41 protein-coding genes (2 of these 41 cut by a window edge) are annotated in these 57,671 nt (G+C 61.1%); 28 read left to right on the top strand and 13 right to left on the bottom strand.

Translation table 11 applies throughout. The annotated features are described in order from the left end of the window. From purD to TX23_RS14015, 3 genes are all read left to right on the top strand, one after another. Window positions 1-1,177: the 3' portion of a phosphoribosylamine--glycine ligase gene (purD, locus tag TX23_RS14025; protein ID WP_057702652.1), read on the top strand. The gene continues 116 nt to the left of window position 1, outside the view; 1,177 of the gene's 1,293 nt are visible here — the last part of the coding sequence; its start codon lies beyond the left edge, outside the window; its stop codon occupies window positions 1,175-1,177. A 115-nt stretch (window positions 1,178-1,292) separates the two neighbouring features. Then, entirely contained in the window at window positions 1,293-4,067 is a 2,775-nt protein-coding gene (locus TX23_RS14020; RefSeq protein WP_057702651.1) for a hybrid sensor histidine kinase/response regulator, read from the top strand. A gap of 161 nt (window positions 4,068-4,228) precedes the next feature. After that, window positions 4,229-4,825, top strand: a complete 597-nt coding sequence (locus TX23_RS14015) for a MarC family protein (protein WP_003171467.1) — start codon at window positions 4,229-4,231, stop codon at window positions 4,823-4,825. Here the strand turns inward: TX23_RS14015 and TX23_RS14010 are convergent. From TX23_RS14010 to cobG, 5 genes are all read right to left on the bottom strand, one after another. Then, window positions 4,822-5,601: a hypothetical protein gene (locus TX23_RS14010; protein ID WP_057702650.1), complete on the bottom strand. Its 780-nt coding sequence runs from the start codon at window positions 5,599-5,601 to the stop codon at window positions 4,822-4,824. The two genes, TX23_RS14015 and TX23_RS14010, sit on opposite strands and share 4 nt — an antisense overlap. 238 nt (window positions 5,602-5,839) lie before the next feature. Next, the gene (gene cobJ, locus TX23_RS14005) at window positions 5,840-7,477 is read right to left on the bottom strand and encodes a precorrin-3B C(17)-methyltransferase (RefSeq protein WP_057702649.1); all 1,638 of its coding nucleotides are present in this window, start codon (window positions 7,475-7,477) and stop codon (window positions 5,840-5,842) included. Further along, window positions 7,477-8,208 carry a precorrin-2 C(20)-methyltransferase gene (locus TX23_RS14000; protein ID WP_057702648.1) on the bottom strand — a complete coding sequence of 244 codons (732 nt, stop codon included), beginning with the start codon at window positions 8,206-8,208 and terminating at the stop codon, window positions 7,477-7,479. The genes cobJ and TX23_RS14000 overlap by 1 nt, the downstream gene beginning before the upstream one ends. Then, entirely contained in the window at window positions 8,208-8,834 is a 627-nt protein-coding gene (locus TX23_RS13995; RefSeq protein WP_057702647.1) for a precorrin-8X methylmutase, read from the bottom strand. The genes TX23_RS14000 and TX23_RS13995 overlap by 1 nt, the downstream gene beginning before the upstream one ends. Next, on the bottom strand, window positions 8,827-10,173 hold the full coding sequence (gene cobG / locus TX23_RS13990; RefSeq protein ID WP_057702646.1) for a precorrin-3B synthase: 1,347 nt from the start codon (window positions 10,171-10,173) through the stop codon (window positions 8,827-8,829). Before cobG ends, TX23_RS13995 begins: the two co-directional genes overlap by 8 nt. Window positions 10,174-10,211: 38 nt before the next feature. Between cobG and TX23_RS13985 the strand changes: the two genes are divergently transcribed. The 8 genes from TX23_RS13985 to TX23_RS13950 all read left to right on the top strand — a co-directional run bounded on the left by TX23_RS13985 (window position 10,212) and on the right by TX23_RS13950 (window position 17,852). Continuing rightward, window positions 10,212-11,417 carry a bifunctional cobalt-precorrin-7 (C(5))-methyltransferase/cobalt-precorrin-6B (C(15))-methyltransferase gene (locus tag TX23_RS13985; RefSeq protein WP_057702645.1) on the top strand — a complete coding sequence of 402 codons (1,206 nt, stop codon included), beginning with the start codon at window positions 10,212-10,214 and terminating at the stop codon, window positions 11,415-11,417. Then, on the top strand, window positions 11,414-12,133 hold the full coding sequence (locus TX23_RS13980; protein ID WP_057702644.1) for a cobalt-precorrin-6A reductase: 720 nt from the start codon (window positions 11,414-11,416) through the stop codon (window positions 12,131-12,133). Before TX23_RS13985 ends, TX23_RS13980 begins: the two co-directional genes overlap by 4 nt. Before the next feature lie 326 nt (window positions 12,134-12,459). Next, entirely contained in the window at window positions 12,460-12,747 is a 288-nt protein-coding gene (locus TX23_RS13975; RefSeq protein ID WP_057702643.1) for an addiction module antidote protein, read from the top strand. A 96-nt stretch (window positions 12,748-12,843) separates the two neighbouring features. Further along, window positions 12,844-13,236, top strand: a complete 393-nt coding sequence (locus TX23_RS13970) for a DUF2946 domain-containing protein (RefSeq protein WP_005784364.1) — start codon at window positions 12,844-12,846, stop codon at window positions 13,234-13,236. 47 nt (window positions 13,237-13,283) lie between these two features. Next, complete coding sequence (locus TX23_RS13965; protein WP_057702642.1) at window positions 13,284-13,766, top strand: copper chaperone PCu(A)C; 483 nt, start codon at window positions 13,284-13,286, stop codon at window positions 13,764-13,766. 10 nt (window positions 13,767-13,776) lie between these two features. Then, window positions 13,777-14,178: a DUF2946 domain-containing protein gene (locus tag TX23_RS13960; protein WP_057702641.1), complete on the top strand. Its 402-nt coding sequence runs from the start codon at window positions 13,777-13,779 to the stop codon at window positions 14,176-14,178. Between the two features lie 93 nt (window positions 14,179-14,271). Beyond that, window positions 14,272-16,332, top strand: a complete 2,061-nt coding sequence (locus TX23_RS13955) for a TonB-dependent copper receptor (protein WP_057702640.1) — start codon at window positions 14,272-14,274, stop codon at window positions 16,330-16,332. Between the two features lie 140 nt (window positions 16,333-16,472). After that, the gene (locus TX23_RS13950; protein ID WP_057702639.1) at window positions 16,473-17,852 is read left to right on the top strand and encodes a PepSY-associated TM helix domain-containing protein; all 1,380 of its coding nucleotides are present in this window, start codon (window positions 16,473-16,475) and stop codon (window positions 17,850-17,852) included. Between the two features lie 47 nt (window positions 17,853-17,899). Here TX23_RS13950 and TX23_RS13945 read toward each other — a convergent pair whose 3' ends face one another. Further along, window positions 17,900-23,800: a DUF4329 domain-containing protein gene (locus tag TX23_RS13945; protein ID WP_082629620.1), complete on the bottom strand. Its 5,901-nt coding sequence runs from the start codon at window positions 23,798-23,800 to the stop codon at window positions 17,900-17,902. Between the two features lie 291 nt (window positions 23,801-24,091). On the opposite strand from TX23_RS13945, the gene urtA reads away from it, so the two are divergent. The 11 genes from urtA (at window position 24,092) to ureC (ending at window position 34,268) form a co-directional block, all read left to right on the top strand. Beyond that, entirely contained in the window at window positions 24,092-25,357 is a 1,266-nt protein-coding gene (gene urtA, locus TX23_RS13940; RefSeq protein ID WP_057702638.1) for an urea ABC transporter substrate-binding protein, read from the top strand. Window positions 25,358-25,524: 167 nt separating this feature from the next. Then, on the top strand, window positions 25,525-27,027 hold the full coding sequence (gene urtB, locus TX23_RS13935; RefSeq protein WP_057702637.1) for an urea ABC transporter permease subunit UrtB: 1,503 nt from the start codon (window positions 25,525-25,527) through the stop codon (window positions 27,025-27,027). Beyond that, window positions 27,027-28,094 carry an urea ABC transporter permease subunit UrtC gene (urtC, locus tag TX23_RS13930; protein ID WP_057702636.1) on the top strand — a complete coding sequence of 356 codons (1,068 nt, stop codon included), beginning with the start codon at window positions 27,027-27,029 and terminating at the stop codon, window positions 28,092-28,094. The genes urtB and urtC overlap by 1 nt, the downstream gene beginning before the upstream one ends. Beyond that, window positions 28,091-28,924, top strand: a complete 834-nt coding sequence (gene urtD / locus TX23_RS13925) for an urea ABC transporter ATP-binding protein UrtD (RefSeq protein ID WP_087149500.1) — start codon at window positions 28,091-28,093, stop codon at window positions 28,922-28,924. Before urtC ends, urtD begins: the two co-directional genes overlap by 4 nt. 139 nt (window positions 28,925-29,063) lie before the next feature. Then, window positions 29,064-29,762, top strand: coding sequence for an urea ABC transporter ATP-binding subunit UrtE (gene urtE, locus TX23_RS13920; protein WP_057702634.1), 699 nt, complete (start codon window positions 29,064-29,066; stop codon window positions 29,760-29,762). Window positions 29,763-29,792: 30 nt separating this feature from the next. Further along, window positions 29,793-30,632, top strand: a complete 840-nt coding sequence (locus tag TX23_RS13915; RefSeq protein ID WP_057702633.1) for an urease accessory protein UreD — start codon at window positions 29,793-29,795, stop codon at window positions 30,630-30,632. A gap of 158 nt (window positions 30,633-30,790) precedes the next feature. Next, a complete protein-coding gene (gene ureA / locus TX23_RS13910; protein ID WP_003171437.1) occupies window positions 30,791-31,093 on the top strand; it encodes an urease subunit gamma in 303 nt (100 codons plus the stop codon). 9 nt (window positions 31,094-31,102) lie between these two features. After that, complete coding sequence (locus TX23_RS13905) at window positions 31,103-31,615, top strand: GNAT family N-acetyltransferase (protein ID WP_057702632.1); 513 nt, start codon at window positions 31,103-31,105, stop codon at window positions 31,613-31,615. Between the two features lie 5 nt (window positions 31,616-31,620). Next, window positions 31,621-32,154 (top strand): GNAT family N-acetyltransferase, encoded by a 534-nt coding sequence (locus TX23_RS13900; protein WP_057702631.1) that lies wholly within the window; start codon window positions 31,621-31,623, stop codon window positions 32,152-32,154. Next, window positions 32,151-32,456, top strand: coding sequence for an urease subunit beta (locus TX23_RS13895; protein ID WP_057702630.1), 306 nt, complete (start codon window positions 32,151-32,153; stop codon window positions 32,454-32,456). Before TX23_RS13900 ends, TX23_RS13895 begins: the two co-directional genes overlap by 4 nt. A gap of 111 nt (window positions 32,457-32,567) precedes the next feature. Next, window positions 32,568-34,268 carry an urease subunit alpha gene (gene ureC / locus TX23_RS13890; RefSeq protein WP_057702629.1) on the top strand — a complete coding sequence of 567 codons (1,701 nt, stop codon included), beginning with the start codon at window positions 32,568-32,570 and terminating at the stop codon, window positions 34,266-34,268. Here the strand turns inward: ureC and TX23_RS13885 are convergent. The 3 genes from TX23_RS13885 to TX23_RS13875 form a co-directional block, all read right to left on the bottom strand. Next, on the bottom strand, window positions 34,265-39,436 hold the full coding sequence (locus TX23_RS13885) for a dermonecrotic toxin domain-containing protein (RefSeq protein WP_057702628.1): 5,172 nt from the start codon (window positions 39,434-39,436) through the stop codon (window positions 34,265-34,267). The genes ureC and TX23_RS13885 overlap by 4 nt on opposite strands. An 83-nt stretch (window positions 39,437-39,519) precedes the next feature. Then, window positions 39,520-40,458, bottom strand: coding sequence for a DnaJ C-terminal domain-containing protein (locus tag TX23_RS13880; protein WP_057702627.1), 939 nt, complete (start codon window positions 40,456-40,458; stop codon window positions 39,520-39,522). 230 nt (window positions 40,459-40,688) lie between these two features. Next, window positions 40,689-47,630: a dermonecrotic toxin domain-containing protein gene (locus tag TX23_RS13875; RefSeq protein WP_057702626.1), complete on the bottom strand. Its 6,942-nt coding sequence runs from the start codon at window positions 47,628-47,630 to the stop codon at window positions 40,689-40,691. 168 nt (window positions 47,631-47,798) lie between these two features. On the opposite strand from TX23_RS13875, the gene TX23_RS13870 reads away from it, so the two are divergent. After that, on the top strand, window positions 47,799-49,067 hold the full coding sequence (locus TX23_RS13870; protein WP_057702625.1) for an Hsp70 family protein: 1,269 nt from the start codon (window positions 47,799-47,801) through the stop codon (window positions 49,065-49,067). Window positions 49,068-49,682: 615 nt separating this feature from the next. Here the strand turns inward: TX23_RS13870 and TX23_RS13860 are convergent. From TX23_RS13860 to TX23_RS13850, 3 genes are all read right to left on the bottom strand, one after another. Continuing rightward, window positions 49,683-50,696 (bottom strand): AI-2E family transporter, encoded by a 1,014-nt coding sequence (locus TX23_RS13860; RefSeq protein ID WP_057702623.1) that lies wholly within the window; start codon window positions 50,694-50,696, stop codon window positions 49,683-49,685. Window positions 50,697-50,901: 205 nt separating this feature from the next. Further along, window positions 50,902-51,201 (bottom strand): PsiF family protein, encoded by a 300-nt coding sequence (locus TX23_RS13855; protein ID WP_057702622.1) that lies wholly within the window; start codon window positions 51,199-51,201, stop codon window positions 50,902-50,904. 71 nt (window positions 51,202-51,272) lie between these two features. Continuing rightward, the gene (locus tag TX23_RS13850) at window positions 51,273-52,061 is read right to left on the bottom strand and encodes an AraC family transcriptional regulator (RefSeq protein ID WP_057702621.1); all 789 of its coding nucleotides are present in this window, start codon (window positions 52,059-52,061) and stop codon (window positions 51,273-51,275) included. Window positions 52,062-52,158: 97 nt separating this feature from the next. Between TX23_RS13850 and TX23_RS13845 the strand changes: the two genes are divergently transcribed. From TX23_RS13845 to TX23_RS13835, 3 genes are all read left to right on the top strand, one after another. Beyond that, window positions 52,159-53,049, top strand: coding sequence for a DMT family transporter (locus TX23_RS13845; protein ID WP_057702620.1), 891 nt, complete (start codon window positions 52,159-52,161; stop codon window positions 53,047-53,049). A 97-nt stretch (window positions 53,050-53,146) separates the two neighbouring features. Then, window positions 53,147-53,677, top strand: a complete 531-nt coding sequence (locus TX23_RS13840) for a ferritin-like domain-containing protein (RefSeq protein ID WP_057702619.1) — start codon at window positions 53,147-53,149, stop codon at window positions 53,675-53,677. Window positions 53,678-53,858: 181 nt separating this feature from the next. Continuing rightward, on the top strand, window positions 53,859-54,569 hold the full coding sequence (locus TX23_RS13835; RefSeq protein WP_057702618.1) for a ribonuclease T2 family protein: 711 nt from the start codon (window positions 53,859-53,861) through the stop codon (window positions 54,567-54,569). Here the strand turns inward: TX23_RS13835 and TX23_RS13830 are convergent. Beyond that, complete coding sequence (locus TX23_RS13830) at window positions 54,566-56,635, bottom strand: AsmA family protein (protein WP_057702617.1); 2,070 nt, start codon at window positions 56,633-56,635, stop codon at window positions 54,566-54,568. The two genes, TX23_RS13835 and TX23_RS13830, sit on opposite strands and share 4 nt — an antisense overlap. Before the next feature lie 357 nt (window positions 56,636-56,992). On the opposite strand from TX23_RS13830, the gene TX23_RS13825 reads away from it, so the two are divergent. Next, complete coding sequence (locus tag TX23_RS13825; protein ID WP_057702616.1) at window positions 56,993-57,313, top strand: hypothetical protein; 321 nt, start codon at window positions 56,993-56,995, stop codon at window positions 57,311-57,313. A gap of 151 nt (window positions 57,314-57,464) precedes the next feature. Then, window positions 57,465-57,671: the 5' end (the start) of a TetR family transcriptional regulator gene (locus TX23_RS13820; RefSeq protein ID WP_057702615.1), read on the top strand. 426 nt of this gene lie beyond the right edge of the window; only the first 207 of its 633 coding nucleotides appear in the window; it begins with the start codon at window positions 57,465-57,467; its stop codon lies off the right edge, out of view.

The raw sequence follows: 57,671 nt of genomic DNA, 5'->3' as shown, positions 1-57,671 counted from the left end.
CGAAGCCAAGTGCGAAAACGTCGCCATCGACGTGCTGGCCCTGGAGCAACTGGCAGATTTTGCCGAGAAGAACGTTTCCCTGACCATCGTCGGCCCGGAAGTGCCACTGGTAGCAGGTGTTGTGGATCTGTTCCGCAGCCGTGGCCTGGATTGCTTCGGCCCGACCGCGGGCGCCGCCCAGCTGGAAGGCTCGAAAGCCTTCACCAAGGACTTCCTGGCACGCCACAAGATCCCGACCGCCGACTACCAGAACTTCACCGAGATCGAGCCGGCCCTGGCTTACCTGCGTGAAAAAGGCGCACCCATCGTGATCAAGGCCGACGGCCTGGCGGCCGGTAAAGGCGTGATCGTCGCCATGACCCTGCAGGAAGCCGAAGACGCCGTGCGCGACATGCTCGCCGGCAATGCCTTTGGTGACGCCGGTTCGCGCGTGGTTATCGAGGAGTTCCTCGACGGCGAAGAAGCCAGCTTTATCGTGATGGTCGACGGCAAGAACGTACTGCCCATGGCCACCAGCCAGGACCACAAGCGTGTCGGCAATGGCGACAGCGGCCCGAACACCGGCGGCATGGGGGCTTACTCCCCGGCGCCAGTGGTCACCAGCGATGTGCATCAGCGTGTCATGGACCTGGTGATCTGGCCGACCGTGCGCGGCATGGCCGACGAAGGCAACGTCTACACCGGTTTCCTCTACGCCGGCCTGATGATCGACAAAGCCGGTAACCCGAAAGTCATCGAGTTCAACTGCCGTTTCGGCGATCCGGAAACACAACCGGTGATGCTGCGCCTGCAATCGAGCCTGGTGCTGCTGGTGGAAGCGGCACTGGCCCAAGCGCTGGATAAGGTCGAAGCGCAGTGGGACCCACGCCCGAGCGTCGGCATCGTGCTGGCGGCCGGTGGTTACCCTGCCGATTACGCCAAGGGCGATGTGATTGAAGGTCTGGACGCCGCCGCCACGCTGGAAGGCAAGGTGTTCCACGCAGGCACCGCGCTCAAGGACGGCAAAGTTGTAACCGCAGGTGGCCGTGTGTTGTGCGCCACCGCAATGGGTGCCAGTGTCGATGCCGCCCAACAGCAGGCGTACAAGCTGGCTGCGAAAATCGACTGGAACGGTTGCTTCTACCGCACCGACATCGGCTACCGCGCCATTGCCCGTGAACGCGGTGAGAACAGCTGAGAGCTACACTTGCAGTAGCTATCCGTTCGGTTAGGTAAGGGCCTTTGGCCCTTGCCGTACCCATGTCGCCCCGCGCATAGTTAACCCGTGCATCAACCTACGAAGGGATTTCGCCGTGCGCTGGCTCAGGATCGCCATAGGTTTCACAGTCAGCTTGCTGACCCTGCTCTGCCTGCTCCCGGCCCAGGCCGCCGCGCAAGGCAGTGGTTGGGCGGTATTGCTTGATGAACAGGCCGACCTGCAACTGAGCGACATCCGTTCCGCCCGCTACACCAATCAATTCAGCCCCATCGAACTGGACCGGATCACTGCCGCGCAGCCGGACGGTGCGTTGTGGGTGCGCTTCAGGCTGCAGCCCGGCAAGCACGAACAAGTGCTGCGGGTGTTCGCCCCGGATCTTTCCAACCTGAGCCTGTATGTCCTGGACGGCGATACCCTGGTGGAGCAACAAACCACCGGCACGCGCCAACCCCAGGCTGAACGCCCGTTACCCAGCAGCGATTTCATGCTGCCGATGCCCCAGAGCACGCGGCCTCTGGAAGTGTACCTGCGCCTGGTCTCGGAACACGAGCTGCGCCCCTATATCACCCTGGAACCTGCGGTACTGGCCGCCGCCAACCAGAACCAGACGCTGATTTACGGCCTGCTGTTCGGCGTGCTGCTGATGCTGATCCTGCACAACCTCACGCGCTTCGCCTACCACCGCTCGCGCAGCAGCCTTTGGCTGGCCGCCTGTGAATTGCTGTTGATGCTCAGCCTGGCGCTGTTGCTCAACCTGGTGGGGCCATGGCTGCCGAACTGGCACGCGATCCAGACCCCTGGCGCCTACCTCGCCCTGTTGCTGACCGCACCCTGCGGGTTGATGTTTGCCTACCGCTTCTTCATGCCCCTGGGCCCGCACCCGCTGAACAAGGTGTTGATGGCCGACATCCTGCTGATCGTGCTCTGCGGCCTGCTGTTGTTGTTCGTCAATACCCTGCCGCTGAACATCATCACCTACGCCCTGGTGGCGCTGGCCGGCCTGAGCATGTTGTTTGTCTCGGCCTACCACTGGCAAAAAGGCTATCGCCCGGCGCGCCTGTTCGTCGCGGCGATGGTGGTGTTCAACATCGGCACGCTGATCATTCTTCCCGCCCTGCTCGGCCTCACCCTGGTGGCGCCGCAGGGTCTGATCGTCACGCTGCTGAGTTTCATCTGCCTCAGCGGCCTGCTGATGAGCCTGGCCCTGGGCGAACGTCAGCGGGCGATTGTCGAAACCCGCTTCAGCCTGAGCCGCGACCTGGCGGCCAGCAACGCCGAAATCGCCGCCAAGGCCGAGTTCCTGGCGAAGATCAGCCATGAAATTCGCACGCCGATGAACGGCGTGCTGGGCATGACCGAATTGCTATTGGGTACGCCACTCTCGGTGAAGCAACGCGACTACGTGCAGACCATCCACAGCGCCGGCAACGAACTGCTCACCCTGATCAACGAGATTCTCGACATATCCAAGCTGGAGTCCGGGCAGATCGAACTGGATGATGTGCAGTTCGACCTCAACGCGTTGATCGACGACTGCCTGAGTATCTTCCGCGCCAAGGCCGAGCAGCAGAATGTCGAGCTGATCAGCTTTATCCAGCCCCAGGTGCCGCGCGTGATCAGCGGCGACCCGACGCGCCTGCGCCAGGCGCTGTTGAGCCTGCTGGAAAACGCCTTGCACAAGACCGATGAAGGCGAAGTGCTGATCGTCGTGGCCCTGGACGAGCGCAGCAGCAAGCCACGCCTGCGCATTGCCGTGCAGGACAGCGGCGTGCCGATGGAAGCGGCCGAACGCGACGCGCTGCTGCACAGCGAACTGCACAGCAAGAACTTCCTCTCGGCGACACGCTTGAGCGGTAACCTGGGCCTGGTCATTGCCCGCCAGTTGATCCTGCTGATGAACGGCGAGTTCGGCATCAAGAGCGGCAGTCATCAGGGCAGTACCCTGTGGCTGACCCTGCCGCTGGATCCGGAACGCCTGGAACACCCGACGTCGGACCTCGACGGCCCGCTCAAGGACGCCCGCGTGCTGGTGGTGGACGACAACGACACCTGCCGCAAAGTACTGGTGCAGCAATGTTCGGCCTGGGGCCTGAACGTCAGCGCCGTACCGTCCGGCAAGGAGGCCCTGGCGCTGCTGCGCACCAAGGCGCACCTGCGTGATTACTTCGACGTGGTGCTGTTGGACCAGAACATGCCCGGCATGACCGGCATGCAACTGGCGGCGAAGATCAAGGAAGACCCGAGCCTGAATCACGACATCCTGCTGATCATGCTCACCGGTATCAGCAACGCACCGAGCAAGATCATCGCGCGCAACTGCGGGATCAAGCGCATCCTCGCCAAACCGGTGGCCGGCTATACGCTCAAGACCACCCTGGCCGACGAATTGGCCCAGCGCAGCAAAGGCGCCGCTATTCCACGCCCCGCACCCAGTGCACCGGTGGCGGTAACCGTACCGAGCGATTTCCGCATCCTGGTGGCCGAAGACAACAGCATTTCCACCAAAGTGATTCGCGGGATGCTCGGCAAACTCAACCTCAACCCGGACACCGCCAGCAACGGCGAAGAAGCCCTGCAAGCGATGAAAGCCCAGCGCTATGATCTGGTGCTGATGGATTGTGAAATGCCAATCCTCGACGGATTTTCCGCCACCCAGCAACTGCGCGCGTGGGAAGTCAGCCACCAACGCGTACGCACGCCGGTAGTGGCGCTCACGGCGCACATTCTCTCGGAACATAAGGAACGCGCACGCCAGGCCGGCATGGACGGGCATATGGCCAAGCCGGTGGAGCTGTCACAGTTGCGTGAGCTGGTGGATTACTGGGTGGTGCAACGCCAGCAACGCCCTGAGCACAGCACCCTTTCCTGACTTGAAATACCATCCCCTGTGGGAGCTGGCTTGCCTGCGATAGCGATGTATCAGTCACTGATGTATTAACTGACCCACTGCTATCGCAGGCAAGCCAGCTCCCACATTTGATCTGTGTCGGATAGACTCCTCCACACTTTCTCCGCCCGCGAGCCGCCCCCATGCTCCATGTGTTATTCAGCGTTTACCTGAAGATGCTGGTGCTCTACAGCCCGTTCTTTGTGCTGTCCTGCTTTATCAGCCTGACCCGTGGTTATTCCAGCAAGGAGCGTCGGCGCCTGGCCTGGAAGGTTGCACTGGCGACCCTGGTATCGAGTGTGTTGCTCTACCTGTTCGGCCGGGTAATTTTCAGCGTGTTCGGCATTACCGTGGATGCGTTCCGTATCGGCGCCGGCAGCGTGTTGTTTATCTCCGCATTGGGCATGGCTCAGGGCAAGTCGGCGGTGCAGACCGACAACGTGCAGCAGGACGTGACCATCGTACCGCTGACCATCCCGCTCACCGTCGGCCCCGGCACTATCGGCGCACTGCTGGTGATGGGCGTGAGCCAGCCCCACTGGGACGACAAGCTCACCGCCATCCTCAGCATCGCCTTGGCCAGCCTCACCGTGGGTGTGGTGCTGTACCTGTCCAACCGTATCGAACGGATTCTCGGCGACCAGGGTTTGCAGATTGTCAGCCGGTTGATGGGCCTGTTTGTGTGCGCCCTGGCCGCGCAAATTATTTTTACCGGAGTTCGCGGCTACCTGGTGCCTTAGATCCGGTATTTGGCAATCGCCAATTGCACCTTGTCACCGGCGCTTTCGCGCATCAGCTGGATGGTTTTTTCGTTGACCACCGAGGTGTTCAGCACCAGGCAGGTTTGCCCGCTGAAAGCCTCCAACGATGAGCTATCCCATTCAAGAAACGGCACTCCCACCTGTTTGCTCACACCGTGGCTGCTGTAGGTCACCAGCACCATCATCACTTCGCCATTGGTTTGGGCACAGGACGCCACGCCAAAATCACCACCTTCCTGCACCGTACTGTTGCGCTTGAACAAATCGAAAGATGCCGGCTGCTGCTTCAATGCCTCCAGCGCATCGGCGGCCAGTTTGGGCAGCGCGGTCACCAGCGGCCCCGACAGTGACATCGACCCCAGCAGCGCGCCGATGATATTCAGCGCAGCCAATTGCACGGTCAGCCCCTTGCCCGAGCGTGAGACCCGCTCGAAACTGCTGCGCACCGGCAGCCAGCCAAGGCTGACCATGACCTTGATAAATTCGTCGTACCACGCCTCGGTGCCTCGATGCACCTTCAGCACATCGCTCACGTAACTGCTGGCCAACAGGTAACTCTTGCGAATGTATTCGCGGTTCAGCCCGGACAGCCCCTCGGCGAAGGAAAGCACCCCATTGTTGACCACCGCCGCGTTGCAGTCGTCTTCGGTGTCCAGAGGTAACGCCGCGTGCGCTCCAGGTGCCCCGGGCAACTTGTAGGCGGCGATCAGTTTGCGCCGTTTGGTACTGTTGATCCTTCTGTGATGTCGCTCCATTTTTCAGTTCTCCACAAGCACCCGACATGGGGCTTTCCTCCACACTAGTCCAGCGGGCGGAGGGCTTTCCATGCGACAAACATGCCTTGGTGGAACCGGTCAAAACCGCGTGCCCAGCAATCACGAGGCGCAGCCGCCAGGCGTGCGGTTTTCAGCGTGAAAATAAAGAAAAAGCCCCGAACAACCTCAGGACAATCCTTGGGTCATTCGGAGCTTTCCGGCAGCCGGCGGGCTGTTTTCAGGAGGCGGGTTTGTCGCCGTACCAACGCGGCGTATACACCCACTCCCCGCCACCGGCACGCGGGAACACGCAGGTGGTGGACGAGCCGATCAGCACCATGGTGCGCATGTCCACCTGCTCGGGCGTCAATTGGCCGAGGGTGATGACACGCAGTGTCTGGCCCGGCCGACCGATGTCGCGGCCCAACACTACCGGCGTCTCGGACGTGCGGTGCAGACGGACAATCTCCAGAGCGCGCCCCAGTTGCCAGGGCCGCGAACGGGAGATCGGGTTGTAGAACGCCAGCGCCAGGTCGGCCTGGGAAGCCAGGTCCAGGCGTTTTTCGATGATCGACCAGGGCTTGAGGTTATCCGACAGCGACATAACGCAAAAGTCATGACCCAAGGGCGCGCCCGCCTGGGCGGCGGTGGCCAGGGAGGCGGAAACCCCCGGCAGGATTTCCAGGTCGACCTGATGCCAGGCCGGGTCGCTGGATTCGTGCAGCGCCTCGATCACCGCGGCGGCCATGGCGAACACACCCGGGTCGCCGGACGACACCACCACCACCGAACGCCCCTGCGCAGCCAGCTCGAAAGCGTGGCGAGCGCGCTGCATTTCTTCGCGGTTGTCGGTGCAGTGTTGCACTTGATCGTCACGGAACGGCCCAGCCATGCGCACATAGGTTTCATACCCCAGCACATCGGTGCAACGCGCCAGTTCCGCCTTGACCGCCGGCACCATCAACTCGGCGGCGCCAGGGCCCAGGCCGATCACTGCGAGACGGCCACGGGGGCGCCCCACCTGCGACACGTCCAGGGGCTGCTCGGCCACGGTAATGCTGATATCCGCAACGGGCGCCAGTGCGGCAAAACGCAGCGGTACACCCAACGCCAGCGCAGCTTCATGCAATGAAGCGTCGGCCATCTGCAGATCACTGGCCAACAGGCAGGCGAGCGCTTGCACGGCGATCCCCGCCTCATGCAGCGCCGTGCGCACACGCGCGGCCAACTGCGCACCGGGCTTGCAGGTAACGCAGACATTTTGCGGGTAAATCAGCAGCTCGTCGGGTGCCGCCGGGCGCTCGGCACTGCCCACATGAATCGCCAGGCGCGCCTGCTGGTCCTGTGCCAGGTTGGCCTGGTCCAGCCACGGCGCGGCGCCTTCGATGCGCACGGGCTCACCGGCCAAGAGGTCGGAAACAAAACGCTTGCCCAGCTCAAGGTCCGCCAGTTGATACCCCGCCGGCGGGTTGAGCAGGCAGGTACCAAAGCGCAGCTCGCCACTGGTGGTGATTGCCGCGGATACGCCCAGTGCCGCAGCGATATCCCGCGCCATCACATTCACCCCGCCCAGGCCACCAAGCAGCGGCACCACGGCACTGCCGTCTTCAGCCACGGCCAGCACGGCAGGTTCCTCGCCCTTTTCCAACAGCAGCGGCGCCAAGGTGCGAATCACAATGCCGGCAGCGCACAGGGCAATCAGCGGCGTGCCTTGCTGGTAGAGTTGGCGCAGCGTCGCGCCGAACTCGCTGTAGTGCTGGTCTGCGCCTTCAACCCGAGCGGCCAGGCCGTGGATCAACGCGCCGGGGTAAACCTGCTGGATCTTGCGTGCCGTCGCCAGGCTGCCTTGGCCCAGAATCACAATCGCCGGCGTCATCAACCTTGCCACCTTTCACCGGGCACGATGATCAGCGAGAAATACGGCGACGACATCGGCTCCACCTGATCCAGCGGCACGATCTTCTGATTGGCCATGGTGGCGCGCTCCACGTACAACGCACGCTCGGCCAGGCCCAGCTCTTCCAACACCTGGCGTACCTTCGGGAAGTTGCGCCCCAGTTTCATGATCACGGCGGCATCCGCATCCGCCAGGCGGCGCTTGAGGTCCTCATGGGGCAATACGCCCGAGAGCACCGACAAGCTCTGGTTGCGATACACCAACGGTGCGCCGAGCACCGAAGCGCCACCGAGCATTGAACACACGCCCGGAATCACCTGGGCTTCGTAGCGCTCGGCAAGGCGGTCATGCAGGTACATGTAGGAGCCGTAGAAGAACGGATCACCTTCGCAGATCACCGCCACATCGCGGCCTGCATCCAGGTGTGCGGCCACGTCGAGGCTGGCGTGGTCGTAGAAGTCGCTGATCACCTGCTCATAGGACAGCGGCGCCGGCAGCGCTTCAGTGGTAACCGGGTACACCAGCGGCATCAGCGTCTGCTGCGGCACCAGGTGGTCTTCGATGATGCCGAAAGCGTTGCCCTTCTTGCCCTTGGCCACGAAGTACGCCACCACCGGCGATTCACGCAGCAGGCGCAGGGCCTTGAGCGTGATCAGTTCCGGGTCACCGGGGCCTACGCCCAGGCCGATCAAACGTCCGCGCACCTGCATTATTCGACCTCCGTGGCCAGGGCATTGACGGCGGCGGCGGCCATGGCGCTGCCGCCCAGGCGACCTTGCATGATCACGAACGGCACGCCACGGCTGTCGGCGGCAAGCATGGCCTTGGATTCGGCGGCGCCGACGAAACCGACCGGGAAACCCAGGATCAACGCCGGTTTCGGCGCGCCGGCATCGAGCATTTCCAACAGATAGAACAAGGCGGTCGGCGCGTTGCCGATCACCACCACACTGCCTTCCAAATGCGGACGCCACAGTTCCAGGGCGGCGGCGGAACGAGTATTGCCCAACTCGCGCGCCAGCTGCGGCACGCTGTCATCACGCAAGGTGCAGATCACCTCGTTATTGGCCGGCAGACGCGCACGGGTCACGCCCTCGGAGACCATCCGCGCATCACACAGGATCGGCGCGCCAGCGGCCAGCGCATCGCGCCCGGCCTTGCCCGCACCTTCGGAAAACTGCAGACCGTCGATAGCCTCCACCATGCCGCACGCATGGATCACCCGCACCGCGAGTTTTTCCAGGTCGGCCGGGATGCGCTCCAGGTTGGCTTCCGCGCGAATAATGGCGAAGGAGTTGCGATAGATCTCCTGACCGTCGCGGATGTAATCAATCATCGGTGTTGCTCCGTGGGCGAGCGCGTAACAGGGCGCCCGCCGCTTCAATGGAAAGAGTGCGCGCGTGCAGCCGACCGAAACCCGGGTGGGCTGCGTCGCGAAAATAGAGGTCGTAGTGGCCGGGGCTCACCGCCAGCAACGTGACTGGCGCGGTGTGCGCGGCGGCGCAAGAGCGCGAGCAGCCGGACAGGTGAGCTTCGACGCCCGGTTGCAGCGCGGCCAGTTGCACCGCGTCGGCCTTGGTGTCGGCCAGGCCCTTGCCGCAACCGCTGGAGCCGGTGCAGGCGATCATGCGCGCCAAGGGATGGTCGGTTGAACACAGAAAGCCCAGTTGCGCCAAGCCTTCGGTCACGGCGCCAGGACGTTCAATGTTAGGCAGCAACACGCCCTGCCAGGGGGTGAAGCGCAAGGTGCCATCGCCATACTCGCTGGCCAGTTGCGCCGCGCCCTGGAGCATCAGCGAATCCAGGCGGCCCAATGGCGCGATTGCCGCAACGTAAAACTGATTCTTTTGAGTCTGTGGATAACTGCCGATGTGCAGCAATGCATCGCTGGCCGGGCGTTTGAAGCCCTGCGCCGACAACAGCGGCAGGCTCAGACGGCTCACTACGTTATCCACAGGCAGATGACGCATACGCGTTTGCTCGGGCGTCGCCAGGTCGAGAAAGGCCTCCAGCACCGCCACCACCAGCGCATGGCCGTGGTCCAGCGGCACCGCCGCCACCGGCGCATCCAGCCCCGGGCAGCCGGCCAGGCCGAACGCCAACAGCGTCTGCCCCTCGCGCACAAACGCCGACAGCCACAGGTCATGGTGATGCTCCAGCATCGCCAGAGCTTCACCGCCATCGAGTTGTATCGCGAACTTGGCCGACAACTGGTGGAACCGCGCATGGTTTTGCAAGGTGGCAAGAATCTGTGTCGCCAATGGGCGAGTATCGAACCACATCTGCGGGTCGATCCCGGCGCTGGGGCTGAGCATCAGGTTGCGCACGTCGTCACCGGCAGCGTTATTCGGGCCGAGGCCGGCGGCGAGCAACCGGGCGATCAAGGCGTCCTGCTCGGCGCCAATGCCGCGGATCTGCAAGTTGGCGCGGTTGGTCGCCTCGATCACCCCGCCCGCATACATGCGAGCCGCGTCCGCCACGGCGTTGGCCTGATCCGCGGTGATCGAACCACCGGCCAGTTTGATCCGACAAATGCCGCCGTCCAGCGCCTGGACAATACGCAGCAACCCCGGACAAGCCGAGGGGCGCAAGGTATTCACAGCGGGCATTGGGTTCACGGGGCTACCGGTTGACGGGTAAAGGCGCGGTATTATGCCTGCTTTGTCCGGCGGCATGAAAAGCCTGCCCGTCGGATGTCGTTCAAGGAATTGATATGTCGCCCTGGCTGACGGTTGTAGGCATCGGTGAAGACGGCTTCAAGGGCCTGGGCAGGAATGCCCGGCACGCCCTGTTGCGCGCCACGCGGATTATAGGCGGCCAACGCCAGTTGGACCTGTTGCCGCTGTGTATTGGTGGCGAGCGCCAGCTGTGGCCGAGCCCGTTTTCCCTGGAGCCGGTACTGTCGCGGCGGGGGGAGCCTGTGTGCGTCTTGGCCAGTGGCGACCCGATGTTCTATGGCGTCGGCGCCAGCCTGGCGCGGCAAGTGCCAGCTGAAGAGCTGTTGATTTTGCCCGCGCCATCGTCGGTATCCCTGGCGGCGGCGCGCCTGGGCTGGCCGTTGCAGGAGGTGGTGACGTTATCCGTGGTGGCTCGCCCGGTGGCGGCACTTAATGCGCATCTGGCCAGTGGCGTGCGCTTGTTGGTGTTGAGCAATGACGGCAGCAGCCCCGCGTTGATTGCGGCGTTGTTGGCCGAGCGCGGCTTTGGCCCCAGTCGGATAACTGTGTTTGAACATTTGGGCGGCCCGGCTGAGCGGCGTATCGGCGGGCACGCACAAGCGTGGGAGCACATGGCGGTTGCCGATTTGAACCTGGTCGCCATCGACTGCCTGGCCGATGCCAACGCACCGCGTCTGTCGCGCCTTGCCGGCTTGCCCGACGCGGCTTTCAAGCACGACGGCCAACTGACCAAACGCGATGTGCGCGCCATGACCCTCGCCCGCCTCGCCCCCATGCCCGGCGAACTGCTGTGGGACGTGGGCGCGGGCAGCGGCTCCATCGGTATCGAATGGATGCGCACGCATCCAAGCTGCCGCGCCGTGGCAATCGAGGCCGACGCAGGCCGTCAAAGCCTGATCGAACACAACCGCGATGCCCTCGGCGTGCCTGGCCTGCAGCTGGTTCGTGGCAAGGCGCCGGAAGCGTTAAACGGCCTGGAAGCACCGGACGCTATTTTTATCGGCGGCGGCGTCACCCGCGACGGCGTGCTCGACACCTGCTGGCAACACCTGCGGCCCGGCGGGCGGCTGGTCGCCAATGCCGTGACCCTGCAAAGCGAAATGACCTTGATGACCTGGCGTGCCGAGCATGGCGGCGAACTGACCCGCATCCACGTGGCCCAGGCGCAGCCACTGGGCGAGTTCGATACCTGGCGCCAGACGCTGCCGATCACGTTGCTGGACGTGGTCAAACCGTTATGAAAAGGATTCTGCTGCTGGGCGGTGTCACCGAAGCACTGGCCATCGCCCGCACCTTGGGGCCGCAGCATATCTACAGCCTGGCCGGCGTGGGCCGCGTGCCGACCGACCTCACCTGCCAGGTTCGCGTCGGGGGTTACGGAGGCGCTGAAGGGTTAGCGCAGTTTATTCGTGACGAACGTATCAGCCTGATCCTTGACGCCACCCATCCGTATGCAGCGCAGATCAGCCAAAACGCGGCCCAAGCGGCGCGATTGAGCGACGTGCCTTGCTGGGCATTACGCCGCCCGGCCTGGCAGCCGCAGCCGGGGGACGATTGGCGCGAGGTCGCTGACTGGGCCGAGTTGGTCGAAGCGCTCAAACCCTTCAAGCGCCCGCTGTTCACCTTGGGCCGCGAACCCTTGCAGCACCTCGACGAAATCCCCGCCGAGCAGTTCTGGACCTTGCGCGCGCTGGATGTGTATCCGGGCAACGAGCGTTGCGAGGTGATCGGCGCACGCGGGCCGTTCCTCATCGAGGACGAGCGGGCGTTGTTCGAAGAACGGCGGATTGATGTGCTGATCAGCAAGAACAGCGGCAGCACCGCCACCGAGCCGAAGCTGGAAGTGGCGCGTGAGCAGGGGGTGCCGGTGTTGGTATTGAAGCGGCCGGTGTTGGCTGCGATGGATCGAGAGTTCACAGCAGTGCCAGCGTTGCTAGAGGCAATCACCCTTTTCTAAACACCACCTATCCAATGTGGGCTTGCTCGCGAAGGCAGTGTGTCGGCCAAAACATCCAGCGACTGACACACCGCTTTCGCGAGCAAGCCCGCTCCCACACTTTGGAACTGCGTTATCAGACGGCGGTAGTGGATCAGCTAGCAAAGGCGTTAGCTCAATCAACTGCGCAACGGTTCAACGAGAAGTTACCTACAGACGCACCGGAACCCGCTGACTACTGATACGCGCAGCCCATGGCGATGATCCTCAACATTTCGTCAACGCAAAAACGTGACATCGAGCGTGCTAAAGAAATTGCAGATGAATTTGAGAAAAAGGAGTGACCCATGACTCAATTTAAAGATTTCGATATAGCCGAGCATCTGACGACCCCAGAGGACATGGCGGAGTATCTGGAAGCCTCTTTCGAGGAGGACGCCGGTGACGGATTGCTGATTCGCTCAGCGCTCAACAATATCGCCCGCGCCCAAGGCATGACCCAAATAGCCCGCGACGCCGGCCTCGGACGAGAAAGTCTGTACAAAGCCCTCTCCAGCACGGGCAATCCCGAATTCGCGACTATCATGAAAGTCATGAAGGCTCTGGGCCTCAAGCTCCACGCCACGGTCGTCTGAACCACTGCGACACCAAACCACACCCGCCCTTTTTACTTATCCCCCTCGATCAGGCTAAATACCCGCCTGATCGTTTAACCCTACGGATTCTCCGCCATGGCCCGTCAACGCTTTGCAATTGCCTGGATCGCCTGCCTTGCAGTGCTGTTCAATGCGTTTGCCATGCCGTTGGCCAGTGCGATGCAGCAGACGGATGACCCGGTCAAACGTCTGATGTGGGGCGGGTTCTGTTCGTCCAATGGTGCCAGCCTCAAGGCGATTGCCCTGGGCAAGCTGGAAATCCCGGCAGCGCCGGACGATCACTCTGCCATGCAGCATTGCTGGTGTTGCTCGGGCTCGGCGCCGTTAGTGGCGTTGCCGGGGCATGTGCCGCAGCTGTATGTGACGCGCTTCGAGGCGGTGCAGAGCCTGCCGCCACGCTTATTGCGCAATCCCACCCCGCGCCAGCAATGGCCAAGCCTTAACCCTCGCGCCTCCCCAACGGTCTGATCTTCTTCGCAAGTGAACTGCGTTTAGAACCGTTCTGGAGAACTGCCATGCTTAAATCTTCCCTGCTTCTGGCTGCGTTGCTGCTGCCGGTGTTCAGTGCTGCCAATGCCGAGGACTACAAGGCCGGCGACTTGGAGGTCAGCAATCCCTGGTCCCAGGAATTGCCGCCGAATGCGCCCACCGTCGCGGCGTACTTTGTGATTCATAACACCGGGGCTACCCCGGATCGCCTGCTCGGCGTTGAAACCAGCGTTGCCGAAAAAGCCGAGCTGCATGAGCACGTGATGCAAGGCGATTTGATGAAGATGCAGCAAGTACCCAGCGTTGCCGTACCGGCCAAGGGTGAGCTGACCTTCGCGCCGATGGCTTACCACGTCATGCTGCTGGGCCTCAAGGACCGCAGCCTGCTGGCCGATGGCAAGCAATTCCCGCTGACCCTGACCTTCGAGAAAGCTGGCAAGGTCCAGGTGCAAGTGTCGGTGCACAAAGCGCCACCGATGGCCGGCCACGAGCATATGCACGCCCAGTAAGCCAACCTCGATGGGCGCCCCTCGCGCCAGGTTGTCTCCCCACTACCGCGTGAAGCGCGGCAGTTGGATCAGCCTGTTTGCCATGCTGATGATCTTTATCGGTCCGCTGATTTCCCAGGCGATGCCGATGGATCATCACGCCGGTCTGTCCATGGAAATGCCCATGGAGATGCCGAGCGACCACGGCGAATCCCATCACACCCAAGCTCCAGCTGAACACCACGCACTCTGGGCAAAGTGCGGCTATTGCGACCTGCTGTTCAGTTGCCCGGCCCTGCCCGGCAGCGTGTCATTTGTGGCCCTCGGCACCCCGCCGCCCGCCAATGCCCTCACCCCCGCCACACGCCTGGGCCATGCCCGGCAGAGCATCTTCCCCGGCGCCCGTAGCCGTGCGCCGCCCATCGCTTCGTAAGCCCTTCACAGCGTTACTTCACCCCGGCCGACTTTAGACAGACAGCCGTAGGCTGCTGGCCGTGTTGTTTACGATTGATTGATGGAATTTGTCATGTCCAGGTTTTCTGCTGACACCCGTTTGGGAAGTACTGCCCTGCTCACCGCGTTATGCGGCGCACTATTGGCTGCCCACGCTCACGCCGACGAGCATGAGCTGAGCCCCACAGTGATTACCGCGATCGCCCCCAGCTCACCGCTGACCGTGGTCACCAACCCCAAAGACCCACGCCAACCGGTGCCCGCCAGCGACGGCGGCGACTACCTCAAAACCATCCCCGGCTTCGCCCTGGTGCGCAACGGCGGCACCAACGGCGATCCGGTGCTGCGCGGTATGTTCGGCTCACGCCTGAACATCCTCACCAACGGCGGCATGATGCTCGGCGCCTGCCCGGGGCGTATGGATGCGCCAACGTCGTATATTTCGCCGGAAACCTACGACAAGCTCACCGTGATCAAAGGCCCGCAAACCGTACTTTGGGGGCCGGGTGCGTCAGCGGGCACCATCCTGTTCGACCGTGAGCCGGAGCAGTTCGGCGAGCTGGGTACGCGGGTCAACGCCAGTGTGTTGGCCGGCTCCAACGGGCGTTTCGACAAGGTCATCGATGCCGCCGCCGGTGGGCCGTTGGGCTATGTGCGGGTAATCGGCAACCAGGCCCATGCCGACGATTACAAGGACGGCAATAACGACACCGTCGCCTCGCGCTATGACAAGTGGAACGGCGATGTGGCGGTGGGTTTCACCCCCGACGCCGACACCTTGCTGGAACTCACCGCCGGCCGTGGCGACGGTGAAGCGCGCTACGCCGGGCGCGGTATGGATGGCTCGCAGTTCCTGCGCGAAAGCCTGGGGCTGCGTTTCGAGAAGTCCAATATCGGCGAGGTGCTGGATAAGGTCGAGGCCCAGGTCTACTACAACTACGCCGACCACGTCATGGACAACTACAGCCTTCGCGTCCCCTCGGGTACCGGCATGATGGCGGGGCCCATGGCCTCCAACGTCGACCGTCGCACCCTGGGCGGGCGCATTAAGGCGACCTGGCGCTGGGCCGATGTGCAATTGATCAGCGGCCTGGATGCGCAGACCAATGAACACCGTGCGCGCAGCGGCATGGGCATCGATACCTATAAGGATGCGCCGCGTAACAAGGACGCCAATTTCCACAACTACGGTGTGTTCGGCGAACTGACCTGGTACGCCGCCGACAACGATCGCCTGATCACCGGCGCACGCCTGGACCGCGCCTCGGCCAAGGACTTTCGGCAACGCACCGGTTCGGCAATGATGAGCCGCCCCAACCCCACCGCAGGCGACACCCGTGCAGACACCTTGCCATCGGGATTTGTGCGCTACGAGCACGACCTGGCGGACACACCCACCACCGTCTATGCGGGCCTGGGCCACGCGGAACGCTTCCCGGATTACTGGGAACTGTTCTCCCCCAACACCGGTGCCGTCGGCTCGGTCAATGCGTTCGACGGCGTGAAGCCCGAGAAGACCACCCAGCTGGATTTCGGCGCCCAATATAAAACCGCCGACCTTGAAGCCTGGGCCTCGGGTTATGTCGGCCAGGTGCGCGACTTCATCCTGTTCGACTACCGGCCCGGCATGATGGGCACCACCTCCCAGGCGCGCAATGTGGACGCTCGCATCATGGGCGGCGAACTGGGCGCAGCGTATAAGCTGAGCCAACACTGGAAAGCCGACGCCAGCCTGGCCTATGCCTGGGGCAAGAACAGCAGCGATGGCAAAGCCCTGCCGCAGATGCCGCCGCTGGACGCACGCCTGGGCCTGACCTACAGCGAAGACGACTGGAGTGCCGGCGCGTTGTGGCGCATGGTCGCGGCACAAAACCGCATCGACCCGAACAAGGGCAACGTGGTCGGCAAAGACTACGACAAGAGCGGCGGTTTTGGCGTGTTCTCGCTCAACGCCGCGTACCGCATCAATAAGAACTTCAAGGTCAGTACCGGGGTCGACAATTTGTTCGGCAAGGCTTATGCCGAGCATTTGAATCTGGCTGGGAACGCAGGGTTCGGCTACCCGGCGAACGACCCGCAGGCCATCAAGGAGCCGGGGCGTACGCTCTGGACCAAGGTGGATATGAGCTTCTAACAGCATCGGGGGCAAGCCCCCTCCCACATTGGATTGGGTTCACAGATATTTGATTTGGGAACCCGATCAAGTGTGGGAGGGGGCTTGCCCCCGATGGCGGTGTGACTGACAAAAAATCAAAAAGCCTTGCGGAGCCCCTGATGACCACTCAAAAAATCAGCTTCTACAACCTGGCCTGGCGCTGGCATTTCTACGCCGGCCTCTTCGTCGCCCCTTTCATGGTACTGCTGGCCCTGACCGGCATCATCTACCTGTTCAAACCCCAGCTTGACCCGTTGATGTACGGCCACCTGCTGACCGTGCCCGCCGCCGAACACGCGCTGAGCGCCGACGAGCAACTGCAGCGCGCCAAAGCCGCCTACCCCCACGCAGCAATCGCCAAATACTTGCCCCCTGCCGACGCTACCCGCAGCGCACAGTTCGTGGTTCGCAACGATGCCCAGGAAGTGACGGTGTTTATCGACCCGTATCGCGGCACCGTTCTCGGAGAGCAGGACGCAAAGAACAACCTGCAAGCCATCGTTCGCGCTCTGCACGGCGAATTGATGATCGGCACCATCGGCGACCGCCTGATAGAACTCGCCGCCGGCTGGGGCATCATGCTGGTGGTGTCCGGCCTGTACCTGTGGTGGCCGCGTGGCAGGTCAGCGGCTGGCGTATTGTGGCCACGGTTCAACAGCCGTGGCCGGTTATTCTGGCGTGACCTGCACGCGGTCGTCGGTTTCTGGGGCGCGGCATTTTTGCTGGTGATGCTGCTCAGCGGCATGACCTGGACCGGCTTTTGGGGCAAGCAATACGCCGACCTGTGGAACACCTTCCCGGCGGCGATGTGGAACAACGTGCCGCAGTCCGACCAGCAGGCGCGGACGCTCAACACTGCCAGCCAACAGACCGTGCCCTGGGCCATGGAAAACACGCCGATGCCGATGTCCGGCGACCATGCCGAACACATGAACCACGGTGCCATGCACACAGGTCCTGCCGCGCCCGGTATCAGCCTGCAACAGGTCGTGGACCTGGCTAACGCACGCGGCGTGGAGCCCGGCTACAGCATCACCTTGCCTACCAGCGCCTCAGGTGTGTTCACCGTTGCCGTGTTCGCCGACGACCCACGCAATGACGCCACCCTGCATGTGGACCAGTACACCGGCAAGGTTTTGGCCGATGTGCGTTGGCAACATTACAACCTGGTGGCCCGCACCACCGAGACCGGCGTGATGTTGCACGAAGGCAAGATGTTCGGCTGGGTCAACCAACTGATCGTGCTGGTGATCTGCCTGATGATCCTGCTCAGTGCAGTCAGCGGCGTGGTGATCTGGTGGAAGCGTCGGCCCCACGGCGGGCTGGGGGTTCCACCGCTACGCCACGACCTGCCCAAGTGGAAAACGGCTATGGTCATCATGTTCGGGTTGGCGATACTGTTCCCGTTGGTGGGCGCTTCGTTGCTGGTGGTATGGGTGTTGGATCGGCTGGTGCTATCGCGGTTCCTAGGCCCACGGGAATCCGCCACCCACAGCTGATGGGGTGGGTGGCGGTGTATCAGCCATTCGATGCGCACGCGTCGAGGTCAGAGTTCATCGTGGCCATACCAGGCCTCTTGCGTCTCGACCCTGGCGCCGATCCATCCTTCGCCCAGCACACCTCGACGTGTCCAGAACGCGTCGGCGTACAACACCATGAGCGTGCCGTGAGACCTGAGCTGGTCGACCAGCACGCTCGGATCCGGCGCGCCATTCGGGCCAAGCAGCCTGGCTTCAGCGTTCGTAAAAGCGGGCACGTACTTGAGCAACGCGCCACCGCGGCAGGCCAGGTAACAGCTTTTGGCGCTGGGCGCATTGTCTTTGATCACCTCCAGATAACCGCGCAGGTCATCCTTGGCGACGAAATTGCCTAGCAGGTTCTTATCAAGTGGTGCGAGGCTGGATGTTGAATCGATAGCTTTATAGAACGCCTGCACCGCAGCGATTCTGTAAGTGCCCAGATCATTGCCGGCAGGTACATCGAACCCGGCCTTGCCCTTCCAGAACAACAGATCCAGGGTGTTGTTGCCTGGCGTGCCCGCACGGTCCTCGACCGGATCAAGCGCCACATAACCTTGCGTATCCTGCGGCATCAGCACCGCGCCCAGGTACTGCTTTTCCTGAAAGGACGGCACCAGGCCCTGAGCATAGCGGGCCGCATCGTCGGGATACAGATACAGCGGCCCGCAGAACGAATGGAAATGCGGGTTTTCGGAAAAGGAATGCGGTGTATTTTTCGGCTGCCACTGTGTTCCGACACGCTCGTTGCGGCTCCACACTTCGCTGGTCACCCTGACATACAGCAAGCCATCAGCGGCCAGGCGACGAACATAATCGAGCACCTTGAGAGAACCTTCGAGCAGGTGCGGCAGGTCCAGGTGCGCATGGCTCGTCCATGAATAGAGCGAGGCGTCCTGGGATAGCGTATACGTCAGCAACGCCCCGTCAGCACACAGCAAATACAAGGGTAGAACATGCCTGTTGCGAGCATGGCTGACAAAATTCAGCGCCCTGGCAAGGTATTGAGGCGGAAAAAAACTCAGCGCCATCTCATCCGTAGCCGGGGCGATGGCCACGTTGGACCCCACCAGATACAGGCCGTCGATGACAAAATCCTGAGGCAACTGACCATTGATAAACACCTGCTCGAAGTCAGTAAAATTTTCCCTTACCAGCGCCAGCGTCGTCATGTACAAAGGCTTGTTGACCGCCTTGAGCAGATAGCCGAACGCCACGTCCGCTTGCGGCGTGCTTAGACGTTGGGCGTACCGCACCGCATCGAGCGCGCGGGTGAAGACGGGGCCGCACGGTGAGTCAAACAGCACCGCGCGAATATCCTGATCCGGAACGAGGGGAACGTTCGAGATAAACTTCACCGTGATCCGACGAGCCGCTCCCCACAACGCGTCACCCTTTACCACACAGAACTCGCCGGCCTTCGCCAGCTGGGTGACAAAATCCTGAGGCGACAATGTGCCGTCGCGCAGTTGTTGCTCTACCGTGTTGTCGGCATAGTCGCCCCTGGCCCGATTCAGCGGCGCCAAACGCTGCTTGAGCAACTGTTCCTCGGCAGAGCCTGATACTTGATAGCTCAGGATCGAGCCGGTCAAGCTGAACACATACTCGCGCTTGATCTGAGTCTCAACGTGCAACAGCGTGGCGAGCGCCGCACTGGGGATCATGCTTTTATAGATACTTTTCTGGGTGGCGGACAGCAGCAGTGGCACCTCCTGATCGACCACCGAGCGGTAACGGGCAACCATTACGCTGCCCCCCGGATACTGACCCGCCGCGACGATCGGATCGGGGTAGATCCAGTCCGTTGTGAGCCCTTGTGGCGGCAGCACCAACGGCTCGGTGGCGGCGAACAAGCCATTGACCAGACGCACAATCACCCCGCCATAAGCGCGACGCAGCCCGTTACCTATTCGGGTCGCGGCATAGCGGGCCGCATCATCGACACTGGCAAAGGCCGGCCCCATGCGTCGCGGCATCATCGTTGCGTAGCCGGTCCACATAGGGTCGACCACGCCGGGCTTATCCCAGCACTGACTAGTCCTTATCACCCGCAATGCACCGCGCAGCGCCCAGTCCTGGATAAACTTCTGGGGACGCATCAGGCCGGAACGCAACTGCTCACTGGCACGCACCAACAAGTTGTCCGCATCGCCGCCACCCTTTACGTCAATCGGAAAGGGCGCATAACTCAACAGCGCGCCATCGAACGTAGAGAAGTACAGACGCAGGCTGTTTGTTCTACCCCGCTGAGCCTCAAAAAGCGCGCTATAGAGCACCTGAGGGGTCACGAAAAATAATGTGAGCCAGGCGTTGAAGCGATCCAGACCGCGTCGCGCCCACTGCTGCGAACGAAACAACCCATGCAGGATAAAACCATCGGGAAACTCAAAGCCGCCCACCTCAAGGGGCTTGAACAGGCTGTTGAGGTTGAACAACACATTGTTTGCGCCAACCCCTACTACCTCGCTGGCAATGTAGTGCTCCTTATCCCGATGCTTGAGGATAAAGGCAAAGCAGGCGGCCTGCGCCAGATTGCGGCCATGCACCCGCCCATGGAGATTACGCGCGGCTTCATCGGCACTGTCGAACACCGCTCCGTAAGTGGCGAAATCCGGCGGGCCGGAACGTGGCGCATAGTCAAAGTTGAAGGACCAATCGTTGAACACCGAGCCACGCGGTCCCCAAAATGAGTTGCCCTGGACGATCTTCAGGTCGCCCGCCTCTGCCACTCGCCACACCCATTCAACCGGCTTGACTTCACCGCTGTCCAGGCGGCGCTGCAAACTGTTGGGCCCGGCGTCGGGGGCAATATTGTTCAACAGCAGCTGCTCGTGAGAGGAGTTGCCGGGTGTGTACTCCAGCAGACAGCTCGCCGACGCAGAGAGCCAGGCCACACGCTTGGCGTGAATGACCGAATACATTTCATCGCAGGAAAACATCTGCTGGTGGACCAGCGCCTCGTTCCGCGTCCAGCCACGGCGCAATACCGGCGCCGGGTCGACCATCGACAGCTCTGCATGGGAACCATAGCGCCCTTGCAACACGTAGGGCTCCGGCGGGATTAACGGCCCCAGATTACCGACCGGGAAAAACAGCGTGAAAGCAAAAGGCTCGGCCAGGCTCTCCATCGGCTCGGTGACGACAAAACGACCGTCGGTGCCCTTGAGTACATAACCGCCGTAGGCGCGATCACGCCGATTGCCGATCTGTTCGTGGGCATACGTGACTGCATCCCGTGCGGAGAGAAACGAGCGGCTCAACGTCACTTGATAACGCGATGCCAACAGGTCGGCGCCGGCATCCACCGACCCCTCTGTACGCCACAGGCCGCCGCCCTGAACCACCCGAAGGTCGGTCGCTGCAATGATCCTGCGCGCGTAATCACGGGGCGTCAGCGTACCGGCCAGCAGCGCAGCCTGCGCGCCATTGTCATGCAGCCCGCCCGTAGCCGACTCCCGGACCAGCTCACTGGTGCGTGTAGCCTCGGGGATCCGGAAGGCAAGCAACGCCGAGTCGGTGGCGAGCATGTACAAAGACAAGCCACGGGCCGGATCCTGGATGGTGCGAGTTGCCTGCGCCTGGCGGGTAGCAGCCACTACCTGTGCCGGCGTGAAAAACGTATTGGCCAGCCACGTTTCCCGGGCAGCCACTTCATGGGTCTCGTACCAACTGGTGAAGTAAATCGCCTCCAGCCGGTAGTTCGACGGCAACTGCAATCTGCCGTCGCGCTTTGGAAAGACCTCTTCGGGTGAGAACAGCGGATAACGCCTGGAAGTTGCGAACGTGGCCACGTAGGCATCGTCGCGGGTGTGTTTGAGCACAAACCCGAACGCGCCGGGCTTGCTCGCAGCACCGGAAAGTTCCAGTGCACGTTTGACCGCCAATTCAGGGCGCGGCAGCACTTCGCTGCAGAAGGGCTGTTGCTGGACGTCGCCTGTGTTTGTCACTGGCGTGCCAAGCCGCCACCCCTGGGTGACACGCCCGCGAACACCGCCCCAAACCCGATTGGCAATCAGCACCCACAACTCGCCCGCATTGGCCAGCCGGCGTACGGGAAACTCGAAATCACTGCTGGTTTCACCCGGCCCGCCTCGCAGTTGCTGCTCCAGGTTGCGCTCTTGAGCCGACCCGCTGCTGACGTACTTGAGCAGCACGTCGTCAGGGCCGGAAAAATAATGGTTCTTGGCAAATGCTCTGTTCTCGAAACTGAAGAGTTGATCGGCCTCTGAATAAAAGTTATTGAACAGCGTCACCTGGTCCGGCGTGAAATCGGGAAAGTGGGCCTGGATTTGCGCAGTATCAACAGGATGTGAGTGATAGAACGCCTCGGCACTGTGGTCATCAGGGGCAATGAAACGGCCCTCGCTGTCCCTGGCCAAAAGCAGCTTGTGATCGAACGTGTCGCGACGGTCCGGGATGGGGTGAGTGGCGTAGTAGCGGTTCCGGCGCTTGAGGATCACCCCTCCGTACTCGATATCCCGTCGTTGGCCGATCATCATATGCGCCCAGCGAGCCGCATCATCGGCGCTGATAAAAGGCGGGCTGTAAGTCGGCAGCGCAATATCGGCAAAGGGGCGCCAGTCGGCACCGACCGATCCGGTCCGGCTCCACAGCTTGCTGCCTTTACCGGCCTTGCTGGTCTTGAGCACGGTCAACTGGCCCGCGGCTGCCAGGCGCAGCACGAACTCACTGGGTTTGAGGCTGCCGGCGACCAGGGCGGAGTCAATGTTGTTATCCACGATCGCGCCATCGGGCGTCACCCGATAAAGCTGCGCTTCGGCCTCAGAGAACGAGCAGGTATAGCGCAGCAATGCGCCGTCTTGGGTGCCCAGGAATATCGAATATGCGCCTTGCTTGAGCAATTCAGGCACCAAGCGCCCCTGGTACAAATGTCGGGCCAGTTCTGGCGCCCAGAAAAAATTACGGTACAACCACGGTTGCCTGGTGGTGACCGGTGCCGCATTGCCACCGCTGCCCAGGTAAACCGCGTTCAGATGAAACTTCGCAGGCAGTTGGTGCTTGCCATCGGTATCGGTGGGGAACAACTCTTGGACAGACTGCTGCGCGCCGACTGAGCCCGACGGTTCGGTCACCGCATAGAGGTGCTTATCATCATGTTTGAGCACATACGCCTGCTGGATAGCCGCCGGTTTATCGGCCAGGCGCGCCTGAGCATGGCCGATGGCGGCGGTGAGACTGGCCTGCACTGGACCGCAGGGAGGCAGTTCGCGTTTTTTCGGCACAAAAGGCGAGTAAGGTTTCCAGCTATCGGGGACCTCGCCGGTGCTGCCGCCCCACACAGCATTGGACACCACAATCGAAAGTTTGCTGACACTGGCGACCTTCTTGAAGAAGTTTTCCACTACGCCGTCATAGCCATCGGGTCTGCCGAACGGCTGCTTGGTTTCCAGCCACACGCCGAAACGTCGCTCGGTATCCGAGCGGGTACAGACATGTTTAAACAACGAGCCTTGCGGCCCCGACAAATAAAAGGCCGTGAAGAACGCTGGCTCAAGGATGTTGGCAACCAGGTCTTCCTCTGAATAAAAGCTGTTCAAGGCATTGATGCGGCGGTCTGAAAAATCGGGATGATTGGCCTTGTACTGGTCGAATAAATCCGGATGCGAATGGTACTCCGCCACACAGCGATAACCTTCGGGATGGACATACTGCTTGTTGCTGTCGAGGTTCAATACGGTGGTCATGTCGAAATAGTTTTCGCCGCCCTCGATCGGATCTGTCGCGTAAAAGAGTTCGTCGGCCAAACTCTGCAAGATCACCCCACCGTATTCCACGTCACTCTGGCTGCCGATCTGTTCATGGGCATAGCGAGCCGCATCATCCATGCTGACAAAACCCGGCCCTACCGGGGGTAACTCCACGTCGGGCTTGGGGTCTGCCCCAAACCAGCCTCGTCTGATTCGCTCCATGTCTTCGTTTCCCTGTTGGGTTGCACGGCGCCAGGATTGGCCACCGCAGCCCACATGGTCGGCAGTCGACGTGAGGCGGTGGCGTTAGATAATGATCAGCTTTCGCAGGGCAACGCACTGTTTTGAGGCCCGCTGCGCACGCAACGCCGTTTACGGCGCCAAGCTGGTGCGCGGCACGCGTCCCTCCCACCGCCAACATCGCTGCAACCGCGCGGCCAGCGTCGCAGGCACAGCCTTTGCAATGCCCTCTGTATCTGCCCCATAAAAACTATCGGTTACGGAGATCGCACCATGCAGCGTCGCAGCTTGATCAAGGCTTTCACTTTGTCGGCATCCATTGCAGCCATGGGTTTGACCTGGACCGTACAGGCCGCCGAGACCATCAAGGTCGGCATCCTGCACTCGTTGTCCGGAACCATGGCGATTTCCGAAACCTCGCTTAAAGACATGGCGTTGATGACCATCGACGAGATCAACGCCAAGGGCGGCGTAAACGGCAAGATGCTCGAACCGGTGGTGGTGGACCCGGCGTCCAATTGGCCGCTGTTCGCGGAAAAAGGCCGGCAGTTGCTGACCCAGGACAAGGTCGCCGTGGTGTTCGGCTGCTGGACTTCGGTGTCGCGCAAATCGGTATTGCCGGTATTCGAAGAACTCAACGGCTTGCTGTTCTACCCGGTGCAGTACGAAGGCGAAGAGATGTCGCCGAACGTGTTCTATACCGGTGCGGCGCCGAACCAGCAGGCGATCCCGGCGGTGGAATATTTGATGAGCGAAGAAGGCGGCAGCGCCAAGCGCTTCTTCCTGCTCGGCACCGACTACGTGTACCCGCGCACCACCAACAAGATCCTGCGCTCGTTCCTGAAGTCCAAAGGTGTGGCGGATAAAGACATCGAAGAGGTTTACACCCCGTTCGGCCATGCCGATTACCAGACCATCGTCGCCAACATCAAAAAATTCTCCGCCGGCGGCAAGACCGCGGTGGTCTCCACCGTCAATGGCGATTCCAACGTGCCGTTCTACAAAGAGCTGGCCAACCAGGGTTTGAAGGCCACCGACGTACCGGTGGTGGCGTTCTCCGTGGGAGAAGAAGAACTGCGCGGCATCGACACCAAACCGCTGGTGGGCAACCTGGCGGCGTGGAACTACTTCCAGTCGGTGGAAAACCCGGTGAACCAGAAATTCGTCGCCGATTGGAAAGCCTACGCCAAGAAGCACAACCTGCCGGGCGCGGACAAAGCCGTGACCAACGACCCGATGGAAGCCACCTATGTGGGCATCCATATGTGGGCCCAGGCGGCAGAGCAAGCCAAGTCCACCGACGTCGACAAAGTACGTGAAGCCCTGGGCGGCCAGACCTTCGCGGCGCCGTCGGGCTTTACCCTGACCATGGACAAGACCAACCACCACCTGCACAAGCCGGTGATGATCGGCGAGATCCAGGCCGACGGTCAGTTCTCGGTGGTGTGGCAGACCGAAGCGCCGATTCGGGCACAGCCATGGAGCCCTTACATTCCGGGCAATGACAAAAAACCGGACTATGCCGTGAAGAGCAACTAACGCCCCCCACAGATCAAATGTGGGACATGGTCACTGTGGGAGCTGGCTTGCCTGCGATGCAAACAACTCGGTGTGCCTGACACACCGCAGCGATGCCATCGCAGGCAAGCCAGCTCCCACAGACAACCAGCGCCCACACTGTCCCCGCATGATCAGGACATTTTCGTATGCCCACTGCCCTCCACCGCTTCATCCTCGCCGTGCTGCTGTTGCTGCCTTGGGCGGCATATGCAGGCGATGCCGAAGACTTCCTCAAAGCCAACCCGGTGCAACAAGCCAAGCTCCTTCAGGATTGGGCCGCCAACCCCGACCCTGCGCGTATCGAACTGGTGGACGCCCTTGAGCAAGGCCAACTCACACTCAATGGCGAAACCAAAACCCTGCGCTTGAACAACCGCCTGCGCGGCCTGATCGATAACGTTCAAGCCAGCCAGCAACTGCTCGCCGCCGACCCCAAGGTACGCCTGGCGGCAGCGCGAACCCTGCAAAAAAGCGCTGTGCCTGCGCAGCTGAAATTCCTCGACCAACAAGTCGCCGCCGAGACCGACGAGGATGTACACAACGCCCTCAGCCTGGCCCTGGCCAACCTGCAATTGGTGGACACCGACCCTGCTGTGCGCCTGGCCGCCGTGCGCTTGCTCGGCAGCACCGGTGACCCGCTGGCGCGCACGCGCCTTGAAGCGCTGCTGGCGCCGGGAGTGGAAACCGATGCCGCCGTGCACACCGCCGCCGAAACCAGCCTGGCCCAGGTCAAACGCAAACTGATGGTCGGCGAGATACTCGGGCAGGCGTTCAGCGGCATGTCGCTGGGCTCGATCCTGCTGTTGGCGGCACTGGGTTTGGCTATCACCTTCGGCCTGCTCGGCGTGATCAACATGGCCCACGGCGAGATGCTGATGCTCGGCGCCTACTCGACCTACGTGGTGCAGTTGTTGATGCAGCGCTATGTGCCCCAGGCCATCGAGTTCTACCCGTTGATTGCACTGCCGGTGGCATTTTTTGTCACCGCAGCCATCGGCATGGCACTGGAGCGCACCGTGATTCGTCACCTCTATGGCCGCCCGCTGGAAACCCTGCTCGCCACCTGGGGCATCAGCCTGATGCTGATCCAGTTGGTGCGCCTGGTGTTCGGCGCGCAGAACGTCGAAGTGTCCAACCCCGCCTGGCTGTCCGGCGGCATTCAAGTACTGCCCAACCTGGTGCTGCCGTACAACCGCATCGTCATCATCGCCTTTGCGCTGTTCGTGGTGGTGCTCACCTGGTTGCTGCTGAACAAGACGCGCCTGGGTCTGAACGTGCGCGCCGTCACCCAGAACCGCAACATGGCCGCCTGCTGCGGCGTGCCCACCGGGCGCGTAGACATGCTCGCCTTTGGTCTGGGCTCCGGCATTGCAGGGCTGGGCGGCGTAGCGCTGAGCCAGATCGGCAACGTCGGCCCGGACCTGGGCCAGAGCTACATCATCGACTCGTTCCTGGTGGTAGTGCTAGGTGGTGTTGGCCAGTTGGCCGGTAGCGTGATGGCGGCCTTCGGCCTGGGTATTGCCAACAAGATTCTTGAACCGCAAATCGGTGCCGTACTCGGCAAGATCCTGATCCTCGCGCTGATCATTCTGTTTATCCAGAAACGCCCGCAAGGACTCTTCGCACTGAAAGGACGGGTGATCGACTGATGAATCAGCCATTGATGCTTACGGCCACGCAAAAAGCCGGCCCCAAGGTGACGATTGCCGTGGGCGCGGTGATCCTGTTTCTGCTGCTGGCATTGCCATTGTGTTCTCTGCTGCCTGCGGACAACCCACTGCATGTATCGGCCTATACGTTAACGCTGGTGGGCAAGATCCTCTGCTATGCCATCGTCGCGTTGGCACTGGACCTGGTGTGGGGTTACGCGGGCATGTTGTCCCTGGGCCACGGCCTGTTCTTTGCCCTGGGCGGCTATGCCATGGGCATGTACCTGATGCGCCAAGCGTCGGGTGATGGGTTACCGGCGTTCATGACCTTTCTGTCCTGGACCGAATTGCCCTGGTACTGGGCCGGCACCGACAACTTTCTGTGGGCGCTGTGCCTGGTGGTGCTGGCGCCAGGGCTGTTGGCCCTGGTGTTCGGCTTCTTCGCCTTCCGCTCGCGGATCAAGGGCGTGTATTTCTCGATCATGACCCAAGCCCTGACCTTTGCCGGGATGCTGCTGTTTTTCCGCAACGAAACCGGGTTTGGCGGCAATAACGGCTTTACCAATTTCCGCAGCATCTTAGGCTTTGGCATCACAGAACCTGGCACACGAGCGGTGTTGTTTGTGGCCACGGTGCTGCTGCTGGTGGCCAGCCTGTATATCGGCTGGCGCTTGGCGCAGAGCAAGTTCGGCCGGGTGCTGACCGCTTTGCGCGATGCCGAGAACCGCCTGATGTTCTGCGGTTACGACCCGCGCGGCTTCAAGTTGTTTGTGTGGGTGTTGAGCGCGGTGCTGTGTGGCTTGGCGGGGGCGCTGTATGTGCCGCAGGTTGGCATCATCAACCCCAGCGAGATGTCGCCAACCAACTCCATCGAGGCCGCCGTATGGGTCGCCCTGGGCGGGCGAGGCACGCTGATCGGGCCATTGCTCGGCGCCGGGGTGGTCAACGGCATGAAGAGCTGGTTCACCGTGGCGTTCCCCGAGTACTGGCTGTTCTTCCTCGGGGCGCTGTTCATCATCGTCACCCTGTACCTGCCCAAGGGCGTTATCGGCCTGCTGAAGAAATGAGGAACGTCATGCTTGAACCTATTTTCGATGCGGGCAGCGGCCGCGATGCGATCGGTATCGGCCAGGCCGCCGGCAAGGGGCTCAACACTCGCCACGGCACCATCCTGACGCTTGAAGACATCAGCGTCAGCTTCGACGGTTTCAAGGCGTTGAATGACCTGAACCTGTACATCGGCGTCGGCGAATTGCGCTGCATCATCGGCCCCAACGGCGCGGGCAAGACCACGCTGATGGACGTAATTACCGGCAAGACCCGGCCCAGCCACGGCAGGGCCTGGTTTGGCGAAACTCTGGACCTGACCAGCATGAGCGAAGTACAGATCGCCCAGGCCGGTATCGGCCGCAAGTTTCAGAAGCCCACGGTGTTCGAAGCCCTGAGTGTGTTCGAAAACCTTGAGCTGGCGCAGAAGACCGACAAGTCGGTGTGGGCCAGCCTGCGGGCGCGCCTGAGTGGCGAGCAAAAAGACCGTATCGATGAAGTGCTCGACACCATCCGCCTGACCGCCTCGGTGCATCGGCCCGCCGGTTTGCTTTCCCACGGCCAGAAGCAGTTTCTGGAAATCGGCATGTTGCTGATGCAAGACCCGCAACTGTTGCTGCTCGACGAGCCGGTAGCGGGCATGACCGACGCCGAAACCGAGTTCACCGCCGAACTGTTCAAGCGCCTGGCCGGCAAGCATTCGTTGATGGTGGTGGAGCACGACATGGGCTTTGTCGGCTCTATCGCTGATCACGTCACCGTGTTGCACCAGGGCAGCGTATTGGCCGAAGGGTCGCTGGAACAGGTGCAGGAAAATGAGCGAGTGATCGAGGTTTACCTCGGTCGCTAACGCTGACACGAACGGCTTTATGTGGGAGCTGGCTTGCCTGCGATAGCGGTGTACCTGATACACCGGGTCGCCTGCATCGCAGGCAAGCCAGCTCCCACAGTTGATCCGATTCCCACAGGGGAATAGAGGAGAATCGAACATGCTGCAAGTCGACAAGCTGCACCAGTATTACGGCGGTAGCCACATTCTGCGCGGGCTGTCTTTTGACGTGAAGATTGGCGAAGTCACCTGCCTGCTCGGGCGTAACGGCGTGGGCAAAACCACCCTGCTCAAGTGCCTGATGGGCCTGCTGCCGGCCAAAGAAGGCGCAGTCAACTGGGAAGGCAAGGCCATCACCGGCTTCAAGCCGCACCAGCGGGTCCATGCCGGGATCGCGTATGTTCCTCAGGGCCGGGAGATATTCGGGCGGCTGACCGTAGAAGAAAACCTGCTGATGGGACTGTCGCGTTTCCCCGGTTCCGAAGCCAAAGAGGTGCCGGCCTTCATCTACGAGCTTTTTCCGGTGTTGCTGCAAATGAAGCATCGCCGCGGCGGCGATTTGTCCGGGGGCCAACAACAACAATTGGCGATTGGCCGCGCCCTGGCCAGCCGCCCACGAATGCTGATCCTCGACGAGCCTACCGAAGGTATTCAGCCGTCGGTGATCAAGGAAATCGGTGCGGTGATCAAAAAGCTTGCCGAACGCGGCGACATGGCGATCCTGCTGGTGGAGCAGTTCTACGACTTCGCCGCCGAACTGGCCGACCAGTATCTGGTGATGTCCCGCGGTGAAATCGTGCAGCAGGGCCGTGGTGAAAATATGGAACGCGAGGGTGTGCGTGGGCTGGTAACCATCTAATCTGTAGCCTCCTAACGATAAGCACACGCCATGAACCTGCCCGTTACCCCTGCCCTGTTCACGCCCAGCTGGCACGCCGAGCTGGAACTCGGCTATGCGCGTGTCAATGACACCACGCGCCCGGTGCTGCGCCGCCACCTTGGCCCGCTGCGGGTGCAAAAGCACCTGTACGCCGAAGGCCCCGAGGTGTGCCAGCACATCATCGTGCACCCACCCGGCGGCATTGCCGGTGGTGATCGCCTGGACATCAGCGCCCACGTCGGCACCGGTGCCTGGGCGCAGCTGACCAGCCCCGGCGCAGCCAAGTGGTACCGCGCCGGCGGCCCGGCGTTTCAGCACGTCGAGTTGACCGTCGAGGCCGGTGCGACGCTGGAATGGCTGCCCCAGGAAACCATCGTATTCAGCGCCGCCCAGGCCGAACTGACCACGCGTGTTGAGCTGCAAGGCGATGCGCGGTTGTTGTACTGGGATGTGGTCGCACTCGGGCGCCCGGCCAGTGGCGAGCGGTTCGACCTCGGCCACTTTCAATCGCACCTGGATATTCGCCGCGACGGCCAGTTGCTCTGGCACGAACGCCAGCGCATTGTGGGCGCCGATGGGCTGCTGGATTCGCCTATCGGATTGGACGGGCAGCCGGTGTTTGCCACGTTGCTGGTGACCGGCGAGATCGACGCTGAACTGCTTGAACAATGCCGCTCACTGCCCCGCGCGGTGCGCGGTGACCTGACCCAACTGCCCGGTTTGCTGGTGGCGCGGTGCCTGGCCAGTGAAGCGCTGCTGGCGCGGGGATGGTTGATTGATTTATGGCGGCTTTTACGCCCGGCACTGTTTGGGCGTGAAGCAGTCGCACCAAGAATCTGGAGCACATGAAGATGCGCCCTTTTGTAGGAGCGAGCTTGCTCGCGAAAATCGTTAACAATAACGCGGGCATCCTGAATGCACGCGGCGCCCTCGGGTTTTTCGCGAGCAAGCTCGCTCCTACAGGGGTTAGCGCTCGTCTTTTTAACTGTTTTACTACGGACTGAACCATGGACCTGACCCCACGGGAAAAAGACAAACTGCTGATCTTCACCGCAGGCTTGGTCGCCGAGCGGCGCCTGGCGCGCGGGGTGAAGCTCAACTACCCGGAGACCATCGCCTATATTTCCGCCGCGCTAATGGAAGGCGCCCGCGATGGCCGTACCGTGGCCGACCTCATGCACTACGGCACCACCCTGCTCAGCCGCGAACAAGTGATGGAAGGCATCCCGGAAATGATCCCGGATATCCAGGTGGAAGCCACCTTTCCCGACGGCACCAAACTGGTCACCGTCCACCAGCCCATTGCGTAAGGTGTTGCCATGATTCGTGATGCAACTGAACACGACCTGCCCGCCATCCGCGCTATCTACAACGACGCGGTACAGAACACCACGGCGATCTGGAACGAGCAGCCGGTAGACCTGGCGAACCGCCAGGCCTGGTTCAGCGCGCGCCAGGCGCAGCAGTACCCGATCCTGGTGACGGTGGAAAACGACGAAATCACCGGCTACGCCTCATTCGGCGACTGGCGCCCCTTCGAAGGCTTCCGCTACAGCGTCGAACACTCCGTATACGTGCGCAATGACCAGCGCGGCAAAGGCCTCGGCCCACGCCTGATGCAGGCCCTGATCGAACGAGCGCGCAGCGGCGGCAAGCACGTCATGGTCGCCGCCATCGAAAGCGGCAACCTGGCCTCGATCCGCCTGCATGAGCGCCTGGGCTTCAGCATTACCGGGCAAATGCCGCAAGTGGGCATCAAGTTCGGCCGGTGGCTGGACCTGACCTTTATGCAACTGACGTTGAATCCGGGCGCCGAACCGCCCAAGGAGTGAGATCGATGAGCGCTGCACAACTGCGTCGAGTCAATGCTGAAAGCTTTGCCCATTACCGCCTGGGCTTGATCGAGCTGTTGCTGGACGCGGTGCAGCACGGCGCATCGGTGGGCTTTATGGCCAACTTCGATGAGACCCAGGCCCGCGAGTATCTGACCAGCGTGCAAGCCGGTATCGAAGACGCCAGCCTGCTGCTGTGGGTGGTCGTGCGTGAAGAACGGGTAATCGCCAGTGTGCAACTGGCACTGTGCCAAAAGGCCAACGGCCTGAACCGCGCCGAAGTGCAAAAGTTACTGGTGCACAGCAGCGCCCGTCGCCATGGCCTGGGCCAACAATTGATGAATACCCTGGAACTTGCCGCGCGCCAGCACAAGCGTGGCCTGCTGTACCTGGACACCGAGGCCGGCTCCGGTGCCGAAGCCTTCTACCAGTCGCTGCGCTATACCAGGATCGGTGAGCTGCCCGACTACTGCCAAAGCCCGGACGGGCGCTACAGCCCGACCGCCATCTACTACAAGACCCTGGGGCAACCTGCATGATTCCTGGTGAATATCAGATCCAGCCTGGCGAAATCGAACTGAATGTCGGCCGCCGCACCGTCACCCTCAGCGTGGCCAACTGCGGCGACCGGCCGATCCAGGTAGGTTCGCATTACCACTTTTTCGAGACCAATGACGCACTGGAGTTTGACCGGGCGGCAAGCCGCGGCATGCGCCTGAATATTCCGGCGGGCACGGCGGTGCGGTTTGAGCCGGGGCAGCGTCGGGAGGTGGAGTTGGTGGATTTGGGTGGTGGGCGGCGGGTATTTGGGTTTGCAGGGCGGGTCATGGGCGACCTTTAGGGCCTCATCGCAGGCAAGCCAGCTCCCACAGTTGAAATGCAATCCCCTGTGGGAGCTGGCTTGCCTGCGATAGCGATTTCACATTCAACACCTATTCTTCAGGGCACACACATGAAAATCACCCGCCAAGCCTACGCCGACATGTACGGCCCCACCGTCGGTGACAAGGTCCGCCTGGCCGACACCGAGCTGTTTGTCGAAGTCGAACAGGACTTCACCGTCTACGGCGAAGAGGTCAAATTCGGCGGCGGCAAGGTAATCCGTGACGGCCAGGGCCAGAGCCAATTGCTCGCCCATGAAGTAGTCGACACGCTGATCACCAACGCATTGATCATCGACCACTGGGGCATCGTCAAGGCCGACGTCGGCTTGAAGAATGGCCGCATCCACGCGATTGGCAAAGCCGGCAACCCGGATATCCAGCCGGGGGTGACCATGGCCATCGGCGCCAGCACAGAAGTGATTGCCGGTGAAGGCATGATCCTCACCGCCGGCGGCATCGACTCCCACGTGCATTTCATTTGCCCACAGCAGATCGAAGAGGCCCTGACCAGCGGCGTCACCACCATGATCGGCGGCGGTACCGGCCCTGCCACCGGCACCAACGCCACCACGTGCACATCCGGCCCCTGGCACTTGGCGCGTATGCTACAGGCCAGTGATTCGTTCCCGATGAATATCGGTTTCACCGGCAAGGGCAACGCCAGTTTGCCCGAGCCGCTGATCGAGCAGGTCAAGGCCGGAGCCATCGGTTTGAAGCTGCACGAAGACTGGGGCACAACGCCCGCGAGCATCGACAACTGCCTGAGCGTCGCCGATGCCTACGACGTGCAGGTGGCGATCCACAGCGACACCCTCAATGAGTCGGGCTTTGTGGAAACCACCCTCGCCGCGCTCAAGGGCCGCACCATTCACACCTACCACACCGAAGGTGCCGGTGGCGGCCATGCACCGGACATCATCAAAGCCTGCGGTTTCCCCAATGTGCTGCCCAGCTCCACCAACCCCACGCGCCCGTTCACACGCAACACCATCGACGAACACCTGGACATGTTGATGGTGTGTCACCACCTGGACCCGAGCATTGCCGAAGACGTGGCCTTCGCCGAAAGCCGCATCCGCCGCGAAACCATCGCCGCCGAAGACATCCTGCACGACCTCGGCGCGTTCTCGATGATCAGCTCCGACAGCCAGGCCATGGGCCGTGTCGGCGAAGTGATCACGCGCACCTGGCAGACCGCCGACAAGATGAAAAAACAGCGTGGCCCCCTGCCGGGCGACGGCGTGGGCAACGATAACTTCCGCGCCAAACGCTACATCGCCAAGTACACCATCAACCCGGCGATCACCCACGGTATCAGCCATATCGTCGGTTCCATCGAAGTCGGCAAATGGGCCGACCTGGTGCTGTGGCGCCCGGCGTTTTTCGGCATCAAGCCCACGCTGATCCTCAAGGGCGGCGCCATTGCTTCGAGCCTGATGGGCGACGCCAACGCCTCGATCCCGACGCCGCAGCCGGTGCATTACCGCCCCATGTTCGCCAGCTTCGGCAGCTCCCTGCACGCCACCAGCCTGACGTTTATCAGCCAGGCCGCGCAGGCGGCCGGACTGCCCGAGGCCCTGGGCCTGAAGAAGCAGATCGCGGTGGTCAAGGGTTGCCGCGACGTGCAGAAAACCGACCTGATCCACAACGATTACCTGCCGGATATCGAGGTGGACCCACAGACTTACCAGGTCAAGGCCGACGGTCAATTGCTGTGGTGCGAACCGGCCGAGGTGTTGCCGATGGCCCAGCGGTACTTTCTGTTCTAGAGGATGGCGCGGATCGCTTGATCGGTCAGTGTCTGGTTCAAGGTGATCAGTTCGCCATTGATGCGGCCAAAGGTGTCGTCGTAGTCTTGCTGGGACATCAGTTGCCCCGGTTCACTTTCCGAAGCCGGTCGGCCCAGGCGCTGGGCCGACCGGCTGATGGTTTGGCGCAGGGCCTGCCTCGCGCTCTCAGGGAGGTTGGCTGCGGCGGCCCATTGTTCCTGCGCGGCCTGATAGTCAATCAGTGCATCAAACTTTGCGGCAATCGACGCGTAGTCAGCTGAATGAGCCCGCTGCAGAAAGTCGGTCCACATCGGTTGCTCCAGCAGGTTGCCACGCAGCAGCTCGCCTTGGTCCAGTAGCTTTACGCGATTGAATGCCGCCTCGACCATGGGCGCCGTCACATAATCCTCGCGGAACATCATGCTCCGCGATTGCCAGGGCAGGTCCAGGCGGGTTGCCAGTGGCGTTGTGTACGCCAGGTAGATCTCGACTTCGTCGATATCGGCGATCAAATTGCCGCGGGCATCGTAATGATCGACGCGTGCGCCTTTCGCGTCGTACTCCGGAAACTTGACGCCGTCGGCCTGCAGTTGGGACACGCGCTCATGGGCGATACGGCCCAACTCATCGAGCCGCCACTTGCCCCTGGCCAGGTTGAAGACAGTTTTGCGCACGGAGGCCACGTCCTCGCTGAAGTACGCCGACCAATGCAGCACCGCAACGCCCATCGAATTGAACAACTGCGCCCCGGCGTCCACGCAGGCCGCAGGGTCCCGGGCCATCAGGAACAACTGCTCGCGCAATTCGGCGTCTTCGCCCATCGCCTCAAGTATGCGCCAGACCTTGGCGGTCAGTTCCGGCAACCATACGCCGCCCCTGAGTGTCGAGTCCCCGGAGTTTCTGACGGCACGAAGAACATTGAAAAAGCCCTCAGAGCCAAACGAACCTTCAAGCATGTCCCATAACACTTGCCTGGAGGGCCATTCCTGCGCCGAATAACCGGTTTTCCACTGCTCGCTGTCACGCGCGCCCCTTTTCGGTAACTGGCGATCCGGATCGCGGCCGGCGGCCTCGATGTACCGCTTGAATTGAGCAAGCAGCTCAGGCGTCAGCTCTTCACGGGTGAGGAACGTTTTCGCCACAATCAGTGCCTTATCCGAGCCCGGCGCGAACTCGGGAATCCGCGCTATCGGGTTCTCCCGCATATCCAGAATGAAATTCTCCGGCCTGGGCACACGGAATACACTGGCAGGCCACTCCTCCAGGCTTGTGTGATTGAGCAGCAAGGTCTGTAAGCGCGTCATGCGCCCAACATCGGGTGGCAAGCCGAGTGGGTTCATGTCCAAAAATAACTCTTTGAGATGCACCCGATCTTTCAAACGCAGGACGTCTTCAGGCGCAAGGACAATACCGTTACCGCCCAAATGCAACCGCTGCAAATGCGGCATCTGTTCGATGGCTGACGGCAGGCGTGTCAGTTGAGCGGCCTCGATCCCTAATCGACGCAAACCGCGAAAGTTGGCGAGCAGTGGCTGCACATCCGCATCCGTCAGCTGCGAGCCTTCGGTTCCCACAATGCCCAAGTAGCTGACATGGTCGAAGTTTGCAGTCAGTGCGGGCAAGGTTCGGAGCTGCTGCGCCAGGTCCTCTTCCAACCATTCGATTTTCTGCCCCAAGAGGCGCCCATTTCGATCGTAGTGCCGTGGGCCAACCTTTCTCCAGGCGTCATCCAGCGCCGTATAAATCTTGCGCCTGGCCCTCAGCACCTGGCGTTGCTGGTCGCCGAACGCCTCCATGCCCTGGGGCGGTGTGCTCAACCATTTGTGCAAGGTGGCCTGCAGGGTTTTGTACTCTTGCTCCAACGCACGCAGCCAGCTCAGGTCCAGCGCGCCGCGCTCGTTGATCAGGGCGAGCATTTCGTCCAGGGTGATTTCCGGGTACAGGCTGCGGACCCGCTCGCGCGTGATTTTTTCCCACTCAGTACCACCCCGTCCGCTCAATGGATAGCCGCGACGCTCACCCGGCAACACGCTCGGCGGTCGAAAAAACGGCAGCTTTTCCGGCGACATGTCCAAGGCTTTGCGCAACGGTGCTCGGCCTAATGCATGTTGCTGGATCAACCCCTTCAATTGCTCACCCTGGCCGACATGGGGCAGGCCGATCGCGTTGCGATGGGCGTCGGTCAACGCGTGCTGCAAGGCGCCGTAGAAACCATCGAGGCCATGCAGATCCTGACCGCGCTCATCAAAGGCTTGATAACGCCCATCCTCCATGCGTGCCAGGACCTTGCGGTTGCTCGCCTCCTGAGGGCCAAAACTGGCACGCAATGGGCCTTCAAACCGGCCCTCGCGCACGTCCAGGCGCAGATTGTCCGACCAGCCGGGAAGCGTCGGCAGGGTGTTGAGGGCCAGGGTTTCGGTGTCCGGCCCGGCCAACGCGTCGAGGTACAAGCCTTCATACGCGAGGGTCAGGCGCATTTGTTGCTGCGCCCGGCGCGCCTTTTCAGCGAGGCGCAGGGGAATGCGCTTGGCGCGGTTCATCGTGTCGCGCTCGGTCGGCGTCGCGTCCGCCAGCACTTCGCGCGCTAGAATCGTCGGCACGCTGCTGAAGTCGCGCTGGATCAGCATAATCGCGGAGTCGGAGGGTGGCTGCTGCTCAAGGTAAATACTCTTCATCAACCGCTCGCGTACCTCGATGGCCCTTTGTTCGAGTTTCAATTGCAGGGCCTCGGTTCGCGCCTCGGGTGTGCGGGCGGTGTAACTGCCCACCAGAGCATCGCGCTGAGGTTCGCTGAACGCTTCGATAATGCGTATGGGCAACTGGCCGCTCATCAAATCGGCGCGGTGGACCTGCACGGTGTCCGCCGCCGCGGCCTGCTGATTACCGTATTTGATCGACGGCCCGCTCAACTCGGTGCCGGAAAATGCCTCGATCGCCTTGCTCGCTGGCCATCCCGGCAACTCCACCGCCAGGGATGCGGCATAGCTGCACAGTGCGCTGCTGAGCGAGCCCTGGCGAATGCCCTCGGCGACGCTCACCGCATCGCGATACGCCCTGAACTGGCGCAGGGTGTCGAGCAGGATCGCCGGTACCGGCTCGCCTTCCACATGCACGCGGCGCAGCACGTCCTGACTCACAGCCGCCACGCTGCGCACCTGCTCCAACTCGGCATCACTGAAGCCCTCCGTCACCGGGCCCAATCGCCGCATCAACGTGGCGCCTTCCCAGGTGTGCGGGCGTTCCACTTCATGGTTCCACAGACCAGCGCCGTTGCTCTTCAATATCGGTTGATAGGCCTCGGCGCGTGTGGGATGGAGGATGCGGTATTGCTCGGTCAGCGGGTCTTGTTGCACAGCATAGCGTTTACCCTCCAATGGCAGCACGGTTTGGCCGTTATGCCGGTGCAGGCCTTGCTCATCCGCCGCCACCGCTGGTAAAGAAGAGGAGTGCTCGTAGACCGACAGGTCGGGATTCCACAGCCGGGTCTTGCCACTGGGCAAGGTGACAGCCTTGAGCTGCTCGATAAACGGCGAGACGGTGAAATGAACCACCGCCGCCTGTGCGGCCAGCGTCGCCAGGTTTTCCACCACATCGGTAATGTGCGCCCAGCCCGCTTTACGGTCGCCTTCGCTCAGCTCGATGACACCTTCAATGACTTCGTAGAGCATTTGCCCGGCCATCGTCACGGCCATCACCACACCCAGCGGCGGCACCGCCATGGCCACCAGGTTGAGACCGAACAGGCCAATGCTCATGTAATGCGCGGCGCGCAGTGAACGCGAGGCCTCATCGACATCGGCGGTGCTCACCGCACGATGCCGGGCGTTCTCGAACAGCCGAGTACGCAGGCTGCCCAGGCGATAGGTCCACAGGTCTGCAACTTGCCATAGGTCCGTCAGGGTGTGGGCGCGAATGTTGAATTCAGGGGCAGTGGCGTGCACGCGCACGTAGGGATGTGGTTCGCCCAGTGTCGAAGGCGTGGCAAAGGACGGAGAAGTGAGCAAGCGCCCCCATTCCGATCGCAAGGCCTGTGCGCCAAACCGCTGGGGAGGTGCGTCCAGCACCAGTTCGGTCAGCCGTTTGTAGTAGTAGGCGCGGTCTTTGTCGGCAACGAACCGGGCAAAAAAATGCTGGTTCGGCGTAGCCTTCCAGCCTTGGGAGCGGTCAGCTTCCTGGGTGGTTTTCGCGCTCAGGCGCTCGTTCAACGCCGTGCTGAAGTCACTGAAGGTTTCATAGCGCTTGATGGGATGGTCGGGATCGTCGGGTATATAAACGATGACCCAGCAGGTGTAGCCAGGCTTGGCGCAAGCGTCGATGACCAGGCAATCATGCAGGTGCAGGTTCATCAGGCTCAGGCTGCGATACCCGATGGGCTTGCCGTCGCTGAGAATGTGTTTTTCCCCGGCCGCCACCCGCATCAGCAGCGCGTGGTCGCTGTCGCCAATATCGCCCTTGAGCAACGCCAGATACGCCGCCGCCTTGAAGGCGGCTTTCTGGTGCCGGACATAACGTTCGCGCAGTTCGGCCTGGGATTTGGCGTCGTCAGGTTTCAACTGTGCCTTGAGGTGAGCCTGGTACTGCTTGCCCAGGTCCAGGTCTCGGCACAGCTGGGTGAACGCATGAATCTTCAGGGTGGTGGTGTGGCGCTCGAAATGATCGCGCACGTCCGGTTGGGTGATGAAACCTGAGGCACTGTCGAAATAGCCCTCTCGAGTCTCCCGTTGCTCAAAGTTGCCAAGGGCAGCGTGCAGCAGGGAGAACGTTTTGACCCTGAAGCCACCGGTCTTTACGCCAAAGGCATCTTCGGCCGGTACATACAGGCGCAACCAGGTTTGATTGACGTCCAGCTCATGGCCGATAGCCTTTAGCTTGGCTTCCAGCACGGGTTGGGCAAACGCTTGCTCCGAGCTTATGTGACTGAAGGTTTTCTCCAGTTCGTTAAGCGAATCGCAACGGGCGTCCAGCAGTACCTTGAGCTGATCTTTGTGGGTTTGGGAAGCGGCGTCATACCAGAGGGGAATGGCCGGCGGTGTGTCTTTGAGGGCCTTGCGGCGGGAGGGCGAACTGTTGACCAGGCAAGTGGGGATCGCCTGTTTGATCAGTTCGTAATGCTGGCCCTGCTCACCAGGAAGCGGGGTGACGGGGTCGGTAACCTGAAAGTCCGGCATGGGATGACAACCTTTTCTTGGAAGAGGTTGTCATCCTAGGCACGCCGTTTTTGCGGCTGGCGCTAACTAAATCAATGACCCGTTCAGAACTGCTCGCGCGGATTGAACGCAGCCTTTTGCGCCAGGGCCTCCCACAATGCCTTGACCTCATCATCCGCCGTCTTGGGCATGACGGCCTTGAGCTGGATGAACAGGTAGCCACGTTGCCCGGCCTTGTTCAGCAAGCCATGACCCTTGGCGCGCATACGTTGGCCGTTCTGGCTGCCGGCGGGCACCTTGAGGTTGATTTTGCCGGTGAGGGTCGGCACGGCCACTTCCGTGCCCAGCGCCAACTCCCAGGGCGCCAGCGGCAGGTTGATGATCAGGTTTTCGCCGTCCACCTCGAACCTGGGGTGGGGCGCAAACTTGATGATCAGGTACAAATCACCATTGGCCCCGCCGCCAATGCCCGGCGCGCCCTGGGCCTTGAGGCGAATGCGCTCGCCATCGGCCACACCGGCCGGGATCTTCACATTCAGGCTCTTGACGCTATTGCTGACGTGTCGGCCGGAGGCGTCGTATTGCGGCACCTGGAAGCTGATCTGCTTGGACTCGGTCGACAGGGTCTCTTCAAGGGAGACCGACAGCTGCATCTCCACATCCTGGCCCTTGCGCCCGGCAGGACGACGCTGACCGCCACCGAAGGCATCGCCACGCGAGCCGAAGATCGAGCTGAAAAAGTCCGAGAAATCGCCCGCGTCCTGGCCACCGCCAAAACCACCACGGCTCTGCCAGCCCGGCGGCCCCTGGAATGGCTGGCCGTGCTGGCCGTACTTGCGCAGTTCGTCGTATTCGGCGCGCTTGTCGGCGCTTTTCAGCGCTTCATAGGCTTCGGACGCGTCCTTGAACTTGGCTTCGGCGTCCTTTTCCTTGCTGACGTCCGGGTGATATTTGCGCGCCAGCTTGCGATAAGCCGACTTGATCTCTTTGTCGTCAGCCGTGGGCTCGACACCGAGAATCTTGTAATAATCTTTGAAATCCATGGGGGCATCACCATCCGTTATCGATATCGCGCAGCCCGCCACACGGCACGCCATGGCTGGCAGCCTGGGAATTGATGTCAGGGCGCGTCATAAGTTAATCGGCGGCACACAGGGTCAGTGCAATCACTGTGTACCGCCTGGATATGCCAACAAGATTGGGGCAAAACCCGCCCTTTCAAGATGGGATATGGCTATTTACGACGACAGACCCCTTACTTACTTGAGTAGGATCAAGCGAACAGGTTTTTTATTGCCCCCTCAGTGTACTGATAATCCATGCGCAACTCGGTGCCCGCGGCAATGTCTTCAGTGGCAAATACCGCTGTCAGTATCAAATCTTCGCGTTTGGTTCGCGCATCGGGCCCAACCCCCATCCACATGTCTGCTTCGACATTGAAGCCCACCGCTTCAACGTTGTAGCCACTCGGGGCCTGGCGCAACGGTTTGCCCTGTGCGTCATACTCAAAGAGGGTATTGATTCTGGAAATAATATTATCCCCCGACAGGTGGACCGGCTCTTCCACCAGGGTATTGCCTCGCGCGACCATCTTGCGCCCTACCCTCATCGTGTACGTCTGCCCGCTGGGTCCGAAGATCCCCCTGGGCAATACCGTTCCGCCGTACACGCCGACGATCTCGCCCTTGGCGATACGCCGGTTGGCAACCACCATGGCCTGGCCTATCAACGCGCGTTCACCGGGTGTCTTCATGTCCTGGGCCGTAAACGAACGTAGCTGGAGTTTCTCTTCATAGCGTGCGCCCACCTGCTCATAGCCCTGAAATTGAATGTAGGGCTTGATCTGCTCCGAGGTGTAGCGCACACCGGGATCTATCGTGACCGCTTGCTCCAATTCTTGAATGCGGATCGCCCGGCCTTGATAGTCTCTGAGCGGGTATTTGCCGTTATTGGCACGGTTATAACTGCCGATGCGATTGGGGCTGGCCGTAAAGTGGATCTCGCGACGCATATGGCGCAGTTCCTCCGCCGTGTAGGGCGTTACCGGCATGGACTCCGACGCGTCGAAAAACTCATCGTCGGAGCCCTGCGGCTTCATCCCACCCGCCAAGCCCCTGCGCTTCCAGACCCCATGGATATCGGGCTTGGCTACCACCCCGCTGCTGACCAGCGCCAACGGGTTCTGCGGTGCCTGCACCCGCAAGATGTAATGCTCGCCATCGCCCGCATCCGGCATGCTCGCGACAAAATACTGTTTGCCGTTGAAATCGATGACTTTAGCCTCAGACAGTTGCAGCGCCTGACCCACAGGCTCCACCAACACTTCAAGGCTCGCAGTTGGCATCAACGCCTGCGCCACTTCATCGCGGGACAGGGTTTGAATCAGCTGTGCTTCTTCGATTGCAAACTGCCCCTGCAATGCTTCGGCCTCACGGTCGAACACCGCTTTGGAGATTGCACCGGACTCGAAATCGCGCAACAACGCATTCATTTGTTCGTGATGGGGTTGGTTCTGCGCCTCGAACCGCGAGCGGTATTTGTTCGCGATGTAGTCTTGCCAGAATTCTCTGGCAAGCATGGCTTGAAACTCATGCACCGAATTATCCAGGCCGATCACCTTATCGTACGCAGCATCCAGCATCGCCTGGCTGACGTTGCCGAAATGGATGAACCTGGCCTGCTGCGCCTGGCCCGGCAAATCAAGCCGCTCTTTAAGGCCGTAACGATAGGCCAGCCTGATTTCCACTTCTTCCAGAGCCCTTAGAGCGTCGGCTTTCTGCGTCGCCGTCAGATCTTCGCGGCTATTGATCGCAGTCCGGCGCTGGTCGATATCCGTAAGGGCGATCTTTTCCACTTCCTCCAGGCGGAACAAGCCCCTGGACAGCTTCACCAGCGCGGCGCCCTGAGTCGAATCCAACGCCTGGGCCTTGGCATTGCTGGTCATCAGCAGGATTTCCAGATTACCGAAGGTCAGGGCGGCACGGTCGCAACACGTCGCCTGGCCCGCCCATTCGAACATCTCCTTGCGCAGCTGCTCCGACTCGGCGCTGTGGTTGGCAATCGCATCGATCACCTCCCACACCCGCTGCTGCACATCCTCATATTCAGCGGGCGCCACGTTCAGGTCTCTGAGCATGTCGAAAAAACCGTCCGAGCCTGGCAGTGCACGCAGGGTAGACCATTGGCTTCGGCGCTGGGCAAGCTGCTGCGTTGACAACCCTCTGGCCCAGCGCTGAAACGGCGCAGAGTCGCCAGTAACGGCCTGCGGCACAGCCACCTCCAAAGTGCTGCGCACCAACCTGTTGGCCGCTCGCTCCGGGTCGGTAAGCCGACGGTTGTAATCGGCGATTCGCGCCTGAGTTTCGGCGGACAAGGGGTTCAGGCCCAGATCAGTGACGCTGGTTACCCGCAGGGATTGCGCCAACGCCTCGTCCGAGGGGGCAATCAGCGCATCGGGCAGCGTTGAAATCCGACTGCCCCTCAGGTACACCGCATCCAGGCTGGGTTGCGCCCCCAGCCCGGTGGGAAAGGTTTCAATATGGGTGTTGCCCATCCCCAGCGAACGCAAATCCGTCATCTGGCTGAAATCCGGCGCGATATCAAGGGGGTTTGAATTGAGGATCAAGGCTCTGAGGGTGCTGCGTGACGCCAGCATCGCAGCCGACTCCGGGTTCAGGCGTATCTGGTTATTTTGCAACGACAGCCGGGTCAGGCCATGCATCTGCCCCAGCGCCGGCGGCAACTCGCGCAATTGGTTGCGCGACATGTCCAGCCAGCGTACGCCTTGATGGCGAGCGAGGAACCCCTCAGGCGAAATACTGAGGTTCATGTCGCTCAGCTTGAGTGAGCCTACGTGGCTGAAGTCCGCATCCAGGTCGGGCAGGCTTGGCAGCGTCAGGCCGCTGAGGTCCAGCTCCAGGCCGAAGGGCTCGCCGTCGCTGGTGAGCTGTTGCGCGGTTTCACGGCGCCAGCAGCGCATGATGCGGTTATGCGCCAGGTTGCGATCGCGCAGTGACGCGGCATCGGTGGCGCGCTCCCCCACGCGCACATAGCGCTGGCGCTCGCCGCCGCCTGAAAATGCCCACGCGTTCAACTGCCTGAGCAGCACAGAAAACTCCTGCCAGCGCCGGTCCAGCTCGGTATCGACGCCTTCGCCCCAGCTCCAGACAAGCTCCCGGGCCTTTTGCAGGGAATACTCGGGGTACATGTGCTGCACCATTTCCAGGCGTGGGTTTCTGCTGTCAAAGGCTCCATCGAGAGCGCCTGACACAAGGTCGGGGCGTGACTGGTTCACGTCCTGCCAATACTTATCGAATGTTTTCCAGTAATCGTGTGGGAAGCGATTGCCTTTAAGCAAGGTGACGTTATTGATCCGCACGATCGTTTCCAGTTGATCTGCCGGCGGAGCAAGATTGTCCTGCGGTACCTGCAGCAGTCGATTGTGACGTAAGTCAACGCGCTCCAGCCCAGTCTGCGTCCTCAACCCCGAAGGCCAACGCTCGATTCGGGTGAAAGATAGATTCAGCGCTCTTAAATGCGGCATACCGCCGAAATCAGGCAATGTACCCAGCGGATTTTCTGAAAGATCCAGCACTTGCAAGGCATCCAGAGCGCTCAAGCTTGCCGCGCTACGCTCGCTCAGTTTCAGTTCATTGGAGGGCAGTTTCAACGACGTGAGCTGCTTCATATCGCCGATCACCGCCGGCAACTCGACCAACTCGGCGCCAGTCATGCTCAGGCTCTTGATATGCGTGAAATTTTCGAGGAACAACGAGCTGGAGTGCCCCTTCCACGTGAGCCCCGATAACGCCACTTCCTGAACATGACTGAAGTCGGCCTTCAGCGGCGGCAAATCCACCCAGCGAATCTCGTCTTTTGAAAGGCGGATATTCAACTGGCTTGCGGTCTCGCGACGCCAGCAGCGTTTGATTGCATCACTCACACGCCATTCGGCGCTGTAGTACGCCAGGGCATGTGGCCCTCTGGAGCGAGCCCACGCTTTCAAGGATTTTTTCAGGTGGTGGTATTCCAGCTCACGACTGGCCAACCCGCCTGGGACATCTTCGCCCAGCGACTGAATAAACGCTGTGACTTGCTCCTCATTGAATGATGGATACAACCGGCGTACCCGCTCTGCCGGAGAGCGAAGCACATTAGCCGCCACCCTTGCCATATGCCGAAAGCCCGGAGCGCCGCCCATCAAGCGGACCATCGGATCGTACTCGGGCTTGCGCAGCGGGTAGTCCTCCAGCACCGTGCGCAACGCCTGGCGCGAAAGAGGGTTGCGTTGAATCGCCTGCTTCAATTCGACCGCGCTGGCCAACCCGAGACGCTGACGCTCATCGGGCGCGAGTTGCTCCCAGATGGCGCTGTAGAAATCGCCGGGCATGGTTGCCTGGAACTCACCGCTGTCCAGCAGTATCAGGCTGCGCTTGTGCGGGAAGTCGGGGGAGCCGATGGCATCCATCAGCGTGCCCTGCGCCGAATACTGACGCAACTCCACCCGCGAGCCACGGTGCCAGCCCGGCAGGGTTTCCAGGGTACGCAAGGCCAGGCGCTGACTGTCGAGGTGGGTCTGAGTGTCCAGGTGCAGCCCTTCGTAGGCGCGCGCCACGCGGGTTTCCTGCGCGCACCATTGAGCCTGCGTGGCCAACCGGTCAGGCAGGCTGCCGCTGCTGCGAAAAGCGGTCAGCTCATCCACAGCAGCGCCTTGCAGCAAGCGTTCGGCGGCCAGCGTCGGCAAGGCCGGGTAGGCATCCAGCACGCGCTGCACATCGGCGTCAGGCGTTGGGTTCAACGCACGGTAACGTTCCTCCAGCAGCGGTCCCTTGAGGCTATCAACGGCATCGCCAAGGTACTGGCGCAGCTTGGCGGCGCGAACGTCCAGTGACTCTTCGGGGCTGCCGGGGAATTCCTTGAGCTGCGGGTCGACGCCTTGCAAGGTGTACAGCAACTCCCTGAGTAAACGGCCCTGGGCCATGGCGGTCTCGGTCAACACCATCACGCGCTTGGGCAATAAGGGCGACGCATCGGCGCTTTCCCACACGACCTCGCCCGTTGGGCCGATGACTTTCAGCGCTACGCCATCAGGCAGCAGGCCGCGGCGTTGAAGCAGGTCAAACTGCAGTGCCGGTTCGGCCTTCTGGTAGACCAGCGGGTCGCTGCTTTTGATTTGCTCGACAAAGGTGGTCAGTTGCTGATGCAGCTCGAAGCGCTTGATGGTGTCGTCAAGCAACAGCGGCAAGGGTTCATGATCGACCGCAACCTGGCGCAGAGCGTCAGGTTCGACGCCGCTGATACGCAACGGATCCGTCTGCTCGACCAACCCCAGGCGCTTGATCAAGGTGGGTTCGTCCCAGGTCAGCGGTTCTTCCAGCTCATGGGTCCACACCCCGTTATGGTTGTGTTCCAATTCCGGCGCGTAGGCGTCGGGACGAGTCGGGTGCTGGATACGGTACTGGCCGCTCGGGTCTTGCTTGACCTGGTAATGCGTATCCTCGAACGACACCCATTGCTGACCGGCATGATCGTACAGGCCCAACGCATTGGGCTTGACCTCTGGTGCTGGCTTGACGGCAGATGCATAGGGCCTGAGGTCGGGGTTCCACAGTACCTGCTTGCCCGTGGGCAGCGTCACCGGTTTGAGGTGATCCACTGCGCTTTGCCATTTGACGGCGGGCACCACCTTGGACCCCGTGGCAATGAACGCTACGTTCAGGGCTACCGATGAAAAATGCGCCCACATCTGCCGGGGCTCGCCTTGATCGTAGGCCTCGATGCCTTCAAACACTTCGTAGCACATCTGCGATGCGCCCACGGCCAACATGATCGGGCCAAGCCCCGGCACCACGAACGCGGCCAGGTTGAATACGCTGACGGCCGCCTCGAAAAAGCCTTCCAGGCGTTCGAGCCGGGCCTTGCGGTCCTCATCCTCGGTGGGCACGGCCACTGCGCGTGCATCGCTCAAGATCTTGCTGATATGCGCCTGGCGACTGCGCTGCCACAGCTCACCGGCAAGGGCGAACTCTTGCATAGGCAAGCGCGCCAACGGCGTGCGCAACGGGTAGTCCGCACCGCCATTGCCGTTACTGGCAGGCTGGTACAGACGGTTGAAACGGGTGAAGAACCCGCCTTGTTCGCGCACCGGCACAAAGCGGCTGAAGAAGCGCCGGTACGATGCGCTGTGCAGACGGGTACGCAAGTCGGCCATGAATTCGCCACTGGACGCATACTCCTTGAGGGGCTGTTGCGGGTCACCGGGGATGTACACCACCAAAGGCTCGGGGCGGTTGGTGTTTTGCCGATCAGGCCCGATCAGCAGCGGCCCCACCAATACGCTGTCGAACACGTTGAGCGCGGTGTATGTCACAGGCTTCCCGGCCAATTTCGGCGTGGCGGAGCCCGTGACCACATTTTGGAGCATCTGGCAGGCGTCGGCACTGAGCGGTCCGGTGCTTTGCAACCGGGCAATTTCGATGCACAGTGCCAACTGCTCGCGTTGATGCTCTTCCAACAGCTGTTCAAGCGCCTGGCGTTCATCCGCGTCCTGGGGTTCTACAATGGCCTTGATATGCGCCTGATAAAGCGCGCCAAGGTCCAATGTGCGGCAAAGCCTGGCGAAAGCATGGGGCGTGATCGCCACGGCCTGTGCCTGGACGGCCGCGAAGGTCGCAATGATGTGGGGGTTTTCTAGGTTGAAGGTGGTGATCAGTTGGCAATCGGTGCACGACGACGGCTGCTCTTCATCGGCCTCGAAATTGGCCAGGGCCGCTTCCAACAGGGAAATGCCGCGATACCTGTAGCTCAGTGACGGGTCGTTTTGCTGCTCGAAAACAAAGGCGCCGTAGAAGTCATCGCGAGCACCTTTTGAGCCGTATTTGCGCACGAAAAACACATTGCGCACATCCAGTTCCAGGTTGAATTCTTTCTTGATCGCCTCTTTGAGCGGCTGTTCGGCGAAGGTCAGGACGTCTTCAATCTGGCCCAGGTGCTCTTCAATCGCATTGAGCGTTTCGCGAAAGCGCGTGTGCCGGGCAGCCAGAGTGGTTTTGTCTTGGTGAGTGGCGGCCAGGTACCAGGCAGGAATATCCATCTCGTGCGTGCCTAGCTCTTGCTGGCGTTGCGGCGAGCCTTCCATGAACCAGTTCGGCACGCGTTGTTTGAGAAAGTCGTAATGCACGCCGCGCAGGTCGGCGTTGAAGGTTGCATCAGGCATAGCGATTCGTCCGTGAGGGCAGTAAAACCCGAGCCTAACCAAGCCCCTGCCGGTTCAAGACGTAGCTATATAGCGCGATTACGCGCCAATTTACGGATCACCGGTCTACGCATCCGCTCGCGAGTGACATACACTGCGCGGCCGTTTTTTGACCGGAACCTGTAAGACATGAAAAACGAATCTCCAGCCCGTGCCTGCGGCATTGACTTCGGCACGTCCAACTCCACCGTCGGCTGGATCCGCCCCGGCATGGAAACGCTGATCGCGCTGGAGGACGACAAGATCACCCTGCCGTCGGTGGTCTTCTTCAACTTCGAGGAGCGTCGCCCGGTGTACGGTCGCCTGGCGCTGCACGAATACCTGGAGAACTACGAAGGCCGCTTGATGCGCTCGCTCAAGAGCCTGCTGGGTTCCAAGCTGATCAAGCACGACACCAGCGTGCTTGGCACTGCGATGCCATTTACCGACCTGCTGGCACTGTTTATCGGCCAACTCAAGAGCCGTGCCGAGGCCAATGCCGGTCGTGAGTTCGAAGAAGTGGTGCTGGGCCGCCCGGTGTTCTTTGTCGATGACGACCCCATGGCCGACCAGGAGGCGGAAAACACCCTGGTGGATGTAGCGCGCAAGATCGGCTTCAAGGACATCTCGTTCCAGTACGAACCGATTGCGGCGGCGTTCGACTATGAGTCGACCATCGAGAAAGAAGAGCTGGTGCTGATCGTCGATATCGGCGGGGGTACCTCCGACTTTTCCCTGGTGCGCCTGTCGCCGGATCGCCGCCACAACGACAACCGCCAGAGCGACATCCTCGCCACCGGCGGCGTGCACATCGGCGGTACCGACTTTGACAAACAGCTTTCGCTGGCCGGCATGATGCCGCTGTTCGGCTACGGCAGCCGCATGAAAAGCGGCGCCTACATGCCTACCAGCCATCACATGAACCTGGCCACCTGGCACACCATCAACTCGGTGTACTCACAAAAATCCCAGCTGGCCCTGGGCAGTATGCGCTACGACATCGAAGACACCGGCGGCATCGACCGCCTGTTCAAGCTGATCGAACAGCGCGCCGGGCACTGGCTGGCCATGGAGGTGGAAGAAACCAAGATCCAGCTGACCCAGGCAGACAGCCGCCATGTGCCACTGGACCGGATCGAAGCGGGCCTGAGCGTGGACCTGAGTCGGGCGCTGTTCGAGTCATCCATCGACAACCTGCTCGAACGCGTGCGCGGCAGTGTCACGCAGTTGCTCAATGACGCCTCGGTAAGCGTGGCCCAGGTGGACACGGTGTTCTTCACCGGCGGCTCCAGCGGCATCCCGGCACTGCGCCACAGCATCTCGGCGATGCTGCCGAATGCGCGGCATGTGGAAGGCAATATCTTTGGCAGTATTGGCAGTGGTTTGGCGATTGAGGCGAGCAAGCGCTACGGCAGCTGAATTTCAGCTGAAACCGTGGCGCGCCCACTTGACGGTAACCACGATGCGAAGCGAGCCGCTTTTGATCTTGATCTGCTTTTGATCTTAGGCGCCCCGTTAAACCACGCTGGCCGGAATTCGACAGGGATTTGGGGGGTAAACCGGCAGGGATGCCGGTTTAGCCGCCCCGCGCCATGGATGGCGCGTGGCGGCGGCCCCCCAAATCACTGGCGGATTACGGGCACACCGAGCGCAAGCGAGGTGCCGAGTGGTGGGGCAAGAGCGTTTTGCTTACTTTTGCGCTTCTCAAAAGTGAGACGCCGTCAGGGCGTAACCCTAAGCGGCCGTTACCTAAATAACGGATATGTACGCGGTCAAATCCAACATCCCGGTCGGCTGTCAGGCCGCCTTCGCGAGCAAGCCCGCTCCCACAGTTTGATCGCGGGGCGTCAGATAGATAGGGGCCGGCTGTGAGGCCGTCATCGCAGGCAAGCCAGCTCCCACAATTTGATCGGGTTGTTTCAGGTAGATAGGCTTCGGCTGGCAGGCCGTCATCGCAGGCAAGCCAGCTCCCACAGGTGATCGCATTTCAATGTGGGCTTGCCCGCGATGGCGTCAGCCCAGGCGACACAAGGCTTAAACCATCCCACCCAACTTCAGCTCACTCTTCAGATACGCATAGTAAATCGGCCCCGCCACCACCCCCGGTAACCCGAACGCGGCTTCAAACACCAGCATCGCCAAGAGCAGCTCCCACGACTTGGCACTGATCTGCCCGCCGACAATGCGCGCGTTGAGGAAGTACTCGACCTTGTGGATCACAATCAGATACCCCAGCGCCGCCACCGCCACCCAGATCGACAGCGACAGCGCGACGATGGTGATCAGGGTGTTGGACATCAGGTTACCAATCACCGGCAGCAGGCCGAGCAGGAAGGTCAGCACAATCAGGGTTTTGGTCAGCGGCAGGTGGATGCCGCACAGCGGCAGCACCACGGCGAGGAACACGGCGGTGAAAGCCGTGTTGAGCGCGGCGATTTTGATTTGGGCGAAAACGATGTTGCGAAACGCCTGGACCAGCAGGTGCAAACGGTCGAACAGCGCGGCGGCCAGGGGTTTGCGTTTGGTCAGGTCGGGCACCCGTTGCAGGGCAATGATAGCGCCGAGCACCATGCCGATCAGCAAGGTGACGAACATATGGGCGGCGTCTTTGCCGACCAATTGCAGTTCGCTCAGGTGTTTGCTCATCCAGTCGCCGATGGCCACGCGAAATTCGGCGGCGCTGGCGGGCAGGTAGGCGTCGATGAATGGCGGTAACTGGCCGCGTGCGCGGTCGACCACCCCCATGAATTTATCCAGGGAAGCTCCGGGGTTTTCCGCTTCGTGGAGCAGGAAACTGATGGCACCGGCAAAGATCAGGGTGAGCACGCTGACGATCAGGGTGCCGAGCAAGGCCACCGCCAACCAGCGCGCACGCCGGCCTTCGATCAGCCGTTGCAGCTGGGGAGTGAGCATGTTGACCAGTTCATAGACCAACAGGCCGGCCAGCAGGCTGGGCAGCAACTTCAGCGGCAACACCAGCAGCAACCCGCCGAAAATGATGATGTAGCTGGCCAGCAACAACATATGACGCTGAGAAAACGTTGGCATACAGCCTCAAAACGAACGGCATTGAAGGATGGGCAGTCTGCCAGCCTTGGAAGAATCAAGCGAGAGCGGGTGTTGTGAATACGATCAAGTGTGGGAGCTGGCTTGCCTGCGATGCGGGCACCTCGGTGTATCCGTCATACCGAGGCGACGCAATCGCAGGCAAGCCAGCTCCCACAGGGGTTCTGCAGCATTCGTGAACTCGCGATCAGCCCTTGAGGCAGGTGCTCATGAATGTCTTACGCGCATCACCGGTCAACGCCTTGGTTTTCGCCGACGCATTGCAGTCCTTCATCTTCTGCTGCTGCGGCGTCAGGGTCTTGGCGTCGTTGGCGGCAGGTGCCGACAGGCAGGTCTTCATGAAGGCCTTACGGTCATCGCCCTTGAGGGTCTTGGTGGTGGCCTCGGCATTGCAGGTGGTCATTTTGTTCTGCTGGGCAGTGGCGGCAAAACCCTGAGAACACATCAGCAGGCCCATCATCAACAACGGAATACGCAACATCTTCATGGAGTTTTCTCCCTGTTACCGTGCCGACGGGCACGGCCTACAGCGCAGTGTAGTCAAAAGCTGTTACAACTTCACCGGCCACGAATATTCGTCCGTCGGTAGTGCTCCGGGGTACAGCCGGCATGGCGTTGGAACATGGCGATAAATGCCGAGGCGGTGCTGTAGCCCAAATCAAACGCCACATGCTGCACGCTACGGTCGCTGTCCAGGGCTTCGATGGCCGCCAGGTAGCGCAGGCGCTGGCGCCATTCGCCAAAGCTCATGCCCAGCTCGCGCACAAACTGGCGCGCCAGGGTACGCTCGCTCACATGCACCTGCTCGGCCCATTGCCCCAGCGGGCGATTGTCGGCGGGTTGCGCCTGCATACCTTCCAAGACCCCCAGCAAGCCGGGGTGGCGGGCGTAGGGCAGGAAGCCGTCGTGGATCGGCGCCTGCTTGAGTTGGTCCACCAGCACCTGGGCCAGGCGGATATCGGCGGCCGATTGCGGGATATTCACGTCGCGCTGGGCAAAATCGCTGAGGATGGCCTTGAGAATGTCGCTGATCGCCAACGTGCACGGCGCTTGCGGCAACTGCTCGCAGAGCGTCGGCGCCAAGCCTACCGAGCGATAGACAATCGCCTGGGCGTTGTAGGAGCTGTGTTCGGTATTGGGCGGGATCCATACCGCGTACTGCGGCGGCGACATAAAACGGCTGCCGGCCACCTCCATGCGCATTACGCCGTTGGCCGAATAGTCCAGCGAGCCCCAGCCATGCCGGTGCGGGGTGCATTCGGTATCGGGGGCAAAATCGGAGTAGCGAAAGTACACAGGGCTCGGCAGGCTGGGGAAATCCGCAAGGCGTACGGTATGTCGGGGCATATTGTCTGGATTCAGAGGTCGGTTGTCTGGATTGCAGTATAGGCTTCGATCCAGACAGAGGATAATCGCGCCTCGTCAACACACTGGGTTTCTTTCCATGCAATACGCGTATCCGCTGCTGGCCATCTTTATCTGGGCCGGCAACACCGTGGTCAACAAATTGGCCGTGGGCTCGATCTTCCCGGCTGAAATCGGCTTCTATCGCTGGTTGTTCGCAGCCCTGCTGTTCACCCCGTTCATGCTCAAACCGGTCGTAGCCAACTGGCCGCTTATCCGCCCGAACCTGGGCAAGATCTTCATCCTCGGCGTGCTGGGCATGGCGGTGTATCAAAGCCTGGCCTATTACGCCGCCACGCTGACCAGCGCCACCAACATGGGCATCATCCTTTCGCTGATGCCGCTGATGGCGTTGACCGCCGCGATTATCAGCCTGGGCCAACGCCTGACCTTCGGCGCGCTGACCGGCGCAGTGCTGTCGTTCGCCGGTGTGGTGGTGGTGGTGTCGTCCGGCAGCCTGGGTGCGCTGTTGCAACACGGGGTCAACCTGGGCGACGGCATGATGCTGGTGGCGACCCTGGCTTATGCGGTCTACAGCACCCTGTTGAAAAAATGGCAACTGCGCCTGCCGCCGTTGGTGCTGCTGTATTTGCAAGTGCTGGTGGCAGTAGTGGTGCTGTTGCCGCTGTACCTGTTCTCGGCCAAGGCCGGTTTGGGCTGGGCAAATATTCCGCTGGTGCTGTACGCCTGCCTGCTGGCGTCGATGCTGGCACCGCTGGCGTGGATGCACTCGGTCAAGACCCTGGGGCCCAGCCGTACCACGCTGTTTTTCAACCTGTTGCCGCTGATTACCGCGCTGATTGCAGCAGTGGTGTTGAAGGAAGAGTTGGCCCTGTATCACCTGGTAGGCGGCTTGCTGACCCTGGGCGGGGTGATCCTGTCGGAGCGCTGGACCACACCGGTCCGCCGCCCTCAAGACACATCCTGTTAAATCCGATAAAACTTTTCGCCCCTTGCGCGACTCACAACCTGGAGCGATCACGCCGGCAGAGCGTGGCGTAAAACCGGATTAGCCCCAGGAGATTGAAATGACTGAAGCACATTTGACTGACGTTGCAACCCTGCGCAGCCGCGCCCGCCAGAACGTCGAAAACGGTGCCGTGACCGAAGGCTACGATGCCGACCGTCAAGAAATCATCCGCCTGCTCAACGAGTCGCTGGCCACTGAGCTGGTTTGCGTATTGCGCTACAAGCGTCACTACTTTATGGCCAACGGCCTGAAAGCCAGCGTAGCGGCCGATGAGTTTCTCGAACACGCCACCCAGGAAGCCGAGCACGCCGACAAACTGGCCGAGCGCATCGTGCAACTGGGCGGCGAGCCGGAGTTCAACCCCGACCTGCTGTCGAAGAACTCCCACGCTCAATATGTGGCAGGCAACTCGCTCAAGGAGATGGTCTACGAAGATCTGGTAGCCGAGCGCATCGCGGTGGACAGCTACCGTGAAATCATCCAGTACATCGGCGACAAAGACCCGACTACCCGTCGCATCTTCGAAGACATCCTGGCCCAGGAAGAAGAACACGCCGATGATATGGCGGATATTCTGCAAGACCTCTGACAGGTCGCCGTTCAAACCCCAGGTGCAAGCCGAGCGCTTCCACCTGGGGTTTTATTCTGTCTATATGCCCACCACCGACCTGTCAGGTTTGACAGTAGATTTTCCAGGGCACCAGCGCTAATTAATACTTCCAACGTTCGCTGACAACACTGTCAGCCGAATGAAAAGGGAGTAACCGCCCATGAAAAACACTTACCTCTTTGCAACGGCGATGGCCACGCTGCTGATCAGTCATGGCGCCTTGGGCCTGGATGCGAATGAGGAGATAACCCCCAGCAGCGAGGGCTACCAATACTTGGTCTACGCGGTAACCTGGCAACCAAGTTTCTGCAAGCTCAAACCGCTGACACCGGGCTGCGATAAACCACCGCAAAAGTTTTTGACTCACGGCATCTGGCCCTATAACAACAGCCTCGGGCAAAAAACCAATCGTCATCCGGCCAATTGCAATACCGCGCCCAGCTGTAAATCATCCACAGAGTGCGATATCAGCGAGGACAAACTCAACCAAATTTCCGGCACCCGCGCAATTGCCGGGCTAGTAACCGCCTCCCCGCAAGGAATGTTCAGATACGAGTGGAAGAAACACGGGACCTGCTCCAATCAAACTGAGACGGACTATTTCAATGACATTGTCAGACTGCGAAAAGCAGTGATGTACCTCGAACCAATGTTTAATACCTGGATAGGTCGTAGCGTGAAGTTCGATCAGCTCAAAAATGCATTCCCGACCCATGCATCTTTCCGCTGTTTTACCCTGGACGGTAAGCAGTACTTGCATGAAGTGTTCTACTCGATCTATCCGGACGGCACCCCCTATAAAGGCGATCCGTCCCTCCAGATCGGTATTCCCTGTGCGCCCCGGGAAACGCTTATCCCCAGTGGCAGTTAACCTTTCACCGTCTTGGGTGCCTTGCCTTCCTTCATCTGCTGCAGCAACGGGGCGCACTCATTGGGCTCTCCGCCGCTCGGAGCGACCAGGGCGAGCAAGCCGGCGGCCGGTCCGGCGATCACACCCAGGGCGACCATGCCTGCTCCACGTAGCGCCAGCGGAATGGCTTTCACGCCAGCATTGGGCTTGATAAACGGCCCGTTGACGTACAGCGGCGAACGCAGCGAGAACAGGCGAAAGCCCTTGGATTCCGGCGTGATGGTCAGGTCCAACTGCTCGGTGGCCATATTCGCGGTGCCGTCGATGTAGATGATGGCGTTCTCGGTATCGAACACAAACAGCCGTGTGGTCGCCAGGCCCGTCTTGATGCCGAAGTCCGCCGCTGCGCAGTTGATCTTCACTTCCTCGTCGCCGAACAGGCGCCCCACCACGTAGTTGCCCACGTTGAGCCCGGCGATTTCCATCAGGCTGCGGCTGATGGCGCCATCGTTGATCAGCATCTTCAGGTCACCGTTGGACGTGCCTAACAGTGCCGCCACCGAGTTGCCGCGCCCGGAAATATCCGCATCGCCGTTGAGTTCACCGAAGCTGGTTTTCATCGGTTCAAACGTCGGGAACAGCTGCTTGAGCTTGAAGTTGCGCGCCGTCAGCTTGGCGCGGCCTTCCATCGGCGTAGTGCGGCCATTCAAGCGAATCTGCGCATCGAGCTTGCCGCCGGCCACACCGAAACGCAGAGGTTCGAGGCTCAGCTGACCGTCGTTGAGCACCAGGTGCGTGTAAAGATCGGTGAAGGGCAAGTCGGCACTGTGCACGATACGCTTGCCGGTGAATTCCACGTCGGCATCCATCTCGCGCCAGCGTTCAGTGCGGAACTCTTCAACCGGCAGCACTTTGGTCGCCGGTTGTGTGCTTTCACCGCCACGGGCTTTTTGCTCGGCATTGGAATCTGCGCCAATCAGCGGCGCCAGGTCATCCATCAGCAGTTGGTTGGATACCAACGCGCCGCTGAGCTTGGGCCGTGGCTGGCTGGCCACATAGGCCAGGTCGCCATGGATGTCGCTGTTGCCGATCTTGCCGTTGAAGTTCTCGTAACGGAAGGAGGCGCCGCTGGCTTCATGCAGCTTGGCGATCAAATGGCCGTCGGTTGAGTAGGCCGGCGAATCAGGCAACGTCACACCGGTCAACGGGTAGAGGTTGCCCAGGCTGCTGCCCGAGAGCTTGAGGCGCAGATCAAGGGCACCGAGGTTAAGCGGGTCGGTCAAGGTGCCAGCCAGGGCGATGCTGGTGTCGGCGACTTTCACCTGGGCTTGCAGCGGGAACGGCTTGGCCGCGTCCTGCAAGGCCAACAGGCCGCCGATCTTGCCGGTGCCGGCGAGTTTCTGGCCGTGATATTGGCCTTTGACCTTGAGGCCGAACGCATAGTCCTGAGGCGCCGAGCCCTTTTCAAGGGCCTTCTTGGCATCGGCGTCACCGACGATTTCGCCGAATGGAATCGGTTTGCCCAGGGGGTCGATGATCACATCCAGCTGAGTCTTGAGGGTTTGATCATCGAGGGTCACATGGCCCTTGTCGAAGCCAATAGCACCGATGTCCACCACCCAGTTGGAGGGTTCGGCGTCGGGGTCCTTGGGATCGAACTTGAACGTCCAGTTGGCACGGCCGTCGGCCAGGCGCTGCAACTGGGCACTGGGTTCGGTGAGGTCAATGCGCGGGATCACTACACGCTGCACCAGCAAAGCCAGGGGTGAAATGCGCAGCTCGACCTTTTTGAGCGTGACCATTTGCGGTTGCTTGGACCAGTCCGGGTTGCCCAGGGTCAGGTCTTCGGCAATCACATGGGGCCACGGCACCCAGGCACGCCAGCCGCCCTCATCGGGTTCGCGCTGCCACACCACCGCGAGGTTGCCGTTGATGGCGAACGGGCGGTGCAGTTCTTCGGAGACCTTGGCATTGAGCGGCGGTTTGATGCGGTTCCAGTCGAAGAACATCAGGAACAGTACCGCGATGGCCATTAACAGAACGAAGCTGGCGCAGCTCCAAGCGACGATTTTACGAGTGCGCGTCATTGCACAGGGCTCCTGAATACGACTGGCTGGGCAACAGCCTTTGACACAGCTTATAGGACTACGACTGGCAAAGTGCCGGAGGGTTTAACCCGACGGCGGATTTAGCCGAAAAAAGCGATTTTCCTGATCAGGCAGACAGATTTCATCATCGACAGCGCACCATTGTTACCCCGGTTCGTGTCGAAAATACCCACCTCGGTGCAAAACCGCGTGCTTGAGAGGCTCGATCTAGAGCCTTTGCAGGGAACAATCAATTCTGTTGATTATTACCATTGTGTTTATGAACTTTTATATCGACTTATCAAGAGTAGCATTAGCCCTGTACCCACTTTATCGCCCTCCCAAGGAGCAACCATCATGAAACGCCAATTACTCGCTACCGTCCTGTTATCTGTCCTGGCTTCGAGCGCCTTTGCCCTGCCAGCCGCCGAACAGGCCACCCCGCAGAACAAAGCACAAACCGTACAGACCAGCCAAACCGTGGCTCGCAGCGGTTCGCAAGAAGATGAAAACCGTGACTACGCCAAAGGTGCTGTAGCTGAGAATGGCTACAACCGCCTGCAAGAGAAAGGTCTGGTAGAAGGTGGTGCTGAACAGGCCAACAAACGCGCTTACACCGAAGGCGTTGCTGAAGGTGGTGCCGACCGTCTGCAAGAACTGCATCAAGCACAGAGCTAAGCCCGTGGTGGCCCAGAAAAAAGCCCGATCTGCCGATCGGGCTTTTGCTTTTATATAGACCGCGTCACGCCTCGCCCCCGCCAAGTTCGACGCCGGCAAAGCGCTTTTGCTAGAGTGCGTCGCTGTACTTACCGACAAAGCCCATCCGCTCATGCTGCCCCGCGCCGAACAGAAGCAACAGACACGCCTTGCCTTGATGGACGCAGCCCGCCATCTGATGGAGTGTGGCCGTGGTTTTGGCAGCCTGAGCCTGCGCGAAGTGGCCAAGACGGCGGGTATCGTGCCAACCGGTTTCTATCGCCATTTTGCCGACATGGATGAGCTTGGGCTGGTATTGGTCAGCGAAGTCGGCCAGACC

It is taken from the genome of Pseudomonas paralactis, from assembly GCF_001439735.1.
Lineage (GTDB): Bacteria > Pseudomonadota > Gammaproteobacteria > Pseudomonadales > Pseudomonadaceae > Aquipseudomonas > Aquipseudomonas paralactis.
The sequence above is the reverse complement of the archived record's forward strand: the minus strand, read 5'-3'. Positions and strand labels throughout refer to the sequence as shown.

Coding starts and splice junctions, on each gene's coding strand:
- TX23_RS14015 (WP_003171467.1), top strand. CDS start 4,229: ATGCTCCATGTGTTATTCAGCGTTTACCTGAAGATGCTGGTGCTCTAC.
- TX23_RS14010 (WP_057702650.1), bottom strand. CDS start 5,601: ATGGAGCGACATCACAGAAGGATCAACAGTACCAAACGGCGCAAACTG.
- cobJ (WP_057702649.1), bottom strand. CDS start 7,477: ATGACGCCGGCGATTGTGATTCTGGGCCAAGGCAGCCTGGCGACGGCA.
- TX23_RS14000 (WP_057702648.1), bottom strand. CDS start 8,208: ATGCAGGTGCGCGGACGTTTGATCGGCCTGGGCGTAGGCCCCGGTGAC.
- TX23_RS13995 (WP_057702647.1), bottom strand. CDS start 8,834: ATGATTGATTACATCCGCGACGGTCAGGAGATCTATCGCAACTCCTTC.
- cobG (WP_057702646.1), bottom strand. CDS start 10,173: ATGCCGCCGGACAAAGCAGGCATAATACCGCGCCTTTACCCGTCAACC.
- TX23_RS13985 (WP_057702645.1), top strand. CDS start 10,212: ATGTCGCCCTGGCTGACGGTTGTAGGCATCGGTGAAGACGGCTTCAAG.
- TX23_RS13980 (WP_057702644.1), top strand. CDS start 11,414: ATGAAAAGGATTCTGCTGCTGGGCGGTGTCACCGAAGCACTGGCCATC.
- TX23_RS13975 (WP_057702643.1), top strand. CDS start 12,460: ATGACTCAATTTAAAGATTTCGATATAGCCGAGCATCTGACGACCCCA.
- TX23_RS13970 (WP_005784364.1), top strand. CDS start 12,844: ATGGCCCGTCAACGCTTTGCAATTGCCTGGATCGCCTGCCTTGCAGTG.
- TX23_RS13965 (WP_057702642.1), top strand. CDS start 13,284: ATGCTTAAATCTTCCCTGCTTCTGGCTGCGTTGCTGCTGCCGGTGTTC.
- TX23_RS13960 (WP_057702641.1), top strand. CDS start 13,777: ATGGGCGCCCCTCGCGCCAGGTTGTCTCCCCACTACCGCGTGAAGCGC.
- TX23_RS13955 (WP_057702640.1), top strand. CDS start 14,272: ATGTCCAGGTTTTCTGCTGACACCCGTTTGGGAAGTACTGCCCTGCTC.
- TX23_RS13950 (WP_057702639.1), top strand. CDS start 16,473: ATGACCACTCAAAAAATCAGCTTCTACAACCTGGCCTGGCGCTGGCAT.
- TX23_RS13945 (WP_082629620.1), bottom strand. CDS start 23,800: ATGGAGCGAATCAGACGAGGCTGGTTTGGGGCAGACCCCAAGCCCGAC.
- urtA (WP_057702638.1), top strand. CDS start 24,092: ATGCAGCGTCGCAGCTTGATCAAGGCTTTCACTTTGTCGGCATCCATT.
- urtB (WP_057702637.1), top strand. CDS start 25,525: ATGCCCACTGCCCTCCACCGCTTCATCCTCGCCGTGCTGCTGTTGCTG.
- urtC (WP_057702636.1), top strand. CDS start 27,027: ATGAATCAGCCATTGATGCTTACGGCCACGCAAAAAGCCGGCCCCAAG.
- urtD (WP_087149500.1), top strand. CDS start 28,091: ATGAGGAACGTCATGCTTGAACCTATTTTCGATGCGGGCAGCGGCCGC.
- urtE (WP_057702634.1), top strand. CDS start 29,064: ATGCTGCAAGTCGACAAGCTGCACCAGTATTACGGCGGTAGCCACATT.
- TX23_RS13915 (WP_057702633.1), top strand. CDS start 29,793: ATGAACCTGCCCGTTACCCCTGCCCTGTTCACGCCCAGCTGGCACGCC.
- ureA (WP_003171437.1), top strand. CDS start 30,791: ATGGACCTGACCCCACGGGAAAAAGACAAACTGCTGATCTTCACCGCA.
- TX23_RS13905 (WP_057702632.1), top strand. CDS start 31,103: ATGATTCGTGATGCAACTGAACACGACCTGCCCGCCATCCGCGCTATC.
- TX23_RS13900 (WP_057702631.1), top strand. CDS start 31,621: ATGAGCGCTGCACAACTGCGTCGAGTCAATGCTGAAAGCTTTGCCCAT.
- TX23_RS13895 (WP_057702630.1), top strand. CDS start 32,151: ATGATTCCTGGTGAATATCAGATCCAGCCTGGCGAAATCGAACTGAAT.
- ureC (WP_057702629.1), top strand. CDS start 32,568: ATGAAAATCACCCGCCAAGCCTACGCCGACATGTACGGCCCCACCGTC.
- TX23_RS13885 (WP_057702628.1), bottom strand. CDS start 39,436: ATGCCGGACTTTCAGGTTACCGACCCCGTCACCCCGCTTCCTGGTGAG.
- TX23_RS13880 (WP_057702627.1), bottom strand. CDS start 40,458: ATGGATTTCAAAGATTATTACAAGATTCTCGGTGTCGAGCCCACGGCT.
- TX23_RS13875 (WP_057702626.1), bottom strand. CDS start 47,630: ATGCCTGATGCAACCTTCAACGCCGACCTGCGCGGCGTGCATTACGAC.
- TX23_RS13870 (WP_057702625.1), top strand. CDS start 47,799: ATGAAAAACGAATCTCCAGCCCGTGCCTGCGGCATTGACTTCGGCACG.
- TX23_RS13860 (WP_057702623.1), bottom strand. CDS start 50,696: ATGCCAACGTTTTCTCAGCGTCATATGTTGTTGCTGGCCAGCTACATC.
- TX23_RS13855 (WP_057702622.1), bottom strand. CDS start 51,201: ATGAAGATGTTGCGTATTCCGTTGTTGATGATGGGCCTGCTGATGTGT.
- TX23_RS13850 (WP_057702621.1), bottom strand. CDS start 52,061: ATGCCCCGACATACCGTACGCCTTGCGGATTTCCCCAGCCTGCCGAGC.
- TX23_RS13845 (WP_057702620.1), top strand. CDS start 52,159: ATGCAATACGCGTATCCGCTGCTGGCCATCTTTATCTGGGCCGGCAAC.
- TX23_RS13840 (WP_057702619.1), top strand. CDS start 53,147: ATGACTGAAGCACATTTGACTGACGTTGCAACCCTGCGCAGCCGCGCC.
- TX23_RS13835 (WP_057702618.1), top strand. CDS start 53,859: ATGAAAAACACTTACCTCTTTGCAACGGCGATGGCCACGCTGCTGATC.
- TX23_RS13830 (WP_057702617.1), bottom strand. CDS start 56,635: ATGACGCGCACTCGTAAAATCGTCGCTTGGAGCTGCGCCAGCTTCGTT.
- TX23_RS13825 (WP_057702616.1), top strand. CDS start 56,993: ATGAAACGCCAATTACTCGCTACCGTCCTGTTATCTGTCCTGGCTTCG.